Source organism: Natronococcus sp. A-GB7, from assembly GCF_029688865.1.
Classification (GTDB): domain Archaea; phylum Halobacteriota; class Halobacteria; order Halobacteriales; family Natrialbaceae; genus Natronococcus.
Genome location: NZ_JARUKV010000024.1, coordinates 1 through 55,683, shown reverse-complemented (window position 1 = coordinate 55,683; position 55,683 = coordinate 1). Strand labels below are relative to the sequence as shown.

The 55,683-nt window shown below is 66.5% G+C and carries 53 protein-coding genes, 1 tRNA gene and 2 pseudogenes; 20 read left to right on the top strand and 36 right to left on the bottom strand.

The features are described from left to right. The first annotated feature begins 26 nt into the window (after positions 1 to 26). From QA609_RS18915 to QA609_RS18895, 5 genes are all read left to right on the top strand, one after another. Positions 27 to 491 (top strand): copper resistance protein CopD, encoded by a 465-nt coding sequence (locus QA609_RS18915; RefSeq protein WP_278304179.1) that lies wholly within the window; start codon positions 27 to 29, stop codon positions 489 to 491. Between the two features lie 82 nt (positions 492 to 573). Then, positions 574 to 1,005 carry a hypothetical protein gene (locus QA609_RS18910; protein ID WP_278304178.1) on the top strand — a complete coding sequence of 144 codons (432 nt, stop codon included), beginning with the start codon at positions 574 to 576 and terminating at the stop codon, positions 1,003 to 1,005. A gap of 117 nt (positions 1,006 to 1,122) precedes the next feature. Beyond that, the gene (gene gnd / locus QA609_RS18905) at positions 1,123 to 2,022 is read left to right on the top strand and encodes a phosphogluconate dehydrogenase (NAD(+)-dependent, decarboxylating) (RefSeq protein WP_278304177.1); all 900 of its coding nucleotides are present in this window, start codon (positions 1,123 to 1,125) and stop codon (positions 2,020 to 2,022) included. 122 nt (positions 2,023 to 2,144) lie between these two features. Continuing rightward, positions 2,145 to 2,432: a HalOD1 output domain-containing protein gene (locus QA609_RS18900; protein ID WP_278304176.1), complete on the top strand. Its 288-nt coding sequence runs from the start codon at positions 2,145 to 2,147 to the stop codon at positions 2,430 to 2,432. 53 nt (positions 2,433 to 2,485) lie between these two features. After that, positions 2,486 to 2,558 (top strand) — tRNA-Arg (locus QA609_RS18895). Between the two features lie 101 nt (positions 2,559 to 2,659). Here the strand turns inward: QA609_RS18895 and QA609_RS18890 are convergent. Then, the gene (locus QA609_RS18890; protein WP_278304175.1) at positions 2,660 to 3,736 is read right to left on the bottom strand and encodes a type I restriction enzyme HsdR N-terminal domain-containing protein; all 1,077 of its coding nucleotides are present in this window, start codon (positions 3,734 to 3,736) and stop codon (positions 2,660 to 2,662) included. Positions 3,737 to 4,118: 382 nt separating this feature from the next. On the opposite strand from QA609_RS18890, the gene QA609_RS18885 reads away from it, so the two are divergent. Continuing rightward, positions 4,119 to 5,792: an alpha-glucosidase gene (locus tag QA609_RS18885; protein ID WP_278304174.1), complete on the top strand. Its 1,674-nt coding sequence runs from the start codon at positions 4,119 to 4,121 to the stop codon at positions 5,790 to 5,792. Here QA609_RS18885 and QA609_RS18880 read toward each other — a convergent pair. The 3 genes from QA609_RS18880 to QA609_RS18870 all read right to left on the bottom strand — a co-directional run bounded on the left by QA609_RS18880 (position 5,777) and on the right by QA609_RS18870 (position 8,744). Continuing rightward, positions 5,777 to 7,012, bottom strand: a complete 1,236-nt coding sequence (locus QA609_RS18880) for a DegT/DnrJ/EryC1/StrS family aminotransferase (protein ID WP_278304173.1) — start codon at positions 7,010 to 7,012, stop codon at positions 5,777 to 5,779. The genes QA609_RS18885 and QA609_RS18880 overlap by 16 nt on opposite strands. Before the next feature lie 163 nt (positions 7,013 to 7,175). Beyond that, entirely contained in the window at positions 7,176 to 8,411 is a 1,236-nt protein-coding gene (locus QA609_RS18875; protein WP_278304172.1) for a hypothetical protein, read from the bottom strand. Positions 8,412 to 8,549: 138 nt separating this feature from the next. Next, complete coding sequence (locus QA609_RS18870; protein WP_278304171.1) at positions 8,550 to 8,744, bottom strand: hypothetical protein; 195 nt, start codon at positions 8,742 to 8,744, stop codon at positions 8,550 to 8,552. Between the two features lie 85 nt (positions 8,745 to 8,829). Here QA609_RS18870 and QA609_RS18865 point away from each other — a divergent pair, with 85 nt between their 5' ends. After that, complete coding sequence (locus QA609_RS18865) at positions 8,830 to 9,207, top strand: DCC1-like thiol-disulfide oxidoreductase family protein (protein ID WP_278304170.1); 378 nt, start codon at positions 8,830 to 8,832, stop codon at positions 9,205 to 9,207. 48 nt (positions 9,208 to 9,255) lie between these two features. Here the strand turns inward: QA609_RS18865 and QA609_RS18860 are convergent, their stop codons facing one another. The 10 genes from QA609_RS18860 to QA609_RS18815 all read right to left on the bottom strand — a co-directional run bounded on the left by QA609_RS18860 (position 9,256) and on the right by QA609_RS18815 (position 21,151). After that, the gene (locus QA609_RS18860) at positions 9,256 to 9,414 is read right to left on the bottom strand and encodes a hypothetical protein (RefSeq protein WP_278304169.1); all 159 of its coding nucleotides are present in this window, start codon (positions 9,412 to 9,414) and stop codon (positions 9,256 to 9,258) included. Continuing rightward, positions 9,411 to 9,683 (bottom strand): hypothetical protein, encoded by a 273-nt coding sequence (locus QA609_RS18855; RefSeq protein ID WP_278304168.1) that lies wholly within the window; start codon positions 9,681 to 9,683, stop codon positions 9,411 to 9,413. The genes QA609_RS18860 and QA609_RS18855 overlap by 4 nt, the downstream gene beginning before the upstream one ends. 198 nt (positions 9,684 to 9,881) lie before the next feature. Continuing rightward, positions 9,882 to 11,345, bottom strand: a complete 1,464-nt coding sequence (locus QA609_RS18850) for a lipase maturation factor family protein (protein WP_278304167.1) — start codon at positions 11,343 to 11,345, stop codon at positions 9,882 to 9,884. Positions 11,346 to 11,398: 53 nt separating this feature from the next. Continuing rightward, positions 11,399 to 11,830, bottom strand: a complete 432-nt coding sequence (locus tag QA609_RS18845; protein ID WP_278304210.1) for a response regulator — start codon at positions 11,828 to 11,830, stop codon at positions 11,399 to 11,401. A gap of 213 nt (positions 11,831 to 12,043) precedes the next feature. Continuing rightward, on the bottom strand, positions 12,044 to 12,682 hold the full coding sequence (locus tag QA609_RS18840; protein ID WP_278304166.1) for a helix-turn-helix domain-containing protein: 639 nt from the start codon (positions 12,680 to 12,682) through the stop codon (positions 12,044 to 12,046). 127 nt (positions 12,683 to 12,809) lie between these two features. After that, a complete protein-coding gene (locus QA609_RS18835) occupies positions 12,810 to 14,393 on the bottom strand; it encodes an acetolactate synthase large subunit (RefSeq protein WP_278304165.1) in 1,584 nt (527 codons plus the stop codon). A 57-nt stretch (positions 14,394 to 14,450) separates the two neighbouring features. After that, a complete protein-coding gene (locus QA609_RS18830; RefSeq protein ID WP_278304209.1) occupies positions 14,451 to 15,848 on the bottom strand; it encodes an NAD-dependent succinate-semialdehyde dehydrogenase in 1,398 nt (465 codons plus the stop codon). Positions 15,849 to 15,960: 112 nt separating this feature from the next. Further along, positions 15,961 to 17,115, bottom strand: coding sequence for a site-2 protease family protein (locus QA609_RS18825; RefSeq protein ID WP_278304164.1), 1,155 nt, complete (start codon positions 17,113 to 17,115; stop codon positions 15,961 to 15,963). Between the two features lie 159 nt (positions 17,116 to 17,274). Further along, positions 17,275 to 18,522, bottom strand: coding sequence for an MFS transporter (locus QA609_RS18820; RefSeq protein WP_278304163.1), 1,248 nt, complete (start codon positions 18,520 to 18,522; stop codon positions 17,275 to 17,277). A gap of 106 nt (positions 18,523 to 18,628) precedes the next feature. Next, positions 18,629 to 21,151: a heavy metal translocating P-type ATPase gene (locus tag QA609_RS18815; protein WP_278304162.1), complete on the bottom strand. Its 2,523-nt coding sequence runs from the start codon at positions 21,149 to 21,151 to the stop codon at positions 18,629 to 18,631. 186 nt (positions 21,152 to 21,337) lie between these two features. Between QA609_RS18815 and QA609_RS18810 the strand changes: the two genes are divergently transcribed. Continuing rightward, positions 21,338 to 23,800, top strand: coding sequence for a PAS domain S-box protein (locus QA609_RS18810; protein WP_278304161.1), 2,463 nt, complete (start codon positions 21,338 to 21,340; stop codon positions 23,798 to 23,800). Positions 23,801 to 23,828: 28 nt separating this feature from the next. Here QA609_RS18810 and QA609_RS18805 read toward each other — a convergent pair whose 3' ends face one another. Then, positions 23,829 to 25,313, bottom strand: a complete 1,485-nt coding sequence (locus QA609_RS18805; protein ID WP_278304160.1) for a sulfatase-like hydrolase/transferase — start codon at positions 25,311 to 25,313, stop codon at positions 23,829 to 23,831. Between the two features lie 156 nt (positions 25,314 to 25,469). Between QA609_RS18805 and QA609_RS18800 the strand changes: the two genes are divergently transcribed. Both QA609_RS18800 and QA609_RS18795 read left to right on the top strand, forming a co-directional pair. Beyond that, positions 25,470 to 26,819 carry a sulfatase gene (locus QA609_RS18800; RefSeq protein WP_278304159.1) on the top strand — a complete coding sequence of 450 codons (1,350 nt, stop codon included), beginning with the start codon at positions 25,470 to 25,472 and terminating at the stop codon, positions 26,817 to 26,819. Between the two features lie 64 nt (positions 26,820 to 26,883). Further along, positions 26,884 to 27,696, top strand: coding sequence for a creatininase family protein (locus tag QA609_RS18795; protein WP_278304158.1), 813 nt, complete (start codon positions 26,884 to 26,886; stop codon positions 27,694 to 27,696). Between the two features lie 9 nt (positions 27,697 to 27,705). On the opposite strand, the pseudogene QA609_RS18790 reads toward QA609_RS18795, so the two are convergent. Then, positions 27,706 to 27,959: pseudogene (locus QA609_RS18790) on the bottom strand (glutathione S-transferase N-terminal domain-containing protein); the annotation flags it as partial. A gap of 134 nt (positions 27,960 to 28,093) precedes the next feature. Here QA609_RS18790 and truA point away from each other — a divergent pair. Together truA and QA609_RS18780 are read left to right on the top strand one after the other, a co-directional pair. After that, complete coding sequence (truA, locus tag QA609_RS18785; protein ID WP_278304157.1) at positions 28,094 to 28,942, top strand: tRNA pseudouridine(38-40) synthase TruA; 849 nt, start codon at positions 28,094 to 28,096, stop codon at positions 28,940 to 28,942. 58 nt (positions 28,943 to 29,000) lie between these two features. After that, positions 29,001 to 29,246, top strand: a complete 246-nt coding sequence (locus QA609_RS18780) for a hypothetical protein (protein ID WP_278304156.1) — start codon at positions 29,001 to 29,003, stop codon at positions 29,244 to 29,246. Between the two features lie 22 nt (positions 29,247 to 29,268). Here QA609_RS18780 and QA609_RS18775 read toward each other — a convergent pair whose 3' ends face one another. Next, positions 29,269 to 29,430, bottom strand: a complete 162-nt coding sequence (locus QA609_RS18775) for a hypothetical protein (protein WP_278304155.1) — start codon at positions 29,428 to 29,430, stop codon at positions 29,269 to 29,271. A 74-nt stretch (positions 29,431 to 29,504) separates the two neighbouring features. Beyond that, the gene (locus tag QA609_RS18770; protein ID WP_278304154.1) at positions 29,505 to 30,893 is read right to left on the bottom strand and encodes a M28 family metallopeptidase; all 1,389 of its coding nucleotides are present in this window, start codon (positions 30,891 to 30,893) and stop codon (positions 29,505 to 29,507) included. Positions 30,894 to 30,985: 92 nt separating this feature from the next. On the opposite strand from QA609_RS18770, the gene pepF reads away from it, so the two are divergent. Beyond that, a complete protein-coding gene (gene pepF, locus QA609_RS18765) occupies positions 30,986 to 32,776 on the top strand; it encodes an oligoendopeptidase F (RefSeq protein ID WP_278304153.1) in 1,791 nt (596 codons plus the stop codon). 13 nt (positions 32,777 to 32,789) lie between these two features. On the opposite strand, the gene QA609_RS18760 is transcribed toward pepF, so the two are convergent. Next, on the bottom strand, positions 32,790 to 32,960 hold the full coding sequence (locus QA609_RS18760; protein ID WP_278304152.1) for a hypothetical protein: 171 nt from the start codon (positions 32,958 to 32,960) through the stop codon (positions 32,790 to 32,792). A 78-nt stretch (positions 32,961 to 33,038) separates the two neighbouring features. Next, complete coding sequence (locus QA609_RS18755; RefSeq protein WP_278304151.1) at positions 33,039 to 33,491, bottom strand: hypothetical protein; 453 nt, start codon at positions 33,489 to 33,491, stop codon at positions 33,039 to 33,041. A gap of 141 nt (positions 33,492 to 33,632) precedes the next feature. On the opposite strand from QA609_RS18755, the gene QA609_RS18750 reads away from it, so the two are divergent. The 4 genes from QA609_RS18750 (at position 33,633) to QA609_RS18735 (ending at position 37,077) form a co-directional block, all read left to right on the top strand. Further along, positions 33,633 to 34,589, top strand: a complete 957-nt coding sequence (locus QA609_RS18750; RefSeq protein ID WP_278304150.1) for a hypothetical protein — start codon at positions 33,633 to 33,635, stop codon at positions 34,587 to 34,589. 120 nt (positions 34,590 to 34,709) lie between these two features. Beyond that, the gene (locus QA609_RS18745; protein WP_278304149.1) at positions 34,710 to 35,939 is read left to right on the top strand and encodes a proteasome-activating nucleotidase; all 1,230 of its coding nucleotides are present in this window, start codon (positions 34,710 to 34,712) and stop codon (positions 35,937 to 35,939) included. 207 nt (positions 35,940 to 36,146) lie between these two features. Further along, complete coding sequence (locus QA609_RS18740; RefSeq protein ID WP_278304148.1) at positions 36,147 to 36,626, top strand: pyruvoyl-dependent arginine decarboxylase; 480 nt, start codon at positions 36,147 to 36,149, stop codon at positions 36,624 to 36,626. 58 nt (positions 36,627 to 36,684) lie between these two features. Further along, positions 36,685 to 37,077: a DUF5811 family protein gene (locus QA609_RS18735; RefSeq protein ID WP_278304147.1), complete on the top strand. Its 393-nt coding sequence runs from the start codon at positions 36,685 to 36,687 to the stop codon at positions 37,075 to 37,077. 18 nt (positions 37,078 to 37,095) lie between these two features. Here the strand turns inward: QA609_RS18735 and QA609_RS18730 are convergent, their stop codons facing one another. The 11 genes from QA609_RS18730 to ahaH all read right to left on the bottom strand — a co-directional run bounded on the left by QA609_RS18730 (position 37,096) and on the right by ahaH (position 47,670). Continuing rightward, entirely contained in the window at positions 37,096 to 37,500 is a 405-nt protein-coding gene (locus QA609_RS18730; RefSeq protein WP_278304146.1) for a DUF6276 family protein, read from the bottom strand. Between the two features lie 6 nt (positions 37,501 to 37,506). Next, positions 37,507 to 38,262 carry a V-type ATP synthase subunit D gene (locus tag QA609_RS18725; RefSeq protein WP_278304145.1) on the bottom strand — a complete coding sequence of 252 codons (756 nt, stop codon included), beginning with the start codon at positions 38,260 to 38,262 and terminating at the stop codon, positions 37,507 to 37,509. A gap of 100 nt (positions 38,263 to 38,362) precedes the next feature. Continuing rightward, positions 38,363 to 39,133 carry an endonuclease/exonuclease/phosphatase family protein gene (locus QA609_RS18720; protein WP_278304144.1) on the bottom strand — a complete coding sequence of 257 codons (771 nt, stop codon included), beginning with the start codon at positions 39,131 to 39,133 and terminating at the stop codon, positions 38,363 to 38,365. A gap of 291 nt (positions 39,134 to 39,424) precedes the next feature. Beyond that, positions 39,425 to 40,843: an ATP synthase subunit B gene (locus QA609_RS18715; RefSeq protein WP_278304143.1), complete on the bottom strand. Its 1,419-nt coding sequence runs from the start codon at positions 40,841 to 40,843 to the stop codon at positions 39,425 to 39,427. Position 40,844: 1 nt separating this feature from the next. Beyond that, the gene (locus QA609_RS18710; protein WP_278304142.1) at positions 40,845 to 42,608 is read right to left on the bottom strand and encodes an ATP synthase subunit A; all 1,764 of its coding nucleotides are present in this window, start codon (positions 42,606 to 42,608) and stop codon (positions 40,845 to 40,847) included. Positions 42,609 to 42,611: 3 nt separating this feature from the next. Further along, complete coding sequence (locus tag QA609_RS18705) at positions 42,612 to 42,944, bottom strand: V-type ATP synthase subunit F (protein WP_278304141.1); 333 nt, start codon at positions 42,942 to 42,944, stop codon at positions 42,612 to 42,614. Beyond that, positions 42,941 to 44,008 carry a V-type ATP synthase subunit C gene (locus tag QA609_RS18700; RefSeq protein WP_278304140.1) on the bottom strand — a complete coding sequence of 356 codons (1,068 nt, stop codon included), beginning with the start codon at positions 44,006 to 44,008 and terminating at the stop codon, positions 42,941 to 42,943. Before QA609_RS18700 ends, QA609_RS18705 begins: the two co-directional genes overlap by 4 nt. Continuing rightward, entirely contained in the window at positions 44,005 to 44,586 is a 582-nt protein-coding gene (locus QA609_RS18695; RefSeq protein ID WP_278304139.1) for a V-type ATP synthase subunit E, read from the bottom strand. The genes QA609_RS18700 and QA609_RS18695 overlap by 4 nt, the downstream gene beginning before the upstream one ends. A gap of 22 nt (positions 44,587 to 44,608) precedes the next feature. Continuing rightward, positions 44,609 to 44,869: a hypothetical protein gene (locus QA609_RS18690; RefSeq protein ID WP_278304138.1), complete on the bottom strand. Its 261-nt coding sequence runs from the start codon at positions 44,867 to 44,869 to the stop codon at positions 44,609 to 44,611. Between the two features lie 205 nt (positions 44,870 to 45,074). Then, positions 45,075 to 47,351 carry a V-type ATP synthase subunit I gene (locus QA609_RS18685; RefSeq protein ID WP_278304137.1) on the bottom strand — a complete coding sequence of 759 codons (2,277 nt, stop codon included), beginning with the start codon at positions 47,349 to 47,351 and terminating at the stop codon, positions 45,075 to 45,077. Then, positions 47,338 to 47,670, bottom strand: coding sequence for an ATP synthase archaeal subunit H (gene ahaH, locus QA609_RS18680; protein ID WP_278304136.1), 333 nt, complete (start codon positions 47,668 to 47,670; stop codon positions 47,338 to 47,340). Before ahaH ends, QA609_RS18685 begins: the two co-directional genes overlap by 14 nt. A 156-nt stretch (positions 47,671 to 47,826) precedes the next feature. Here ahaH and QA609_RS18675 point away from each other — a divergent pair, with 156 nt between their 5' ends. Continuing rightward, positions 47,827 to 48,450, top strand: coding sequence for a methyltransferase domain-containing protein (locus tag QA609_RS18675; protein WP_278304135.1), 624 nt, complete (start codon positions 47,827 to 47,829; stop codon positions 48,448 to 48,450). Here the strand turns inward: QA609_RS18675 and QA609_RS18670 are convergent, their stop codons facing one another. Together QA609_RS18670 and QA609_RS18665 are read right to left on the bottom strand one after the other, a co-directional pair. After that, the gene (locus QA609_RS18670) at positions 48,451 to 48,924 is read right to left on the bottom strand and encodes a type IV pilin N-terminal domain-containing protein (RefSeq protein WP_278304134.1); all 474 of its coding nucleotides are present in this window, start codon (positions 48,922 to 48,924) and stop codon (positions 48,451 to 48,453) included. It lies immediately after the preceding gene. Between the two features lie 71 nt (positions 48,925 to 48,995). Continuing rightward, entirely contained in the window at positions 48,996 to 50,243 is a 1,248-nt protein-coding gene (locus tag QA609_RS18665; RefSeq protein WP_278304133.1) for a hypothetical protein, read from the bottom strand. Between the two features lie 151 nt (positions 50,244 to 50,394). Here QA609_RS18665 and QA609_RS18660 point away from each other — a divergent pair, with 151 nt between their 5' ends. Next, positions 50,395 to 51,711, top strand: coding sequence for an ABC transporter permease (locus tag QA609_RS18660; RefSeq protein ID WP_278304132.1), 1,317 nt, complete (start codon positions 50,395 to 50,397; stop codon positions 51,709 to 51,711). Between the two features lie 515 nt (positions 51,712 to 52,226). Here the strand turns inward: QA609_RS18660 and QA609_RS18655 are convergent. Then, a complete protein-coding gene (locus QA609_RS18655; protein WP_278304131.1) occupies positions 52,227 to 53,222 on the bottom strand; it encodes a radical SAM protein in 996 nt (331 codons plus the stop codon). 152 nt (positions 53,223 to 53,374) lie between these two features. Between QA609_RS18655 and QA609_RS18650 the strand changes: the two genes are divergently transcribed. Next, on the top strand, positions 53,375 to 54,487 hold the full coding sequence (locus tag QA609_RS18650; RefSeq protein ID WP_278304130.1) for a DUF373 family protein: 1,113 nt from the start codon (positions 53,375 to 53,377) through the stop codon (positions 54,485 to 54,487). An 87-nt stretch (positions 54,488 to 54,574) separates the two neighbouring features. On the opposite strand, the gene QA609_RS18645 is transcribed toward QA609_RS18650, so the two are convergent. Both QA609_RS18645 and QA609_RS18640 read right to left on the bottom strand, forming a co-directional pair. Then, on the bottom strand, positions 54,575 to 55,417 hold the full coding sequence (locus QA609_RS18645; RefSeq protein WP_278304129.1) for a polyprenyl synthetase family protein: 843 nt from the start codon (positions 55,415 to 55,417) through the stop codon (positions 54,575 to 54,577). Positions 55,418 to 55,526: 109 nt separating this feature from the next. Continuing rightward, positions 55,527 to 55,683, bottom strand: a pseudogene (locus tag QA609_RS18640) (electron transfer flavoprotein subunit alpha/FixB family protein); the annotation flags it as partial.

Here is a 55,683-nt window from a genome sequence, read left to right as displayed (position 1 = left end):
TACTGCCGCTCGCGAAGCCTTCCGGTATGGTCGACACGTTTCTCGCCCAGACGACCCATCTCGTCTTCGCCGCGCTCTGGGCCGGCAGCGTCTTCTACGTCGCGTTCGTCGTCCTCCCGCTGGCTCGAGACGGGGCGTTCAACACGACGAAACCCCTCGAGACGATCTCGAGCAAGCTGACGACGATATCGCGTGTGAGCGCGCTCGTCCTGCTGCTCAGTGGCGGTCACCTCGCTGGAACTCGCTACACGGCCGAGGGGCTGTTCAACACGATCAACGGGCAGCTGGTGCTCGCGATGGTCGCGCTCTGGCTCGTCCTCACGGGGCTCGTCGAGGTGGGCGCGAAACGGTTCGAGTCCGGACTCAACGGGAAGAAGCTCCGCGAACCCGCGGCGAACGCCCTGCCGCTGTACCGGGCGGGGGCGGTCGTCGCCGTTCTCCTCCTGGTCGTCGCCGGAGCGATCACGACCAACGTCGCCGCGATCGTGTAACGAACCTGTAGTTCTTTGCTGAATGTATTTGAAAAGAAGATTGTTACGAAAGATACTTAGTTAGCTACTGAGAGGTATGTGTATGATGCTCAGGGGCAAAGGGATGGCCCTGTCGCTGCTCGCGGTGGGGACCGCCGCGGCCGCCGGGTACGTCCTTCAGACCGATCGCTCGCCGACCGAAACGGGACGCTCGAAGGCAAACCTCGGCGCCAAGGTCGTCGACGAGGTTCCCGAGGGTGCAACCGTCGTCGACGCGTCGACGCGTCGACTCGCGGAGATTCCCGGCGCGCGGCGGGCACTCGAGCGCGCGGTGCGCAACGACGCCCGCGAGGAGTGGGAACACGTCACCCTCGAGCGCGACGGTGCCTGGTCGGTCGTCGACACGATCCGCGACTCGCTGCCGTACTACGAGGCCGATCGGGGCGAGTACAACGGCGTCTACGTCGAACACGACGGTCGGATCGTCGTGCTCGACGCGATCGGCTGGGCTCGCCTCGAGCAACCGATCCACTGACGCCGACGGTCGGCTTTTCTGCAACGGCGACGAACTTTCGTTTCGCGGTTCGGTCTCGAGTGTCTCTGCCCGTGACGAACCACAACCACTACTTCGGGCCCCCGCCCATCCGGAGGCATGCAACTGGGCGTTATCGGACTCGGACGCATGGGACAGATCGTCGTCGAGCGGGTGCTCGAGGCGGGCCACGACGTCGTCGCCTTCGACCTCGATCCGGAAGCCGTCGCCACCGCGGCCGACGCTGGCGCGGAGCCGGCCGACTCCGTCTCGGACCTGGCGGATCGACTCGGCGAGGCGAAGCGGATCTGGCTGATGGTCCCCGCGGGTGAGGCCGTCGACGCGACCCTCGAGGATCTCGATCCCCACCTCGACGGCGACGACGTCGTCGTCGACGGCGGCAACTCCTACTTCGAGGACTCCGTTCGCCGGGCCGAGGCTTGCTCGGCGGCGTACCTCGACTGCGGCACCTCCGGTGGTCCCGCGGGTGCGGAACTCGGCTTCTCGCTGATGGTCGGCGGGCCGCAGTGGGCCTACGACGAACTCACGCCCGTCTTCGACGCCGTCGCGACCGGTCCCGACGGTCACGGACGGATGGGGGCCGCGGGATCGGGCCACTACGTCAAGATGGTTCACAACGGCGTCGAGTACGCGCTGATGCAGACCTACGGTGAGGGGTTCGAGCTGCTCCACGAGGGTCGGTACGATCTGGACCTCGAGTCGGTCGCCTCGGTCTGGAACAACGGCGCGGTGATCCGTTCCTGGCTGCTCGAGCTCTGCGAGGAGGCGTTCCGCGAGGAGGGAACCGACCTGGGCACCGTCGCCGACCGCATCGAGGGCGGCTCGACGGGCACCTGGACGGTCCAGGAGGCCCTCGAACAGGAGGTGCCGTTGCCGCTGATCTACACCGCCCTCTCCGAGCGGTTCGGGTCGCGAGCCGACGAGGGACGGTTCTCCCGACGGCTGGCGAGCCGCCTCCGGTACGGGTTCGGCCGCCACGAGGTCCCCCGACGGGAGTAACGCGACCGGATCGCCGCATTAATCCATCTTCTCTGTCAGTTCCACGCCGGAATATTGGGTCATTTTCTTTACTCCTGCTCCTCTCACCGTTAGTAGTGACCTCTCACCGACCGACGACGAGTGTGGCTGCAACCGAGGATCGACGAACGAGTACGGCGGTTGTCGAGCTAGTCGCTCGCGTCGACGAGGTCGACCCGATCGCGCTCGAGCCCCTCTACGACGCGATCGACCCCGACACGCTGGATTCGATCTGCGATCCGACCTCCGGGTTCCGATCGCTGTCGTTCCGGTACGCCGGCTGGCTGGTTACCGTCGACTCCCGCGAGGGCGGGCTCGAGATCGCGCTGTCGGAGCCGGCGTCGCCGGACGGGGCGGTCACCGACGCTCCCGACGCCGAGTCCTCGCTGTAAGCAGTAAAAAAGAGCAACCGTTATACGATCGGTATCGGTATGTGTAGACACGAGGGCGCGTAGCTCAGTGGACAGAGTTCTTGGTTCCGGACCAAGATGTCGCGGGTTCAAATCCCGTCGCGCCCGCTCGGCTCGTTTCTCTCGCCTCTCGAGCGGGACGTAGCTCGCGAACGCGGTGCGTTCGCTCACTCTCGTCGCGCCCCTGCTCTACAGGTGGAGAGAGGTGTTCACCACTCTCCAGCGAAAGATGCGTCAAGCCCACACATCTCAGTGAAACGTTGTAGGTACCTCTTCTTATTCTTCCCACTCATGTGAGTATCCAGGTAGTGTCCACCACTCAATTCGCGATGATTTCTCATCGCTTGCTCGTCATGTGGTGAAGAAGGTTCGTCATTGATAATTGCCTTTTTTCTGCCTGGAATGTACGGCAACGGTTCTATCTCCGAACTCAGATCGTAGTTCTCGAGCAGATAATTCACAACCGCTGCCATCACGTCGCTCTGCACAGTATCACTAAACCTAGTGAGAGTCTCTCCGCCGTTGTGGATTTTGACAATATAGCCTTGTTCATCTGAACCGTCTGTTTCAACTGATGACGTATCGACTTCTTCACTTTGTGACCGAGTTCGGTCTGTGTTGATCTCGGCGTCAATCTCCTGAACAAGGTCGTCGATCATCTCCTTCGCTCTCGGCTCTGCCAACGTAGAGATCGTGTCCGAAACATCCTCGGTCAGTATTTCAGTAATAGCAGTTGAGAGATCATCCTTGTTCTTCTCAAGGCTTGTTCGAGCAGCTTTCAGTTCCTCAATACGGTTAGCTATTTTTTCCGAATCGCCTGCTTGAATCGCGTCTTTGGTGAACGCTCGCAGGATAGTAATCTGCTCGGACAATCGCTTGAGATCGGCCTCTGCGAGGACCTGCACCTTTACGTTCGTATCGACGACCTCGCGACGGAGGAACTGATATTGCTTGCCATTCGAAAGAATTCCCCAATTCACGTTCTCGTTCTTCATGTAGGTGCCGAGTTGCTCACGATGATTACTGCTCAGAGCCGTATCAACTCCTTTCGCTTCGAAAAATGCGACCGGAGCCCCCTCGAGGAGGAGCGCATAATCAACCTTGTAGGACCGTGTGCCAACTTTAACAGAGTATTCCAGCTTAGTATTAGCAGGTATCTCCCACCCAAGGAGATCCAAAAAATCACGCAGAACAGCAGCCTTCGTATTAGCTTCGTCCATCTGGGGTGCATCGTCGATAATCGTCTGACTGTGTCGGGCGTATTCCGCCACCTCCGTTTCGTCCATTACTGTGTGACAGATGGTCAGGGAACCTTTATTAAAATGACTTGTTCGGAAGCCACTCCATCTGGCTGATTTCCCATGAGGCTTCTCGAGGTCGCGATCCCGACATCGACTGCTTTCGACTAAAACTCCGAGCCCCGACCCGTCGAACTCCGGGCGAAGCTTCAGAACCGTCGGTCCAGTGGTTCCGACGTATGACTGACGACGAGAAAACCGAGGAGATTCCCGAGGACGGATCGCGACAGGATGAGACCGACCCCGATGCCGACTCCGACGCGGACGACGCCGACGAAGCGTAGCCCGACGACCGAGACGCCGTCCGTTTTCGCCACTCTCTCGAGCCGAGAGCCACAGCTACTATACCCGCCGGCGGGTAGCCGTCCCCATGTCCGAACGCGAGTGGTGGAAGGAAGCGATCGTCTACCAGATCTATCCGCGCAGTTTCAACGACAGCGACGGCGACGGCGTCGGCGACATCCCCGGGATCGTCGAGAAGGTCGACTACCTCGAGGCGCTGGGCGTCGACGTCGTCTGGCTCAACCCCGTCTACGAGTCACCCATGGCGGACAACGGGTACGACATCGCGGATTACCGGGCGATTCACCCCCGCTTCGGGACGATGGCCGACTGGGAGCGCCTGCTCGAGGAGCTTCACGACCGGGACATGCGCCTAATCATGGACCTCGTCGTCAACCACACCTCCGAGGAACACGAGTGGTTCGTCCGCTCGCGGGACGGCGATCCGGAGTACCGGGATCACTACGTCTGGCGCGAGGGCGAGCCCGACGGCCCGGCGCCGAACAACTGGGAGTCGTTTTTCCGGGGGTCGGCCTGGCGCTACGACGACGAGCGCGAGGCGTACTTTTTGCACCTCTACGACGAGAGCCAGCCCGATCTGAACTGGGAGAACCCAGACGTTCGTTCGGACGTCTTCGAGATGATGCGCTGGTGGCTCGAGAAGGGGATCGACGGCTTCCGGATGGACGTTATCAACCTCATCTCCAAGCCGGAGGAGCTGCCAGACGGCGACCCCGAAACCGACGGTCTCCCCGTCGGCGCCGAACACTACGTCAACGGGCCGAACCTCGAGACCTACCTGGGGGAGATGCACGAGGAAGCTCTGGCCGACTACGACGCGATGACCGTCGGCGAGACGGTCGGGATGGAGGCCGAGGACGCTGCGGCATACATCGGCGACGATCGGGCGCTCAACATGGCGATCCACTTCGAGCACATGAACGTCGACCGCGGCGAGGGCGGGAAGTACGATCCCGTCGACCTCGACCTGCTCGAGCTCAAGGAGATCGTCAGCCGCTGGCAGGAGGCGCTGGCCGGCGAGGGGTGGAACTGCCTGTACTTCAGCAACCACGATCAGCCCCGAACGGTCTCCCGGTTCGGCGACGACGGCGAGTACCGCGAGGAGTCCGCCAAGATGCTCGCGACGGTGCTGTGTACCCTTCGGGGAACGCCGTTTCTCTACCAGGGCCAGGAGATCGGGATGACGAACACGAGCTTCGAGGACCCGTCCGACGTCGAGGACGTCTGGGCACAAAACTTCCTCGAGGAGGCCCTCGAGAGCGATCGGTACGACTCCTTCGAAGACGTCCGTCCGGTACTCGAGGAGTGCTCGCGGGACAACGCCCGGACCCCGATGCAGTGGTCCGACGACGCTCGTGCCGGCTTCACCGACGGCGAGCCCTGGCTCGGCGTCACCGACAACTACGACGAGATCAACGTCGAAGCCGCCCGCGCGGATCCCGACTCGATCTGGCACTACTACCGCGAGCTGTTCGCCCTCCGCGAGGAGCACGAGACGCTCGTCTACGGCGAGTACGAACTCCTGTGTGCCGACCATCCCGAGGTGTTCGCCTACGAGCGCAGCCTCGAGGACGAACGGCTGCTCGTCGTCTGTAACTTCTTCGACGGCCGGCCCGAGGTCGACCTCGACCTCGAGGGCGAGGTCGCGAACCGATTGATCGGCAACTACGAGGAGGAAACGTCGTTCGGCGAGACGCTCGAGCTGCGACCGTACGAGGCCGGCGTCTACCGACTCTCGTAGCCCCGTTTTGCGGTCGTCGGCTCCGATCGCGCCCGACGGATCGCCCTCACGGCCCGTTCGCCGACGTGTTTCGCGTCCTCGAGCGAGAGGTCCCGGTGGATCGGGAGACAGACGTGCCGTCCCATCGCCGCGGTCCCCTCGGGTGCGACGCCGTCGGTGTCGTACCGGTCGGTGACGAACGGCTGGCGGTGTAGCGGCGGATCGTACGCCCAGTCGATCGTGATCCCCTCGGCTTCGAGGCGGTCCCGAACGCGAGTCCGGTCGCAGCCGGGCTCGAGCGCGACGGGGTAGCGCCAGTAGCTCGAGCGGACGGTCGACGGCGGCGAGATCGGCTCGGCGATCCCCCGCTCGGCGAGTTCCGACAGCCGATCGTCGTAGATCCGGGCGATCTCGTTGCGGTAGGCGACGAACTCCTCGACGTGCTCGAGCTGGCTCCGACCGAGGACGGCCGCGAACTCGGAGAGGCGGTAGTTGCTTCCGAGGTGGGTAAACCGAGGATCGTCGGCGTCGGGGTCGAGCCCCCGGTTTCGAATCGCCGCCACCCGTCGCGCGAGGGACGCGTCATCGGTTAGAACCATTCCGCCCTCCCCGGTGGTCAGCACCTTCGTCGCGTAGAACGAGAAGCAGGCGGCGTGCCCGATACTCCCCGCGGGTCGGCCGTCGATCGTCGCGCCGTGGGCGTGCGAGCAGTCCTCGATCAGGACGGCGTCGTGGGCCTCACAGAGTTCCCGGAGCTCGGCCGTCCGTTCGCAGACGTTGCCCGCGAAGTGGACGGCGACCACGGCCGCGGTGTCGTCGCCGATCAGCTCGGCGACCGACTCGAGCGAGATGTTGTGATCGTCGGGCTCGATGTCGGCGAACCGGGGCTCGTAGCCGGCGGTCAACACCGACGAGGCGTTCGCGGCGAACGTCTGGATCGGGACGATCACCTCCTCGCCGCGCCCCTCGAGCGCGCGGAAAACTGACTCGAGGGCCGACGTACACGAGTTGGTAACGATCCCGCGTTCGCGGCCGACGTAGTCGGCGAACTCGCGTTCGAACGCGTCGCAGTGCTCGCCCATCGTCAGCCGCGCGTCGCCGTCGAGCATCCGTTCGAACTCGGCCAGCACCCGCTCCTTGCCCGGAAACGAGCCGCCCGTCGCGATCGGATACTCGTCCGTCACGGTCGACCACCCGATCGGTTCGTCCTCGCGTTCGATCCCCACCGTCCGTCCGTCCACCCGGCTGAGCGCATAATCGCCGGTGACACTCTCGACGGCATAAGTATGGGCCGGCGAACCGTCCCTAGACGGCGCTTTCTCGAGGGTGGTTCCAGCGGACGGGAACGGTGTGGCGCCGATCGACGGGCCGGCCGTCGCGGTACGAGCACCCTACCGGTCCGTCTCAGACCGACTCGCGAAGCGCCCAGACGTCGCTGGTCGGCTCGAGTCGGTGTGGTTCGCGACCGCGCTCGGTGAGGATCCCGACGTGGTACAGCATCGTCTTCAGCTGGAACACCGTCGGCGCGTGGTAGGTCGCGCCGTCCTCGAGGGGCTCCCGGCGGAGGTCGCCGTCGGTCGTCAGCGCACGGCGCCGAACCGAACGGTCGCCCCGGACGAATAGCTCGACGGCGAACGTCGGATGCAGCTCGTGGAGGTAGGTGACGAACCCGACGAGCGACGGCTCGCGGCTCCCGTCCCGGTGGAGCCCCTGGAGTTCGGTCACGAGCAGCTCGGTCGCGGGGTAGTCGAAGAGGACCCGACGGGCGAGCTGTCCCCAGGCCGGCGCCAGGTCGACGAACCGCTTCCGGGAGCGGTACCACGCCTCGAACTCCGAGAGTGCTTCCTCGACCGACCCGTAGTTTCGCTTCGCGAACCGGACGACCTCCTCGCCGAGCGAGGTGAGTTCCGCTCCGCTCGGCGCCTCCTCGAGCAGTCCGAGGAACGCGGCGCCCCGTCGGGCGTCGTCGACTGCACCGACCACGTCGTACGTCGCCAGCAGCGTCTCGGTGTCGCCGTCGGCGTAGTGGGCCAGCGGATACCCTAGATAGTTCTTCGGATGGTTCAGGCCGAACGACTGGTTCGCGACGCCCTGCGCGCTCGCCTGGAACCGGATCGCCGTCGCCTCGGTCGTCGTCTTGTTCCCGACCACGCGTGGCACCTCGAGCGGCGCCACCCCGCCGTCGGACTCGACGCCGAGCACGCCGACGTTCAGCTCCCGCGCCAGCGTTCGGTCGGTCTCGGAGACGGCCGATGCGGGCGCCGCGAGGTAGGCCGCGTTGGCCTCCCCGAGGCGGTCGTACGCCTGGACGATCCCGCGCTGGGTGTCGACACCGTCGCTCGCGTACCCCTTCGCCTCCACGGCGACCAGCGGCGGCTCGTCGCCGAGTCGGTCGACGGCCACGAGCTCCGGCTCGAGACGCCCGACGCCGACGAGATCCGGGTAGCCGCCGCCGATCCGGACGTGGTTGAACGGCGCCAGCCGGTCTCTGATCTCCGGGTCGACGGCTCGTCCGGGGAGCCACTCCTCGCGGGCGAACTGCGTGTCCGCGACCGCGTAGGCGGGCCCGTCACCGTCCGGAAAGAGCCGGCCCTTGGCGCCGGCTAGCACCTCCGGCTCCGTCAGTGACCGCACGCTCATGGTTCGGGATCGGCCGTCGGCGCCAAGAACGTTCCGGCACGGTGACTGTCGGCTCGAGCGACACGGTGAGCGTCGGATCGCGCTCTCACGGAGCCGTCCGGGTTCGGTGCCCTTCCTCGAGTGACGGTGACTACCGGTCTACGGCTCCCGTCCGAGCTCGATCTCGGGTTCGAGTTCGCTCGCGATCCCGACGCCTAACGCGGCCGTTCCGAGGGCCGTCAGCGCGAGTCCGAGCAGCCAGCCCATAGCTCCCGACTCGAGGAGCGCGAGCAGCCAGAGCCCGGCGACGAGGGCGAGCCCGCCGGCGACGATCAGACCGACGAATCGCTCCATACCGACCGGTTGGTCGCCCGAGCCAAGTATCTCGGGCTCGTCGGCCGAGAAGCTAAGTGATCCGACGTCGAAGATTTTCGATAGGATGACCGAACCGACGCTCGTCTTCGACGACGACTGCGGCTTCTGTACGTGGTGGGCGGAGTTCTTCGACGACCGAACCGACGTCCGCATCGTCGGCTTCACCGACCTCACCCCGGAGCTACGCGAGCGACTGCCCGAGGACTACGAGAACTGCTCGCACTTCGTGACCGACGACGCGGTCCACTCCTGTGGCGCCTCGCTCGAGGAGGGGCTGGCTCGAGTCGACGACGCCGGGGTCGTGCGAGAAGCTGTCGGATTCCTCCGGAACTTCGAGGACTACGAGCGCCTCCGCGAGCAGGGGTACCGACGGGTGGCGGACAACCGCGACTTCTGGGGACAGTACCTCTCGAAGACCCCACCGGTCCGGCGGGAGGAGTAGGCGGCGGCGCGCTCGACCGGTCTTCGAGGTTCCAGGCCCGACGGCGAGCTACGGCGAGACCTCGTTCTCCACTGGACCCTCGCTCGAGCGCTCGGTCCGCCAGCGGGGCGTCCGTGTTCGACCCAGCGACCGGAGGACGGCGGCGACCGCCACGAGGTACGCGCCGCTACCGATCAGCAGGACGCTCAGGCTCGGAAGCTCGATCATCGGCGAGCGGCGTCGGTCGGCGCTGCGGCGAGGTTCGGTTGGCGGTCGACGACGGCGTCTACCTCCCGGTCGTCCGTGCCGTCCGCGACGACGTAGTCGACGTCGTGCTCGAGGTGGTAGTACGTCGTCGTCTCGTCGAACTCCATCCGCCGACTCGGCTCGGATCGCACACACCGGATCCACGAACCGTTGTCCCGATCCAGTACCGTCAGTTCGTCGACCGTGATCTCCCGTCCGTCCGTCAGTCCGACGGTGATCTCCTCGCTCATATTACTAACGATGGAAGTCACGAGTATTGTTATGTGGTTGTTTCCTGACGTTAGTCGGCGGTTACCCGTTTCATCGGTGTCGGTTGTGACGCCCTCACATGCGGCGTTTCGCGTAAATATCTCACTAAACGGGGTGGTCGGCACCCCGGGCGCTTTCGAGCACGTTCGTCCGTCCGTTTCTTCGGCGCGGACTTCGCCCTACGGGCCGAACCGCCGAACGCGCAGTTCCTCGAGCGAAACCGGATCGACGTAGGTGCCGACCCGTTCCCGGTGCCACCATGCGCCCGTTTCAGCGCGCTCTTCGGGCGTCGTAAACCGGTAGCGATACCGGAGCACCCGGATCCGCTCGGGTGACCGATCAGTGCCCGCGAACGGATCCTCGGCCAGCAGCGAGCGCGTAGGGTCGTCTTCCTCGAGCAGCCGTCGGAGGAGCCGCAACACCCACGGGCTGCGACGCGGCGTCGGCGACATCGCCGCGAACCAGAGCTGCCAGTCCAGCCGCAGGTGGTAGGGGGCGATCTGGGGCGGCCGTCGCTCGGGATCCGTCGGCTTTCCCCGGAACCGGTACGTTTCCCACTCGGTATCGTCCGTAACTCGTTCGTCGCCGGTCCCCTGAATCACGAGCTCGTAGCGATCGCGCGTGACCGATCCGAACGCGCCGTAGGTGTTGACCAGGTGCAGCGGGTCGAAGGCGGTGTTCATCGCCTGTCGTTCGGAGAGTATGTTCCGGACGGGGTAGACACTCAGTGCGAGGACGACCACCGCCACGACGACGGCCGCGGCCTCGAGATACAGCGGCGTCGCGGTCGTCGCCGGCGCCGTCACCGGAAGCAGCGCCTCGAGGATCCCGTCGCTGAAGGTCGCGATCGCCAGCACGATCGTCAGCGCGTTCAGCCAGGCGAAGTTGCCGGTGACCATCAGCCAGCCCTGGAAGCCGATCGTCGCCGCGCCGGCCAGCGCCGCGGCGGGCTGGGGTGCGAAGTAGAGAAACGGGATCGCCAGCTCGAGGACGTGGTTGCCGACAGTCTCGAGTCGGTGAAAGAGCTTCGAGCGGTGGTGGGCGTACCAGCTCACCGGGTTGGGGATGGGCTGGGTCTCGTAGTGGTAGTCCAGACAGGAGAGGTCGCGCCAGCAGTCGTCGCCGCGGATCTTGATGAGTCCCGCGCCGAACATGTTGCGAAAGAGTACCCACTGGAGCAGGAGGAAGACGACCGCGGGCGGGGAGGCCGAGCCGGCGCCCAGGAAGATCGCCAGAAAGCCGGTCTCGAGCAGCATCGACTCCCAGCCGTAGCCGTAGAAGAGCTGGCCGGCGTTGACGAAAGAGAGGTACAATAGCCACAGCGTCGCCCACAGCGCCATCGAGGCGGGCGTCGCGTACCCGTCGGGAAGCTGGTACGGAACGGCGAACAACGCCAGCGCGGAGAGGCCGACCCCGGTCCAGGCCGCGACCCCGATCGCGCGGTCGCTGGGGACGAAATAAAAGAGGCTGGGTCGTTCCCGGAACTCGACGCCGTCGACGTACCACTCGAGGGGGAACAGGCCGTTTTCGCCGGCCAGCGGCCGGAACTGGACGGCGGCGACGAGGAAGGCGAGCAGGTAGAGTAGCGCCAGCCCGCGCTGGAAGAGGAAGCGAACGAGCCAGAACTCCTCGCCGTGGAACACGTTCCGCCCTGAACGCGCCGACGGGCAAAGAGATACCGCCGAAACGGGTCGGTCTACTGCGGCGGAAGCCGAACGCGATCGAACCAGAACGCCTCGACGCTCCTGATCATCGAGACGAGATCGTCGGGTGCGATCGGTTTCGTCAGGTAGGCGTTGGCGGCCCGTCGATAACACGCCTCGACGTCCTCGCTGGCCTCCGAACTCGTTAGCACGATAACGGGGAGCCGTCGGAGCTCCGGCGACTCTCTAATTCGCTCGAGGATCATCCCGCCGTTGGTTCCGGGTAGGTTCAGATCCAGCAGGACGAGGTCGGGCAGCGCTTCGTCGCCGTCCTCGGCTCGTCGCTCGAGAAACCGCAAGGCGTCCTCGCCGGTCGGCACCGCGTGAAGCTCGTGATCGCCGTCGGTCGCCGCGAACGCCTCCCGCACAAGCCGGACGTCGCCGGGATTGTCCTCCACCAGGAGCACCTCCCGGGAGGGGATCATCGTTCTCCTCGAACGATCGACCGCTCGTCCCCGTTCGTCGACGTCTCGCATGTGACCGCTGCCCTCGTTCGCCGCGGCTGCCAGCTCAGTTTTCCCCACGAGTGTTCGGATAAAATGAACTCAAACCCGTCTGCCATTACCGTATGGCAGCGTTTCGAACGGTTGAACGTACTGCTGCGTGTGCAGCATCCTTTCTATGTGCGCCGCGTCGGTTCAGTCGAACATCGTGTTTCCGACGAGCCGCCGGAGTCCACGCTGTAACCGCGAGGAAACCGACTGGCGCGTAATGTCGAGTTCCGCGGCGAGCTCCGCCTGGGTGGCCTGTCGCGGCGAGTCGAAGTAGCCGCACTCGTAGGTCAGGAGCACCGCCTCGCGCTGGGCGGGCGTGAGGGCGTCGCTCTCGTCCGTGCGCGACGAGAGCGGCTGGAGCCGCGTGAGATCGATCGGGATCGCCGCCTCGCGGCAGGCCGACTGGAACGCGGCGAGGGCCTCGCGGTCGTCGCCCCGGATTTCGAAGGACCAGCGCCGCCTCGTTCCGACCGCGGAGACGAGAACGACCGGCGACTCGAGCAACACCGTCAGGAGGTTCTTTCGGTCGGGATCCCACTCGACCCGTACCAGCGCCTCCTCGCCGACGGTTTCGACGACGCTGATCGCCCGGAGATCCGGGTGTGACACCGCGTTCGGATCGAACGACTCGACGTTCGGATCGCCCAGCCAGAAGTAGGGGATGGTCTCCCCGTTCGTCGGGACGATCCGATCGAGTTCGACCGTCGCGTCAGCGAGCTCCTCGAACACGCACGCCAGCGGAAACCGCTCCCCCGACACGTCGAAGGCCGCCTCGATCGCCATAATTTCTCATAAGTTCCGATGTAGTAATGGCTAGGGTTTGCAGGAGAAACGCCGCGTCCGAAGCGGTAGCTCCCGCGAGGAACCGTCGCCCGCGGCCGACTCGCTCGTTTTGCGACCTTGGAGCGGACTACGCCTCGAGTCGAATCTCGATCAGCGAGAGCTCGTCCGACGGGACGGTCTCCCGGAAGGTCCGGTCGATCTCGTCCCAGCCCTCGGGGCGGTAGGCGTCGATCCCGAAGCTCTCGGCGAACGCGACCAGATCCGGGTTCGAGAGCGCGGTGCCGGTGTACTCGCCACGGTGTTCGATCTGCTGTTCCGAGATCAGCCCGTAGTCGTCGTCGACGAAGACGACGATCGTAAAGCCGCAGTCGAGCCTGCTCGCGGTCTCGATCTCGGCGGCGTTCATCAGGAAGCCGCCGTCGCCGGTGGCCGCGACGACGTTCGAATCGGTCGCGAGGTCGGCCGCGAGCGCGCCCGGAACGGCGATCCCCATGCTCGCCAGCCCGTTCGAGATCACGCAGGTGTTCGGTTCGTAGGTCGGGTACGACTGCGCGATGGCCATCTTGTGGCTGCCGACGTCGGAGACGAGGACGTCCTCGTCGGCCATCGTCTCCCGGAGCGAGGGGAGGGCGTTACGGACCGTCACCGGATCGTCGTCCTCGGGCGCTCGAGTAGTCGCCTCGAGAATCCGATCGTGGGCGTCGCGACACCACAGCGAGCACGACTCCGGTGGGAGCCGGTTGCCGATCGCTTCCAGGGCCGCGCCGACGTCGGCGACGATCTCGACATCGGGGTTGTAGTGGCGGTACACCTCCGCAGGCTCGTAGTCGACGTGGACGACCTGCTTCTCGCAGTCGGGGTTCCACCCCTCGGGGTCGTGTTCGGCGATATCGTAGCCGACCGCGATCACGCAGTCGGCCCGCTCGATCGCCCGCGCGGCCTCGTCGTTCGGTCCGGAGTCGAGGGTCAGCAGCGAGGCGGGCTCGCGGTCCGAGATCGCACCCTTCCCCATGTAGGTCGCGACGACCGGCAGCTCGGGGCGGTCGACGAGCGCGCGGATGCCGTCCGCCGCCGGAGTGCGGACCGCGCCGTTGCCCGCCAGCAGGAGCGGCCGCTCGGCGTCCTCGAGCAGCGTCGCGGCCCGCTCGACCGACGCGTCGTCGGGATCCGGGCGGCGAACCGAATCTCGAACGGGGATCGGCTCCGCGTCGATCTCCTCGCCCGCGACGTCCTCGGGGAACTCGAGGTGGGTGGCGCCGGGTTTCTCGAGTTCGGCGAGCTTGAACGCCTTGCGAACCGACTCGGGGACGATCTCGGGTTCGGCGATCTGGGCGTTCCACTCGACGATCGGTTCGAAGACGTTGACGATGTCCAGCGCCTGGTGGCTCTCCTTGTGGAGCCGTTCACGTCCGCCCTGGCCGGTGATCGCGACGACCGGGCTCTTGTCGAGCTGGGCGTCGGCGACGCCCGTGATGAGGTTCGTCGCGCCGGGGCCGAGCGTCGAGAGACAGACCCCGGCGTCGCCCGTGAGCCGCCCGTGGACGTCGGCCATGAACGCCGCGCCCTGCTCGTGGCGGGTCGGGACGAACTCGATCGAGGAGTCGCGAAGCGAGAAGAGCAGATCCTCGACCTCCTCGCCCGGGAGCCCGAAGACGTACTCGACGTCCTCGGCCTCGAGGCAGTCGACGAGTAGATCGGATGCTGTTGGCACGGCTCACTCGACTCGCCCGGGACGCATGAGTGTGATACCTTCGTGGGACGGCCGTCGTCACTCGGTGTCGGGAACGCCGTCGTCCGCGCCGGCTGACTGGACCCAGACGGTCTTGCGGTTGACGAACTCGTGGATTCCCGCCTCGGCGAGCTCGCGGCCGTGCCCCGACGCCTTCACGCCGCCGAAGGGCAGGCGCGGGTCGGACTTGACGAGCTCGTTGACGAACACGCAGCCGGCCTCGACCTCGCGAGCGAGTCGCTCCCCGCGATCGAGGTCCTCGGTCCAGACCGAGCCGCCGAGCCCGTAGCGGGTGTCGTTGGCGAGCTCGATCGCCTCGTCCTCGTCCTCGACCCGGAAGACGGCCGCAGCCGGGCCGAACACCTCCTCGTCGGCCGCAGGGCTGTCACGCGGGGGCTCCGAGAGAACCGTCGGCGGGTAGTAGTATCCCTCCCGGTCGAGGCGCTCGCCGCCGCACTCGAGGGACGCGCCGGCCTCGACGCTCGCCTCGACCTGCTCGTGAAGGTCGTCCATGAGGTCCTCGCGGGCCTGGGGACCGATGTCGGTGTCCGACTCGAGCGGGTCGCCGATCTCGAGGGACTCCATCTCCGAGACGAACCGGTCGAGGAACTCGTCGTAGACCTCGTCGACGACGATGAAGCGCTTGGCGGCGATACAGGACTGGCCGGAGTTGATCGTCCGGGCGGTCGCCGCGGTCTCGGCTGCGGCCTCGATATCGGCGTCCGCACAGACGACGAACGGGTCGCTCCCGCCGAGTTCGAGGACGTGTTTCTTCAGCTCGCCGCCCGCCTGTTCGGCGACGGCGCGGCCGGCGCCCTCGCTGCCGGTGAGGGTGACGGCGTCGAGACGGTCGTCGGCGATCACGTCCTCGATCGCGTCCGAGCCGGCAAGCAGCGTCGAGAACACGCCCTCGGGGTAGCCCGCGTCCTCGAAGATCTCCTCGATCGCCAGCGCACACCCCGGAACGTTCGAGGCGTGTTTGAGCAGCCCGACGTTGCCAGCGGTCAGGTGGGGTGCGGCGAACCGAAACACCTGCCAGAACGGGAAGTTCCAGGGCATCACCGCGAGGACGGCTCCCAGCGGCTCGTAGGAGACGAACGTCCGCGAGTGGGGTTCGCTGCCCAGGGCCTCGTCGGCGAGGAACTCGTCGGCGCGCTCGGCGTAGAAGTCACAGACCCAGGCGCACTTCTCGAGCTCAGCGCGGGACTCGGCGATCGGTTTCCCCATCTCCTCGCTGATCAGTTCGGCGTACTCGTCCTCGCGCTCCCGGACGAGCTCGCCGGCCCGCTCGAGCAGCTGCTGGCGCTCGGTGATCGGGGTGTCGGCCCACGGCTCGAAAGCGTCGTCCGCGCTCGCGAGGATCCCCTCGATGTCGCTCTCGTCGTGGTCGTCGTACGTTTCGAGTCGCTCGCCGGTCGCTGGATTGTGACTGTCCATGGTGCTCATCGTACGCCGCGTTCGCTCGTACCACGAGCACGCGCCCCAAAGAGCTACGCCCGGCAGTCGAACCGTCGCCGGCGAGGACCGCGGTCGTAGCCGCGACGGACGCTCACTGCTCGAGCGAACGCGGCTCGGCCGGGATCGACCGGCTCCGCTGGGCGATCTCCAGGGCCTTCATCAGGTCCGTCCGCGAGATCAGCCCCGCCAGCGAGCCGTCGGCGTCGACGACGAGGACCCGTCCGATGTCCTCCCGCTGGATCGTCCGCAGCGCGGTCGTCGCCTCGTCGGCGGGCGCGGCGGTGACGAGGTCGGTCGACATCACGTCCGCGACGACGGTATCGTCGTCGTCGGCTCGTTCCTGGAGGTCCTCGAGGGTGACGATGCCGACGAGTTCACCGTCGTCGAGGACGGGGTAGCCGGTGTGGCGCTCGCGCATCATCCGCTCGAGGAGCCGATCGAGCGAGAGATCCGGCGAGACCGTGTCGAGTTTCGGCGCCGGGGTCATCAGATCCGCGACGGTCAGCCCCTCGAAGGCCGTCTCGATGAAGATCTGCTGGGTCTCGCTCGAGGCGGCGATGTAGATGAAGAAGGCGATCGCGATCCAGAAGATGCTGAACGTGATGATCCCCGCAAACCCGAGCAGGAGCGCGAACCCCTTCCCGACGCCGGCGGCGATCTGCGTCGCCTCGAGCCGGGAGCGGTTCCGCGAGAGCAGCGCCCGAAGCACCCGGCCGCCGTCCATCGGGAACCCCGGCAGCATGTTGAAGATCGCCAGCACGACGTTGAGTATCGCCAGGTAGCCGAGGACGAACAGCGCGGCCGGCAGTTCGGCGGGCAACAGGACGAAGCCGACGTAACAGACGACTCCGACCGCGACGCTGACGATCGGGCCCGCGATCGCGATGACGAACTCCTTGTGCCAGTCCTCGGGCATCTCGGCGAACTGCGCGAGTCCGCCCAGGAACCACAGCGTGATCGACTGGGTCTCGAGGCCGTAGCGGCGCGCGGCCATCGAGTGCCCCAGTTCGTGGAAGAAGACGCTGACGAACAGCCCCAGCGCGGCCGCCAGCCCGAGCAGCCACGGGGTCACGCCGTCGGTCAGCGGAGCCGGATCGATCCCCGCGCCGAAGGTGTCGTTGAGCAACTCGACAGTAAGCTCCATCTGGACGCCGATGAGGTAGGCTAACAGCGGAACGACGAGGAGAAACGAGACGCCGAGCTTGATCGGAATGCCGAACGCCGAGCCGATACGGATACTGGCCATACTGACGTTACGAACCGGAGCCCCTTTAGCACCTTTCGAGACGGAATCCCGTCCACGAGTGGCGGCGGTCCCGACGCGGAGTCGAAAACGAGTCAGGTGGAGACAGAGCGGAACTGCGCTCAACAGCCGATAAAAGCGGGCGCAGTCCCACGCACGCTCTCAGTCGGCGAGCCGACGCAGCGTCGCGCCCGCGAACGCCACCACGATTCCCGCCGTCGCGATCACGCCGAGTCCGAGGGCGTACGAGCCCGTCAGGTCGTGAATCGTCCCGATCAGTACCGGGCCGAGGAAGCCGCCGATCTCGCCGACCGCGAAGATGAAGCCGACGGCGGTCCCGGTCAGCCGCGCCCCGATCCCCTCGAGCGCCGGCGGGATCGCCCGAACGAGCGGGGAGAGCCCGCCGACGCCGATCCCGGCGACGACGATCCCCGACAGGAGCGTGATCCCCATCCCGTCCGCGAGGACGACGCCGATCATCCCGGTACAGAACACCGCGCCGCAGCCGATCAGGGCCGTCGGTCGCGCCTCGTAGCGGTCGGCCAGCACCGGTACCGCGAAGATGCCGACGGCGTAGGCCGCGACGAAGAGGCTCGTCGTCTGGCCCGCGAGTCCGGGCGAAATGCCCCGGGACTCGAGCACCGTCGGGAGCCAGCCCTGGATCCCGTGGCTCGCCAGCAGGTACATCGTGCCGACGACGACCACGAGCTGGAGCTCCCGGTGGGTGAGGATCAGCCGGAGATCCCGCCGAATCGACTCGAGCGGCGACCCGTTCTCGTCGCCGGGCGTCCGCTCGCTCGCGTCGTTGGCCGCGGAACGCTCGTCGATCCGCAGTCGTCGAGCGAGGAGGTACCAGCCGAGTCCGTAGCCGACCGCGACGAGCCCGCTCCAGAGAAAGAGGGGACGCCAGCCGCCGAGCCACGGGCCGAGGATCGGTCGTCCGACCCCGAAGGCGAGCGCGGTCCCCGCCGACGCGCCGACGAGGTAGATCGAGGACGGAAACCCCGTCCGACTCGGCGGAAACAGCGTCGAGACGAGCTTCGGCAGGCCGAACGTGATCGCGGTCGCGCCGACCCCGAGCAGCAGGGTGAGCGCCAGCAACGAGGGAAACCCCTCGGCGACGCTCCGGCCCGCCTGCGCGACGCCGAAGATCGCCGCGCCGGCCGCGAGGCTCCGTCCGGGACCGATCCGATCGACCGCCAGCCCCGAGAACAGCGCCAGCGGGATGTAGGTCAGCGGCACTGCGCCCGCGACGACGCCGGCCTGGGTCCCCGATAGCTCGAGCTCCGCGATGATCGTCGAGAGGTACGCCGGCAGCGAGAACCAGACGAACATCAGGCAGGTGTAGGCGAGCGTCGCGGCAACGACGATCCCGTAGCTCCGTCGTCGCCCGAGGGTATCGTCGGCCATTCGTCCGCGAGATGCGGGCGTTCCGTCCTGTAGGTTGGCCTTGCCCCGCCCGGTTGCCGCTTTGCGATCTCGAGGCGAACCCGATAGCGGCGACGACGCTCGAGCGCTACCGGTCGAGCAGCGGCCGCGAGGCGTTCGCGGCGACGAGCGAGACAGTTACCGCGAGCGCGGCCGCCGTCATCAGCGGGCTCAACAGTCCGGCCAGTGCGATCGGAATCACGATCGCGTTGTACGAAAGCGCCAGCCGGAGGTTCTGAGTGGCGCGATCTCCCGCGGCTCGAGCGAGCGCGATCGCCCGCTCGACGCCGGCCAGATCATCCCCGAGGATCGCGAGGTCGGCGGCGTCGGCGGCGAGCGCGGTGCCCCCGCCCAGCGAGATCCCCAGATCCGCCGCGGCCAGCGCAGGCGCGTCGTTGGTCCCGTCGCCGACCATCGCCACCCGTCGGTCCGCCGCCAGCCGCTCGATCGCCGCGGTCTTGCCGGCCGGCGGGACGTCCGCGAAGACGTGTGCCAGGTCGGCCCGCCGCTCGAGGAACGCGCTCGCAGCCGTGTCGTCGCCGGTGAGAACGACGACCTCGACGCCCGCGTCCTGGAGCCGGGTCAGGCTCTCGACCCACTCGCTGCGGGGCTCGTCCCCGACGACGATGATCCCGCTTGCCCGGCCGTCGGTACCGACGAGGACCGGGAGCCGACCGCGCTCGCGAGCCGTCGCAGCCCGTGAGGCGAGATCACCCTCGAGCGTCCAGCCCCGCTCGCGGAACAGGTCCGGGTGACCGACCAGCACCCGTCGTCCGTCGACGACGCCCTCGACGCCGGTCTCGTGGGAGTCGAACTCCCGGACGGTCGGCGGAGTGTCGGCACCGTCCCCGACGGCCGTTTCCCCCGCGTCGGCTCCGTCCTCGCCGTCTCCGGACTCGTTCCAGCCGGAGAAGGCGTCTCGGATCGCGGTCGCGGCCGGGTGGGCCGCCCGATCCTCGAGTGCGCCCGCGGCCCGGAGCAGCTCCGGTGGCGCGTCGGCCTCGAGCACCCGCATCTCGCCGGTCGTCAACGTTCCCGTCTTGTCGAAGACGACGACGTCGACCTCCCGGAGCCGTTCGAACACCGTCTCGTCGAAGACGACGATCCCCCGATCCAGCGCCTCCTGAATGCTCGTCGCGACCGAAACCGGGGCCGCGAGGCCGAGCGCCCACGGGGTCGCGACGATCGCGGTTGCCAGAACGGCCGTGACGGCCATCGGCGCGTCCCAGCCCAGCGCGAGCGCGGCCGCGCCGACGCCTGCCACGGCGAGGGCGACCGGCGGGGTCGCACGCGCGGCGAGGCGGTCGGCCCGCCGACTGACCCCGTGGGTCGCGCTCTGGAGGTTCCAGACCGTCTCGGTGAGGCGCTCGAGGCTACTCTCGGTTCTGTCGGCAGCGTCGACGACCGCTGCACCGGAGACGACGAGCGAGCCGCCGACGGCGTCGTCGCCCGCCCCTTTCGAGACCGGGAGCGACTCCCCGGTGACGACCGCCTCGTCGACCGTGCAGCTCCCCTCCGCGAGCCGGCCGTCGACCGGGATCCGCTCGCCCTCGCGGACGAGCAGCCGATCGCCCGCGGCCAGCCGCTCGGTCGGCACCGTCCGGGTCGTCCCGTCGGCCTCGAGGAGACGGGCCTCGCCGACGTCCGAAACGGTGAGGTCGGTGAGCCGGGCCAGCGCCCGCCGTTTGACCGTCGCCTCGTAGAACAGCGCCGCCATCACCGTCGCTGCGACCAGGATCGTCAGGTCGTAGTAGACGTCGTTGCGCCCGAGCGCGAGCGCGACGGTGCCGTAGGCGAAGGCGGCGACGACGGTGACGGCGGCCAGCAGCTGGGTGTTCGGCCGGCGGAGCCGCAGGCTGACGTAGGCGCCCCGGAGCAGGGGCATCCCGCTCAGGTAGAGAACGGCGCCGGTGACGGACAGGAACAGCGGCAGCAGTATCAGCCCGTCGAGGGTCGCGAACGCCCCCTCGTACGGTGCGAGAAACCGCCAGTCGACGATGTCCGCGAGGTAGACCGGGTAGAGGATGGTGACGTACGGCACCAGCAGAAAGGAGCCGAAGACGATCCCGACGACGTAGCGCATCTCGAGGACGTCCTCGCTGCGCCGCTTGCGCAGCCCCGTCATCTCCCGGGAGCGGTGGGTGGTCTCGCTCGAGTCGTTCCCGCGGTCCCCGCCGTCCCCGTCGCCCTCCGCCGACGAGTCCCTGCCGGCGACCCCGTCCCGGCGGTAGGCCGTGTACCCGGTCGTGGTCAGGGCCGAGCGGAGCTCGTCGGCCGAGGTCAGCGCGGGATCGTAGTCGACCCGCACCGTCTCGGTGACGTAGCTTGCGGTCGCCTCACGGACACCCTCCCGTTTCTCGGCGACGGACTCGAGGTAGGCCTCACAGAGCGCGGAGTACATCCCGTCGATCCGGAAGAACGCGCGGGCCGCGTCGTCGGCTGTGGCGCTCGAGCCCGTCGCGTCGGCGGGCTGCTCGTCGCTTCCGTCCTCGGGCGGCTCGCCGAGGGTCTCGTGGATCTCCCGGCAGCCCCTCGAGCAGAACCGCTCACCGTCGCCGACGTCGGCGCCACAGAGCCGACAACTGCTCGTCTCCGCGCGGGTATCGGACACGTCTTCTGATAAGAGGACGAAGGAGTATAACGGTAGCCGTGAGCGCTGTCGCCACCCCGGCGGAGCACGCGATCGTGTCATAGAAAATATCTTTCGGTGCAGTACCGTTCGATCTCGGATTGCCGAACAGTGCGGGGAACGGTCCGAACACGGGCCTTATCCGAGTCGAGGGTCTCTAGGAAATATATGAACGACCGGGCCGGGTCTTCCGAACTGACGTTCTGGGGAGAGATGGATGACACCGAGGCCCTCCAGCACTATCGTACCCTCGTCGAGACGGTCGACGACGGGATCTATCGACTCGACGCCGACGGCCACCTCGCCTCGGTCGACGACGTCATCGTCGAGATGACCGGGTACACACGAGAGGAACTGCTCGGCGAGCACGTGTCCGCGCTCTTCGGCGACGGCAGCGAGACGATCGAACGCGAGATCGACCGTCTCCGAGCGAACGACTCCGAGCGAGGCGAGCCGCTCGAGCTCACCCTGGAAACGGCCGAAGGGGAACGGGTTCGTTGTGAACTGCGGGTAAACGTGCTCGACGCGAGTGATCCCGCACAGGGAGCGGTCGGAACCGTTCGCGAAACTGATGAACGTAATCGGGGGGAAACCGAAACCACCGAAGCGACCTTTCGTCGACTGTTCGAGAACGTCCCCGGCAACTATCTCATCGTACAGCCCGGCGACTACGAAGCCGTGGCCGTGAGCGATGCCTATCTGGACGCGACGATGACCGATCGAGCGGAGATCCTGGGGAAGTCGCTGTTCGAGATCTTTCCGAACAATCCCGACGATCCAGCCGAGGGCGTCGAAAACCTGCGCGAATCCCTCGAGAGAGTAGCGGAAACCGGAGAGGCCGACGTTATGCCGGTGACGCACTATCCGATCCCCGACCGCACGTCCGACGGCGACGAGTTCGAAGAGCGCTGGTGGAGCCCGACTAATTCGCCCGTGTTCACCACGACGGGCGAGATCGATTACATTATCCACAGTGTCGAGGACGTCACTCCGATCGTCCAGGAACTCCAGGCGGACGGCGAGCAGGAGCTGCTACAGGAACCCGACACGGCGGAGTCACAGCTCGCCACGGATATCGTGTTGCGCGGACAGGAGCTACTCCAACAGGCAAAACGCGAGGCGTACGAACAGCTGCGCGAGAGCGAAGAACGCTTCCGGGCGCTGGTCACCACCACGTCGGACGCGGTGTTCAGTACGAACGCAGACTGGAGCGAGGTGCACAGTTTAGAGGGAGCGGATTTCATCGCGGACGTCAACGAGCAAGGGCCGTCGTGGGTCGATAAGTACGTTCCGCCCGAAGACCGGCCGCGCGTTCGGCGGACCATCGACGGAGCCATTCGCACGAAAAGCAGCTTCGAGTTGGAACACCGAGTCGTTCGCAATGACGACACAGTTGCCTGGATCGTCTCGCGTGCGACGCCGCTCCTGGACGAGGACGGCGAAATCATCCGATGGTTGGGGACGGCGAACGACGTGACCGAGCGGGTCGAACGCGAGCGGTATCTCGAGGATGCAAAAGAGCGGCTGGAAGCGGCGGCAGAAGCCGGCGCCGTCGGAACCTGGGAGTGGAACATTCCCGACGACCGGATGGTCACGGGTGCGTCGTTCGCCAAGACGTTCGGGATCGATCCCGAGGTGGCCACCGAGGGCATCTCGTTCGACCAGTTCACCTCGGCCATCCACGAGGACGATCGCGAACGTGTCGAACGGAAGGTCGAGGACGCTATCGAATCGGGCGAAGAGTACAGACAGGAGTACCGCGTCTGGGACGACGACGACGACCTCCGGTGGGTGGTTGCGCGCGGCCACGTCGAGTACGACGACGACGGTACTCCGGTATCGTTCCCTGGCGCCCTCGCCGATATCACCGAGCGCAAGCAGTTCGAGCGACGACTCGAGGTGTCCAACGAGCGCCTCGAACAGTTCGCCTACGCCGCCAGCCACGACCTGCAAGAACCCTTGCGTATGGTGTCGAGCTATCTCCAACTCATCGAGCGCCGATACCGAGACGACCTCGACGACGACGGCGAAGCGTTTCTCGAGTTCGCCATCGACGGCGCCGACCGAATGCGCGAGATGATCGAGGGGCTACTCGAGTACTCCCGGGTGGATACGCTGAGCGATCCAGCCGAATCGGTCGAGCTGAACGCCGTCGTCGAGGACGTGCTCGAGGATCTCCACGTTCGGATCGTCGAAACCGACGCCGAAGTTACGGTCGAGGAGCTGCCGCGTCTCGAGGGCGATGCCAGCCAGCTCCGACAGCTGTTCCAGAACTTGCTCGACAACGCCATCACCTACAGCGGCGACGAGCCGCCGCGGATACGCGTGAGCGCCGACCGGAGACACAACGACTGGGTGATTTCAGTCGACGACGAGGGGATCGGGATCGATCCCGAGGATCAGGACCGTATCTTCACGGTATTCGACCGCCTCCACAGTCACGGGGCGTACGAGGGGACCGGTATCGGGCTGGCGCTCTGTCAGCGGATCGTCGAGCGCCACGGAGGCGAGATCTGGGTCGACTCCGAACCCGGTGAGGGAGCGACGTTCTCGTTTACGCTCCGAGCCGGAAGCGAACGCGATCCGCGTACCGTCGTGGACGGTCACCGTTCATCTCGACTGGACGACTAGTGCGCCGAACGCTTCCGCTCACCCGCCGTTAGAGATACCCCAGATCCGCCAGCCGTTCCCTGGTTCCGGCCTGCATCTCGACCTCCCCGCCCGCCTCGGACGTCTCGAGCGAGTCGAAGCGCTCCTCGAGTCGCGTCCGTAGCTCCCGCGCGCGCTCGGGGCGGTCGGCCGCGAGGTCGGTCCGCTCGTCGGGATCACCCTCGAGGTCGTGGTAGCGCTCGAAGCCGTCGTCGCCGCAGACGTACTTCTCGTCGCGGGTACGGATCGCCCGGAGTCGGCGATCGAACGCCCGCACGCGGTCGGGAATCTCGTCGAAGCGCGCCTCGAGGCGATCGATAGAGGGCTGGGGGGCGGCGTACTCCGCGAAGATGGCGTCCCGTCGCCCGCTATCGCTGTCGGGGTGGAACGACCGCCCGTGACCCTGCTCGAGCAGCTCCGGGTCGTCGATTCCGACCGTCTCGAGCAGCGTCGCGGGGAGATCGAGCAACTGGACCAGCTCCCGCCGTTTGCCGCCGCCGGTGAAGGGGCCGCCGTGACAGACCAGCGGAACGTTGATCAGCGTGTCGTAGAGGTTGTACTGGTGGCCGAAGAAGCCGTGCTCGCCGATGTGCTCGCCGTGGTCGCCACAGACGACCAGCAGGGTGTCCTCCCACTCGCCGGCCGACTCGAGCGACTCGCGAAGCCGCGCGAGCTGGTCGTCGACGTAGGCGACTTCGGCCCGGTAGAGTCCGCGAAGGAGCCGGAACTCCCGCTCGGTGAGGTCGTAGTCCTCGCAGTCGTAGGCCCGGGGGTCCTGTCGGATCGCAGTCGCCTCCTCGTAGCTCGCGTCGTCGGGAAGGAAGCGTTCGGCGTACTCCCGCGGCGGGTCGTACTCGACGTGAGGTTCGATGAAGTTACAGAACAGGAAGAAGGGGTCGTCGCCCCGCCCCTCGAGCCAGTCGCCGATCCAGTCGACCGACCGCGAGGCGCCGTCGTCGCCGGCGGGCTGGAGCACCTCGCTGTAGAGGACGTTCGCCGCGTTGACGAGGGGGCTCCCCTCGAACAGTCGGTCGCGGGTCGCCTGGAGCTTCTCGCGGACGTCCTCGCCCCTGACGACGGCACCCATGTCGGTGTCGGACTGGATGTACTGCCAGCCCTTCCGGAGGTCGTCGAACCCGCGGTCGAAGCCGAACTCCTCGGTGATCCAGGTGTTGTTCGAGACGCCGACGGTCTCGTACCCGCCCTCCGAGACGGCCTCCGCCAGCGTCCGGAAGTCGTCGTCGAGGAACGTGTGCCCGCCGTGGGCGCCGTGTTCGGACGGGTAGCAGCCGGTGAACATCGAGGCGTGTGAGGGCAGCGTCCACGGCGCGGTCGCGAACGCGTTCTCGAAGCTCGTCCCCTCTTCGGCGAGCGTCGTCAGCGTCGGTGCCGTCTCCGGGCTGACGCTTTTCGCTCTAGCGGTGTCGAGAACGACGAGAACGACGTTCCGAACGTTCGTGTGTGACTCTCCGTCACGCTCGTTGGGTTCGCTCATGATAGATCACCTCCGCCTCTCGTCGGGAAGGCGCCAGACCCGGCTAATGCAGGGGATTCAGGGGTTCGGATCGGGTCGAGTGACCGTCTCCGCCGCCGACCGATCAGGCTGTCGCCGGCCCAACGCTTACTCCCTCCGGTTGCGTACGCCGGAGCGATGGCCCCGCCGAACATCCTCTTGATGCACTGCCACGATCTGGGGCGCTACCTCGGCTGCTACGGCGCGGCCGTCGACACGCCGCGGATCGACGGGCTCGCCGACGAGGGGGCCCGCTTCGACCGACACTTCGTGACGGCCCCGCAGTGTTCGCCGAGTCGCTCGAGCCTGATGACCGGACGCCACCCCCACCAGAACGGGATGCTCGGGCTCGCCCACGGCGACTGGGAGATCGGCCCCGACGAACGCCTGCTCCCGCAGCTACTCGGCGAGGCCGGCTACGAGACCCACCGGTTCGGTCTCCAGCATATTACCGAGTACCCAGACCGACTCGGTTACGATCACGAACACGTCGAGGAGCCGCTGCGGGCGAATACGCCGCCGTCAGTTCACGAGACCGCCCGCGCCCGCGAGGTCGGCGAGGAGGTCGCGTCGGTGCTCTCGGCGGGCGAGCACGAAACCCCCTTCTTCGCCTCCGTCGGCTTCTTCGAACTCCACCGGGTCGAGGAAGAGGACGGGTTCAGGTTCGAAGCCGACCGCTACGAGACGCCCGATCCGGAGCGCGTCGAGCCGCTCCCGTTCCTCCCCGACCGACCGGGGATTCGCAGCGACATCGCCGAAGTACAGGGAATGCTCGAGGCGCTCGACGACGGCGTCGGGACAGTGCTCGACACCCTCGAGCAGGCGGACCTCGCCGAGGAGACGCTCGTCGTCTTCACGACAGAACACGGGCTGGCGTTCCCGCGGGCGAAGGGCTGCTGTTACGACGCCGGCATCGGCGCCGCGCTGGCGATGCGGTACCCGGGCGAACTCGAGCCCGACGCCGTCGACGACCTCGTCAGTAACGTCGACGTCTTCTCGACGCTACTGGAGTTCGCCGGCGCCGAGAGTCCCGCGAACGTCGCCGGACGGAGTTTTCGCGGCCGTCTCGTCGACGAGGGTGAGGAACAGTACGAGCCCCGAGAGCGGCTGTTCGCAGGGATGACCTGGCACGATCGGTACAACCCGATCCGGGCGGTTCGGACGGAGCGGTACAAGTACGTCCGGAACTTCTGGCACCTCCCCGGGGTCTATCTGACGAAGGATATCTACGAGAGCGCCGCCGGCAGCGAGGTCCGCGAGGAGTACTACTGCGAGCAACGTCCCTACGTCGAGCTGTACGATCTCGAGGCCGACCCCCACGAGCGGGAGAACCTCGCCGACGATCCCGACCACGAGGACGTCAGAAACCGACTCCGGGACGAGCTCATCGGGTGGATGCTCGAGACGGACGACCCGCTGCTCGAGGGCCCCGTTCGGCCGAGCGACTGGGAGGAGATCCACCCGACGATGGGCGACGAGCAGGACTGAACGTCGCGGAGTCGTCCCGGTCCGCGCTCCGAACCGATTTTGGCCTCGGATGCGAAGGCAGCGTATGACCGACGACTCGACCCGCACGACCGACTCGGCCCGCACGACCGAGGATCCGTACCGCGTTGCCGAGATGACCTGGCGAGAGATCGAGGACGCACTCGAGTCCACGTCAACGCTGTTGCTCCCGGTCGGCACGACCGAGCAACACGGCCACCACCTCCCGTTGGGCGTCGACGTCTACATGCCCGAGGCGATCGGGGAACGAGTCGCCGAGCGCAGCCCCGCCCTGCTGGCCCCGCCGATCTGGTACGGCGTCAGCCCCCACCACACGTTCAAGCCGGGCACGTTCACGCTCTCCTCGGAGACGTTTCAGCGGTACGTCACCGACGTCTGTGCCTCCGCGGGCCGCTGGGGGATCGAGAGCGTCGTCCTGCTCAACGGCCACTACCTCGCTCAGGATCCCGAACTCGAGATCGTCGTCCGGGAGCTGCGGTCCGAGCACGGAATCGAGGCGTTTCACGCGCCGCTGGTCGAACTATTCGCGGAGGTCGCCGAAGAAATCCGTACCGGCGAGGTCTCCTTTCACGCCTCCGAGTTCGAGACCAGCATCATGCTCGAGCTCTTCCCCGAACTCGTCCGGATGGATCGGGCCGAACGCGTCGACCCGCCTCGGGAGTCGCTGCCGCTTACGGACTACGACGCCCTCGGCGACAACAAGGTCGGCTGGTCGCTCACGGCCGAGGATATGGACGAGCTGACACCTACCGGGAACATCGGTGATCCGACCGTCGCGACCGCAGAGACCGGCGCGGCGCTCGTCGACGCCGCCGTCTCCGAGCTGTGTCGGCTCGTCGACGCGCTCGAGGACGACTGATGCCGCCCGTCAGCCGTACTGTTCCTCGAGGAAGGCGACGATCGCCTCGTTCTCGGAGAACGCCTCGTTGCGGTCCGCGTCGACGAGGGAGGGGATTTCGTCGTCTCCCAGCACGGTCAGTTCGTGGTAGGTCCGCTCGTTGAGCGCGTCGCCGCCCTCGTCGCCGGGGAGGCGCGGATTGTGGACGACGTACGCGCAGCCGAGGTCGGTGAGGTCTCGCGAACCTCGGTGCTGTGCGGACAGCCCTCGGCCTGGTATGGTTGAGGATCTCGCGAACGAGTTGCCGAACCGGGGGGACAGGGTTCAGCCGGCGAGTGGAGGGCGGTCGATCGACCGGCTCGAGCCACCCGTGTCGGGTTCGACGAGGCTAACATCCCGGGACCGCTGGGTCCAGTCGATGGACCTGCGCGCGTTTCGGATCGCCTACGACGGCAGCGACTACTACGGCTTCCAGCGCCAGCCCGACGTGCCGACCGTCGAGGACGCGCTTTTCGACGCGCTGCGAGATCTGGGGGTTCTCGATCCCGACGCGAGGAAACCAGTCGGCTACGCCGCTGCCGGGCGGACCGACGCGGGAGTCTCTGCGCTCGCCCAGACGGTCGCCCTCGAGGCGCCCGACTGGCTGACGCCGCGAGCGTTCAACGGCGAGCTCCCCGCCGACGTTCGGGCGTGGGCGGCCGCCGACGCGTCCGACGGGTTCCACGCGACCCACCACGCTACCCGACGCGAGTACACGTATCACCTGTACGCACCGCCCGCGAATCGCCGTGAGGGGAACGAGCCCGCTCGAGCCGCCGTCGACGGCGACCGGTTTCGGGCCGCCTGCGACGCGCTGTCCGGCACCCACGACTTCCACAACCTCACGCCCGACGACCGCAACACCGAGCGCTCGCCGACCCTCGAGGCGAGCCGGGACGGCGACTACCTCGTCGTCGACGTCTCCGCTGGCGGCTTCGCCCGCGAGCTCGTTCGACGGCTCGTCTCGCTCGCGCGGTCGGTCGGGACGGGCGAGCGGTCGTTCGGCGACCTCGAGCGCGCACTCGAGCCCGAGCCGTTGCCCGGCCACGAGGGGATCGCCCCCGCTCCGCCCGAACCGCTCGTGCTTTCCGCCGTGGACTATCCCGATCTCGCCTTCGAGGTCGACGAGGACGCTGCGGCGAGCGCTCGAGCGGTGTTCGACCGTCGCCGCATCGAGCGCCGGACCGGTTCGCGGGTGGTGGGGCAGCTCCGTGACGGCCTGCGGTAGCTCCCGCTCGACCGCACGCGGGAGAGCGTTTTTGGCCCCCGCGTTCGATCGACGGAGCATGGAACTCTCCCCCGAGGAGTACGGCGCCTACTGGCGCGCGTCGATCTACGTCGCCGCGGGCGTCGTGCTCGTCGCTCTCACTTACCGATTCGTCATCTCGACGCTGTTCGCCCAGTCGGAGGGCGGTCCGATCGCCGTCGGGCTGTTCCTGTTCGCGACGCTGACGTTCGCCGGTTGTTTTCTCGTCATGCTGGGCGTTGCGCGAGTCGTCCGAACCGCCGTCGACGCGGAGATGCGAGGGTGAGAACGGATCCGCTCGAGGGCCGTCACCTGACGAGCGCTTCGGGCTCGGTTCGATCCTCCCGGGAGACGACGTACCCAGCGACCTCCCGCTGCGTGTGTTTTTCGACGAGATGATCCTCGAGATCGCGATCTAGCTCCAGAACCTCCTCGCAGATCGGACACGTAACTGGTGGATCGAATGTCATGTTCTCCTTCGATCTTTGCCAACTGCGGACAAACCGCTACAGCCTGCATATGCTCGCCCGCCGAAGCGGGTCGGCTACTCCCACGCCGAGGGCCAGACCTCGGCCGCCCGCATTCCGGGGACGTAGTTCTGGTCCTCGAAGCGCTCGCGAAGCTCGTCGGCCGACACCCGCGGGACCTCGGTCCCGGTCAGCTCACGAATCAGCAACGCGGTCAGCATCGCGTGTTCGCGGAGGTTGCGGGGTTCGACCTTGTCGCGGGTGTCGGCCGCGGTGTGACCCCACCCTCGCCCTCGCTCGCCGCCGTCGGCCGGCTCGCTGTGGAGCTGTAGCGACGGGACGCCCGCCCGCAGGAACGGCCAGTGATCGCTGAACGGGTGGGGATCCCGGTCGTGAACGATCGGCTGGCCGACCGACTCGGTCGCGTCCTCGGCGAGTTCCGCTAGCGGCTCCGAGGCGTGGGAGAGCGCCTTCAGGTTCCGAAATCGTCCGGCGCCGTCGACGTTGACGACCGCCCGGACCGACTCGAGGTCGAGGTCCTCGGCCAGCGCCTCGGCGCCCAGCAGCCCGATCTCCTCGCAGCCGACGCCGGCGATCCGGACCCGACACTCGAGGTCGTCCTCGAGGTCGGCGAGGATCGATGCCGCACCCGCGACGGTCGCGATCCCGCAGCCGTTGTCCAGTGCGCCCTCGGCGATATCGTGGGCGTCGTAGTGAGCCAGGACGAGGACCTCCTCGTCGGTTTCCGGACCCAGAGTCCCGTGGACGTTCCGGCTCGTGCCGTCCGCCGTCGAGGCGTCGACGCGCAGTCGGGCTCGAGCGTCCCGCTTTGCGTACTCGACGAGCCAGTCGTGGGTTTCGGCGCTGACGCCGACGCCGGGGATCGCGGCCTCGGCGTCGAACTTCAGCGCGCCCGTCGGCGGCAGCTGCCCGGGGACGTGGTTGGCGAAGACGAACGCCTCGGCGCCGGCGGCGGCCGCGTGGCCGAACTTCTCCATTCGATGGACGAACCGCCGATCCGAGGGGGTCGTCGTGCTCGCGACCGCGATCGCGCCCCGCAGATCGACCTCGTCGATCTCCTCGGGGGTGCCGTAGCCGACGTCGACCAGCGGCCCCTCGAGGTCGCCCGGCGGACAGTACGGCAGGGCGATCGCCTCGAAGGAGCGGTCGCCCGCGGGGGCGTCGGTCTCGTCACCGACGTCGGTGACCGCGAACTCGGTCGTTCCCCGCTGCCAGCGTTGCATCGGGAACTCGTCGATCCGAACGTCCGCGAGCCCCGCCTCCTCGAGGCTGTCGCCGACGATCTCCGCGGCCCGCCGTTCACCCGAGGAGCCGCCCATTCGGTCGGGCAGGGCGGTCAGTCGACTCAGCAGCCTCCAGGTACGGTCGTCGGTCCACGCGCGGCCGAGCGCTCGTTCGAGGGTCGGGTCGTGCTCGCGAGTCGTCGATCCGTCGGCGTCGTCCATACCCCGCCGTTTCGCGGCGACGATCAAAAGCCGTCGGGTGGTCGACGTGGGGCTTCGATACCCTTTACCAGCTTCATTCCGAACGTTCGTTCATGAGTTCCGTTCCAGAGCGCTCCGAGATCGACGAGGAGTACACGTGGGATCTCGAGAGCATCTACGCGACCGACGACGACTGGGAGGACGCCTACGAGGCGGTCACCGAGCGCGTCGACGAACTCGCGGGCTACGAGGGGGAGGCGACCGACGACGCCGAAACGCTGTACGCCGTGCTCGAGCTTCGCAACGAGATCATGCGGGAGGTCGCGACGGTCTTCTCGTACGCCCGGATGCGACGCGACGAGGACACCACCGACCAGGAGTATCAGGCGATGACCGCCCGGGCGCAGTCGCTCGCGGCCGACGCCCAGTCCGCGGCGTCGTTCATCGAGCCCGAGCTCCAGGCGCTGACTCGCGAGGAGTTCGACGCGATGGTCGACGAACAGCCGGAACTCGAGACCTACGACCACTACGTCGACGACGTGTTGCGGATGAAACCCCACACGCGATCGGCGGAGGTCGAGGCGCTGCTGGCCGACTTGAGCGAGGTGACGGGGGCGACGGGGGAGGTGTACAACATGCTCTCGAACGCGGACATGTCGTTCCCGACGGTCGAGGACCCCTCGGGTGAGCCCGTCGAGATCACACAGAGCAACTTCACGAACCTGCTCAAGCGGCCCGACCGTGCGTTCCGACGGGAGGTCTACGAGGCCTACTTCGAGGAGTGGAGCGACGTCCGCAACGCCGTCGCCGCCTCCTACAAGAACAGCGTCAAGGCCGACGTCAAGATGGCCCGGGCCCGCGACTACGACACCGCCCGCGAGGCCGCCCTCGACGGCCCGAACGTCCCCGTCGAGGTCTACGACACGCTCGTCGACAGCGTCAACGACAACCTCGAGAAGCTCCACCGCCACGCCGACCTCAAACGGGAGGCCCTCGAGGTCGACGAGCTGCGAATGTGGGACCTGTACATGCCGCTGACGGCCGACGAGGGCCCAGACGTCGGGTACGATCAGGCGGCCGAGTACGTCGTCGACGCCCTCGAGCCGCTCGGCGAGGCGTACCAGTCCCGCGTCGCCGACGGGCTCGAGTCCCGATGGGTCGACGTCTACGAGAACGAGGGCAAGCAGTCCGGCGCCTACTCCGGGGGCACGTACGACACCCAGCCCTTTATCCTGATGAACTACCAGGACGACATCGCCTCGATGTACACCCTGGCCCACGAGCTGGGCCACTCGATGCACTCCGAACTCGCGAAGGAGGAACAGCCCTACGTCTACTCGGACTACGAGATCTTCGTGGCCGAAGTCGCGAGTACGGTCAACGAGGCCCTGCTGACGAACCACCTGCTCGAGACCGTCGAGGATCCCCACTTCCGCAAGCACGTCCTCAACGAGTTCTTGGAGCGGGTTCGCTCGACGCTGTACCGTCAGACGCTGTTCGCCGAGTTCGAACACGAGGCCCACCGACTCGAGGAGGCGGGCGAACCGCTCACCGCCGACCGCCTCGACGAGATCTACGGCGGGCTCAAGGAACGGTACTACGAGCCCGCCGAGACCGACGACCGTATCGCCCGCGAGTGGATGCGCATCCCTCACTTCTACCGGGCGTTCTACGTCTACCAGTACTCGACGGGGATCTCCGCCGCGCTGGCGATCGTCGACGGCATCGACGACGATCCGGACGCCGCCGAGGACTACCTCGACTTCCTCCGGCGGGGCTCCCGGGAGTACCCCCTGGAGTTGCTGCGGATCGCCGGCGTCGACATGAGTTCCTCCGAACCCGTCGACCGCGCGCTCGAGACCTACGGCCGACGGCTCGACGAGCTCGAGGACCTGCTGGCGTAGGCCGTTTTCGACGCTACCGTTCAGTTCGAAGATCGAGCCGGAGGTACGCGACCCCGATAGCGACCAGTACCGCTCCGAAGCCGACGGCGAGTATTTCGCCCGCGAGAAGTCCGTAGCCGACCAGCGCGATCCCGGCGACTCCGTGCGAGGCGACGATCAGCGGCCGTCGGCGTTCCCGGTTCACGTTCGGACGAACGCAGGTGGGGCCGATTAACCGTTTCGTCCTCGAGACGTCACGGGCGGGACGACCGATCCCGACGGCTCAGATCGCAACCGCGACCCCGAGCCCGACGGAGACGACCACCAGCGCCAGCACGCCGACGAGTCGCCCGCGGGAGGGCTCGCGCTCGAGGTCGACGTGCGGACCGTCGGTTAGCGTCTGGACGCCGAAGAAGGCGAGCGACAGCGCACCGACTCCCACTACGACTCCGAACAGCGGCGACGAGCCGACAGTCGGTACCGCGGTGAGCAGCCAGCCGATCGCCAGCAGTATCGTCCCGACGCCGTTTGCCTGCTGCCATCCGACCGCTCGCCCGGCGATCCGGAGTCGGTCGGTCGCGCTCGAGAGGACGAACGCGAGGCCGGCGAGACAGAGCAGGACCGCGCCGACGATCGACGGCCAGCCTGACGGGTCGGCGAGCGCGAGAAACCCGGCCGAGGAGAGGAGGATTCCGACCCCGAGAGGGAGTGCGAGACGGCGCTGGAAACGAGCCATAGTGAAAATACTTCGACAGGTCATATAACCGTTACCCCGCCGCCGTCGGCCGAACGGAGTCGACCGACGGCCGTCGATCGCGGCCTCGCGGATCGAACCCACCGAAAGAGCGATACGATCGCCGGGAGATGCTACTGAAGAATGCGAGAGACCATCGTCGATCGCCTCCGGCAACCGGAGTACACCGGCGAGAACCGGTGTACGCCGTGTACGGTGCTCAACCTCGCCATCGCCGGCGCGATCGGGACGGCCGTCGCACGCAGGTCGAGAATCGCGGGTGCCGCCGTCGTCGGAGCGTCGGCCGCCGCGATCTACCTTCGCGGGTATCTCGTCCCCGGGACGCCCGAACTGACCAAGCGGTACCTTCCGGAACGGGTGCTCCGGCTGTTCGGCAAGGAAACGGAGCCCGAAATTCACGGCGGACTCGTCGCGGGCGAGTCGCGAGTCGACGAGACGAGTCCGAAGGACGTCGGTCCCGAGGCCGAGGCCGACGCCGACGGGCCGAGCGCGGATTCGGCCGGCGATCCTCCGATCAGCGACACCGGGGACGAGCCCGACCGACCGCAGCCACCTGAACCCGAGCGCTACTTCCTCGAGGAGAGCGTCGTCGAACCCTGCGAGGAGATCGACGACCTCTGTCTGACCGAGCCGTTCGAGACCGCCTGGAGCGACGAGATCGGTCGCCTCGATACCGACGCGCTCGAGGGGACCGACGCCGCGGTAGCCCTCGGATTCGACGCCGAGCAGGGCGCGTTCGAGATCACCGGCCACGGCGACGACGCGCGAACGCTCCGGCGGGACGGACGGCTGCTCGGCAAGTGGCCGTCACGGGCCGCCCTCGTCGCCGACGTCACCGCCGCCCGCGTCCTCGAGTCGTGGGACGACGACTGGGCGGCCTACGACCCGCGAGCGAGGGGCGAGCTGCTCAACAGCCTGCGACTGTTCCTCGAGACCTGTCCGACGGGCGGGGGCGAGGTCGTCATGGGCGAGGAGACCGTCGAGTCCTGCTGTCGCTCCCACGACGTTATCGCGATCACCTGCGCCGAAACCGACGAGCGACTGTTCGAGTACCCCGTCTCCGAACTCGACCTCGAGTAACGGGGTGTTGATTCGAGTGTGGACAACGTCGTGTCCGCCCTCGGACGACGGAATCCGCCGCGCAATCCCACCGCGACCCAAAGGCACATTTATCGTCGAAAACTAATCGACCCATAACAGATGTCTCGAAGCCCGTCTATCCCCGACCGACCCCACCGCGAGATCGACCCCGATCTCCCCGACGACGAGCGGCTCGATGCGCTTCGCGACCACTTCGAGGACCTCGTCGACGTCAACGACCAGCTCACGGAGCAACTCGACGAGGCCGAGGGCCGCAGACAGCGCCTCCAGGAGAAGGCCAACCGGGTCGAACGCGAGAACGAGACGCTGAAGAGTTCCTCACTGTACATCGCGACCGTCGAGGACGTGATCGACGAGGAGGTCATCGTCAAACAGCACGGCAACAACCAGGAGGTCCTGACCGACGTCTCCCCGCGGCTGCTCGAGCGCGTCGAGGCGGGCGACCGCGTTGCGGTCAACGACTCCTTCGGGATCCAGTCGATCCTCGACGCCGAGACCGACGCCCGCGCGCAGGCGATGGAGATCACCGAGCGTCCCGAGGTCGACTACACCGACATCGGCGGGATCGACGAGCAGGTCCAGGAGGTCCGCGAGGCCGTCGAGCAGCCCCTGACGAACCCCGAACTGTTCGAGGAGGTCGGCATTGACCCGCCGAGTGGCGTGCTCCTGCACGGTCCGCCCGGGACCGGGAAGACGATGCTCGCCAAGGCGGTCGCCAACGAGACCGACGCCACGTTCATCAAGATGGCCGGCTCCGAGCTCGTCCGCAAGTTCATCGGCGAGGGCTCCCGGCTCGTTCGTGACCTCTTCGAGATGGCCCGCGAACGGGAGCCAGCTATCATCTTCATCGACGAGATCGACGCCGTCGCCACCACCCGCACCGAATCGAAGACGTCGGGCGACGCCGAGGTTCAGCGGACGATGATGCAACTGCTCAGCGAGATGGACGGCTTCGAGGCCCGCGGCGATATCCGCATCATCGCCGCCACCAACCGCTTCGACATGCTCGACCGCGCGATCCTCCGTCCCGGTCGGTTCGATCGGCTCATCGAGGTCCCCGAACCCAGCCAGGAGGGCCGCGAGCAGATCCTCGCGATCCACACCCGTGGCATGAACGTCGACGACGAGGTCGACTTCGCCGCGCTGGCCGAGGAGACCGACGGCTACTCCGGCGCCGAGATCGAGAGCCTCGCGACCGAGGCCGGCATGTTCGCTATCCGAAACGACCGCGAGGAGGTCCGCCAACAGGACTTCCTCGACGCCCTCGAGAAGATCGAGGAGGACGACTCGAGCGACGTGATCTCGTCGGCGGGCTACTTCTACCAGTAGCACCGATCTGTTATTCTGCGCGGGTTCGTGAAGCGAACCGTCTCGAGAGAGTTCTCTCTCGAACAGCGAGGAAGGGTTTACGCCTCCGTCGAGTCGGGTGCGCCCCGCCTCAGCTCGAGCCCTCCTTCCGGCCACCGGACGAGACGGTACACACTCGGTTCGGCTCCGGATCGCAACGCCTTACGCCGCGGGAGCCCTACCCCGGCCATGAGCATGATCCGAGTCGTCTGGGGAACCGGTTCGGGACCCACGAAGATGGCCTCCTACGACGCCGCGCTGGCCGACGCAGGAGTCGAGAACTACAACCTCGTCGCGGTGTCGTCCGTTATTCCGGCCGCTACCGCCGTCGAGGCCGTCGGCACCGCGCCCGATCTGGGCCCCGCCGGCGAGCGCCTGACCGTCGTCGAGGCCCGTGCGACTACCGCCGGACCGGGTCGGGCGAGTGCCGCACTCGCCTGGAACCAGTCCGTCGACGACGGGCCGGGACTGTTCTACGAGACCGCCGGCGAGATGGACCGCGACGACGTCGAACGACGCGTTCGGGAGGGGCTTGAGGCGGGCCAGGAGCTGCGCGACTGGACGTTCGACGAGCCGAGCGTCGTCGTCGAGAGCAGCCGAGCCGACGCCGGGACGTACACGACCGCGCTGGCGCTTGCGGTCTACGGCGAGAGCGAGCCGATCTGCTGAGCTGCCCGAAGGCGAACGCTTTTTACCTGTGGCCCCTATGCACAGGATACAACTTCTCATGAACGGAAATACGCCGTATGCAGGGCTGCCGGGCGAGACCGGTGCTGGTCAGCGCGCCGCGGCGGACGTTCCGGAGCTCTCGAGTACGCAACGGCGGACGCTCAGTCGCGACGTGTCGCGGATCGCCGCCCGAACCCGCGAGTTCCTGCCCAACGAGTACGTCGTCGACGCCGACGTCGCCGGCGGCCAGGCCGGCTTTCAGGTAACCGTCGCCGTCCAGCCGCCGATCGGCCACCCCGTCAGCGCCGGCTTCCAGCCCGATCTCGAGGAGCCGACCGAGGAACTCATCTCGGCCGACGAGCGCGACGAGGTCGCCCGCGGACTGGCCGCGAGCGCGGCACTCCAGGTCAAGCAGGCCGTCAGCAACAACGTGACGCCAACGGCGAAGTAACCCCGCGAGATCGCTCTTCTAGTACAGCAGCTGTTCGAGCTGGTGGCGTCGCCGTTCGAGGTCGACCGCTGGCTCGAGGGTCGGATCCGCGAGCAGTCGATCGATCGCCAGCAGCGGGTCCGTGCCGGCGCGTTCGACGTCCTCGAGTAGCGACTCGATTGCGGACCGGTTGGTCGCCAGCGATGACGACAGGTCGATCGCGAGGAGCAACGGAACCGCTCGCTCCGAACGGGTCGGGAAGGCGTCGCTGATCCGGGAGAAGTCGGGTTCGATAGTCGGGTCAGCGTCGCTTCCGATCGGATCGACCGTGAGACAGCGCGTACAGACGCCTATCGCCGTGGCGTTCGACGGTGCGTAGTCGCGATACTCGGCAGAAAGGGAGAGTGCGATCGTCGCGTCGGACCCACACGCCGAACAGGCCATCGCGGCTCAGTCGCCGCCGGGGACGCCGCCGGCGGTCGACTGCCCCATCTCCTCGGACTCGGTGCCCGCGGTGTCGCCGGTCGCGGCCTCCTCGGTCTCCTCGACGTCGTCTTCGGCCTGCTGTGCCTCCTTTTCCTCCTGTTCTTTCTTGTCCTTGATCTTCTTCAGGCGGAAGGTCTCCTCGCGTTCCTTCTCCTCGAGTTTCTGCTCGATGTACTCCTGGCCCTCGTAGAGGTCGGGAAGGATCGTGAACTCGAGTGCGTTGACGCGGCGTTTGGTGGTCTCGATCTCCCGGAGCATCTTCTTCATCGCCGTCTCGACCTCGGCGGCGAGGATGATGCTCTCGAGCAGGTCCTCGTAGGCCTCGGCGGCCTCGTCGATGCGCGCGGAGGTGCCCATGATCCCGTAGCCGCGCTGATCGAGGCTCTTCGAGACTCGCGAGGACTCGATCTGGGGGACGACGACGCCCATGATGTTTTTCGACTCGGTGGTGATCTCGGGGTGTTCCTGCAGGGCCGCCGCGGCGCCCCGAACCGCGACGTCGCCCTCCATCGCCCGGGCCATGTTGATCTTCTTCTGGGCGTCCTCGTAGTCGTCGGCGAGGTCGCCGCGGACGTCCTGGGCCTTGTCCAGGATGTCCATGAACTCCATGATCAGCCCGTCCCGTTTCTTCTCCAGGGTCCCGTGCCCGCGTTCGGAGAGTTCGATCCGGTCTTCGATCTCCATCAGGTTCTTGCGGGTCGGTTTGACGTCCTTGGCCATCTTGTGGAGGATTTGCGCTCCCAGTCGGATAACTGTTTACAGTTTTGCCGGCTCGGGCGATCGGGTTCTCGCGCTCGCACTCCCGACGCGACCGGACACGTCACTCCTCGAGTTCGAGGTCGGCGACCACCGGCAGGTGGTCCGATCGGGGCGTCGCCTCGTTCGGAGGGATCGTTCGATACCGCCGCACGTCGACGGCCGACGGAACGAACACGTAGTCGATCCGATCGCCGACACCGTCGTCGAAGCCACGGAACGTTCCGGCAGGACCCGACCGCTCGTTCGCGACACGGCGGGCATCCGCGAGCGGGCCCGTCGTCAGCGTCCGGTGGGGCACTGATCCGACCGTACAGTTCGCGTCCCCGGTCACGACCGGCACGTCTCCCCGCTCGAGGCGGTCCGTCGCCCGCCGACGCAGCAGTCGTGCGGACTCGAGGCGTGCCCGCTCGCCGCTGTGGTCGAAGTGGACGCTACAGAACCAGACCGTCTCGTCGCTCTCCCGGTCCCGCAGGCGAACCCACGTGGCGACCCGGGGCAGGGACGCATCCCACCCGACGCTCGGTTCGGCCGGCGTTTCCGAGAGCCAGAACGCACCCGTCTCGAGGCGCTCGAACCGTGACCGTCGCCACGCGACCGGGACGAACTCCCCCGCGCGCTCGCCGTCCCTGCGACCGACGCCGTGCCAGTCGTACGCCTCGAGGCCGTCCCGCAGGTCGTCGTACTGGTGGGCGAGTGCCTCCTGACAGCCCAGCAGATCCGGGCCGATCCGGTCGATCGTCTCGAGAACTCGCGAGCGCCGCTCGTCCCACGGGTACTCGTCCGCGGGGTCGTCGTATCGGACGTTGAACGTAGACGCCCGAACGGGTGCCATACGTTCGATGCCGACGACCAGTCGGGTAACGGTTGCGGAGTCGACGGTCCGCTCTCTCGAAACGACCAGTTGTGGCAGGAGAGTTCGGATGGGACCCGGGGTCCAGCCGAGAACGCAGTCGACCGCGTTCTCGGCCGCCCGCTCGCACAGTTCCGCGTAGCCGCAGTCGGTTCGTTCGAGTCCGACGGCCGAACGGCTCCGTCGGCAATCGATCCACGCTTGCTGCACGTGTGGGCAGCGTCGAAAAATCGGAACCGCGAACCGCGACCGCGCTCGCGACGTCTCGGCCGTTCAGGCCTCGACTTCGGCGGTCTCGGCTTCCTCTTCGCGGTAGTACTTCTCGATGAGGTCCTCGTCGATCCGGTTGAGAGCCTCTTTGGGCAGCATCGAGAGCAGGTCCCAGCCGAGATCGAGGGTCTCCTCGATCGAGCGGTTGGTGTCGTACCCCTGCTGGACGAACTCCGTCTCGAAGCGGTCGGCGAAGTCGAGGAACTTGTTGTCTCGCTCGGACAGGGCCTCGCGACCGACGATGTTCACGAGGTCGCGCAGGTCCTCACCCTCCGCGTAGGCGGCGTACATCTGGTCGGAGACGTCGCCGTGGTCCTCGCGGGTCAGCCCCTCGCCGATCCCGTCGTCCATCAGCCGCGAGAGGCTCGGCAGGACGTTCACCGGTGGCTCGATACCCTGACTGTTCAGGTCCCGATCCATCACGATCTGTCCCTCCGTGATGTAGCCGGTCAGGTCCGGAATCGGGTGGGTGTCGTCGTCGCCGGGCATCGTGAGGATCGGAATCTGCGTGACCGACCCCTCCTTGCCCTCGATCCGGCCCGCACGCTCGTAGAGCTGGGCCAGGTCGGTGTACATGTACCCGGGGTAGCCACGCCGACCCGGAACCTCCTCGCGGGCCGCACCGATCTCGCGCAGCGCCTCGCAGTAGTTGGTGATGTCCGTCAGGATGACCAGCACGTGGTACCCCTTCTCGAAGGCGAGGTACTCGGCCGTGGTGAGCACGAGTCGCGGCGTAACCTGGCGCTCGACGGCCGGGTCGTCCGCGAGGTTCATGAAGACGACCGAGCGCTCGAGTGCGCCCGTGCGCTCGAAGTCCTGCATGAACTCGTTTGCCTCCTCCTGGGTGATCCCCATCGCGCCGAAGATGACCGCGAACTCGGAGCCCTCCTCGTCGTCGTCGCCCTCTTCCTCTTCGGGCACCGACGCCTGACGGGCGATCTGCAGTGCGAGTTCGTTGTGGGGTAGCCCCGAACCGGAGAAGATCGGCAGCTTCTGACCCCGGACCAGCGTGTTCATGCCGTCGATGGCGGAGACGCCGGTCTGGATGAACTCCTCGGGGTACTCTCGGGAGTAGGGGTTGATCGCTTCGCCGACGATGTCGACGCGGTCCTCGGGGACGATCTCCGGACCGCCGTCGATCGGGTTCCCGGAGCCGTCGAGTACCCGCCCGAGCAGGTCCTCGGTGACGGGCATCTTCATCGTCTCGCCCAGGAATCGGACTGAGGCGTTGCGGTCGATCCCGCCCGTTCCCTCGAACACCTGGATCGAAACGAGCCCGTCGCTCGACTCCAGGACCTGTCCGCGCAGGGTCTCGCCCTGCGGCGTCTCGATCTCGACCATCTCGTCGTATCCGACGGGTTCGTCGACCTCGGCGAACACCAGCGGACCGCTGATTTCCGTGATTGTCTGGTACTCTTTCATGTTAGTACAGTGCTCTGATCTGCTCCTTGAGGTCCGATTCGAGCTCGTCGATGAACTCGTTCCAGTCGTCGGCGACGCCCATCCGGTTGAGCCGGGGTGCGGCGTCGACGTCCTGGATCTCCTCGACGGGGACGCCGGCCTCGAGGGCCTCGAACGCCTCGTCGTTGAACGTCTTGATCGCGCCGAGCATCCGGTAGGTCTTCTCCGGATCGCAGTAGGTGTCGACGTCGTGGAACGCGTTCTGCTGGAGCCAGGCCTCGCGCAGGTAGCGAGCGACCTCGAGGGTCAGCTGCTGGTCCTCCGGCAGGGCGTCCTTGCCGACGAGCTGAACGATCTCCTGGAGCTCGCCCTCCTCGTCGAGCACGTCGACGCCCCACTGGCGCCGCTCGGGCCAGTCGTCGGCGACGTTCTCTCGGAACCACGGGTCGAGCTGCTGGCGGTACAGCGAGTACGACTCGTTCCAGTTGATCGACGGGAAGTGGCGTCGTTCCGCGAGGTCGGCGTCGAGCGCCCAGAACGTCTTGACGATACGCAGCGTGTTCTGGGTGACCGGCTCCGAGAAGTCCCCGCCGGGCGGGGAGACGGCGCCGATGACCGAGATCGATCCCTCGTCGCCGTTGATCAGCTGGAACTTGCCGGCGCGCTCGTAGAACTCCGAGAGCCGCGCGGCGAGATAGGCGGGGTACCCCTCCTCGCCGGGCATCTCCTCGAGCCGGCTCGAGATCTCGCGCATGGCCTCGGCCCACCGGGAGGTGGAGTCGGCCATCAGCGCGACGTCGTACCCCATGTCGCGGAAGTACTCCGCGATGGTGATCCCCGTGTAGATACAGGACTCGCGGGCCGCCACCGGCATGTTGGAGGTGTTCGCGATGAGACACGTCCGGGACATCAGCGGCTTGCCCGTCTTCGGGTCCTCGAGTTCGGGGAAGTCCTCGATGACTTCCGTCATCTCGTTGCCACGCTCGCCACAGCCGACGTAGACGACGATGTCGGCGTCGGCCCACTTCGCGAGCTGGTGTTGGGTGACCGTCTTCCCGGAGCCGAAGGGACCGGGAATCGCCGCGGTCCCGCCTTTCGCGATCGGGAACAGGCCGTCGAGGATCCGCTGGCCGGAGACCAGCGGTTCCGTCGGCGTCTCCTTCTCGTCGGACGGACGGGCCCGGCGGACGGGCCACTCCTGGTGCATCGTGATCTCTTCGCCGGAGTCGAGTTCGGCGATCACTTCCTCGACCGTGAACTCGCCGGTCTCGATCGAAGTAATCTCGCCGCCCTCGTAGGTCGGCGGCACCATCACCTTGTGGGTGATACTCGCCGTCTCGGGAACCTTCCCGATGACGTCGCCGGGTTCGACGATCTCGCCCTCGGCGACGGATGGGGTGAACTCCCACTCGCGCTCGAAGTCGATGCCGGGCGCGTCGACCCCGCGGTCGAGGAACGCCGAGCCCATCTTCTCCTCGAGCTCGTCGAGGGGGCGCTGGACGCCGTCGTAGATGGCGTTGAGCATTCCCGGTCCGAGGTCGACGCTGAGCGGTTCGCCCGTGTTCTGGACGGGTTCGCCCGGAGCGACCCCCGAAGTTTCCTCGTAGACCTGAATCGTGGTCAGGTTCCCTTCGATCTCGATGACCTCGCCCATCAGTCCTTCGTCGCCGACGTAGACGACGTCGTTCATCCGGGCGTCGAGGTCCGCGGCGGTCACGACCGGACCGCTCACGCTTTCGATAACTCCGCCTTCGTCGACGGATTCGATGTCTTCTGCCTGGCTCATAGTTTACTCTTGTTCGTCCTCTTCCATCAGGTCGATACCGATCGCGCGCTTGATCTGGTCGCGCAGTCCGCCGCCGCCGGTTCCGCTCCCGATGGTGACGACGACCGGTTCGACGCTCGTTTCGACGTCCTGGCGAACGCCCCGCGAGAGGTATTCGAGGTCGTCGTCGTGCATGACGACGATCCCGACTCCCTCGTCCTCGAGGGCGGCCGTCGCGGCGTCGTCGAGCGATTCTTCCTTTTCGTCGTCGGGAACGTTCTCGAAACGTCGAACGCCCGCGAGTCGGAACCCGGTGGTGAACTCCGGACTGCCGACGACTGCGATCTCCTGGCTCATAGGATCACCAGCTCGTCTTCGATCTCGCTTTCGGTGAGCCCGACCTCGCGGCCGCGTGCGATCGCGCGGATGTTCTCGACCTCGCGTTCCTTCGCGAGGATGTACGAGAACACGGCCGAGACGGAGGTCGGGTAGATACTCGAGAGCCGGTCCGAGTACTCGAGCAGCGCAGCATCTATTGCGTGCTCGAACTGGATAAGGCTGTCAGCCTCGCGGAGTCGATCCAGGGCGACCGAGAGCCGATCGCCGTAGCGTTTGTTCTCGGCGATGTGGTCGACCAGCTCGTCGTAGTCGGCGACGAGCCGGCTCAGCTCGCCCGGATCGAACAGCACGCCGCCCTCGATGTAGAACTCGGCAGGATCGAGGTCGGCGCCGCTTCGCGCCAGTCGGAGCGCGTTTCGGGCGTTCCGGAAGTCGATCTCCGCCTGAAGGAACTCGAGGTACATCGCCTCGGGGCCCTCCTGGGGCTCGTAGCTGTTCGGTCGACGGAAGCCGTCGAGCAGGTGCTCGAAGAACTCCCGGTCGAGCGCGTTCTCGAGGGGAACGAGCGCGCCCGTCTCCTCGTACTCCTTGTAGGCCGCGCTGAGGGGCTCGTAGTAGATCGTCCCGTACAGGACGTCGATCGCGTCCTCGATCGAGTCGACCTCGACCAGTCGGTCGAGCGTCCGGTCGTCTATATCCCCGGCGCGGATGAGGTCGGTCTGGATCGCCTCGGGATCGGCGTCGGTGTAGACCCCGCGGATGATCGTCTTCAGGTTCCAGACGTCGAACTTCCGGAGGTACTGTGCGATGAGGTCGTACAGTCGTCCCTCCGACCAGTCCAGCAGGTCCTTGAAGTGTTTTGCGAGATTGCGGTTCAGGGCGTACTCGATCAGGTCGACTCCCGAAAAGCGCGCTCCCAGGGCGTTGATCTCGCGTTCGTACTCCGATTCCTCCATGAACCGTGCGATCCCGCTCGGCCCCATCCGGATCAGCTTGCGGTAGTCTTCGTCCGCGAACAGCGAGGCTCGGCGCGACCGAACGCGAGCGTTCACGTATTCCGGATTCGAGGCGCCTACACTCATTGCTCGAAGAGGCGGTTGCTGATCTCCCGGAGGTTGTCCTCCCAGACGTCCTCGAGCACCGAGTCGAACGTGTTGTTCACTCGGACCCGGGACCGGTCGCTCTCGACGACGACGCCGCCGAGACAGTCGTACTCGCCGGCGTACTCGTAGCCGTCGTAGTCGTCGAGGATCGACTCGAGCAGCTCTTGGTCGTCGGCGCGGCCGTAGACGTTGACGTCGTGCCCGTCGTCGAACTCCTCGCTTGCGGCCTCGAGCAGCTCGCGGGTCAGCGCTTCCCGCGGACCGTCCTCGAGGGTGGCGAGCTCCTCCTCGACGTTCTCGCGAACGTCGCCGAGCACGTCCCGTCGGGCCTCCAGGCGCTTCTGTTTCGCCTCCAGCTTCGCACTGGAGAGTCGCTGTTCACGTAGTTGCTCGGTCTCGCGCTCGGCATCTCGTCGCGCGTTCTCGCGGATCTCGTCGGCGTCCTCCTCGGCGGCCGCCTCGATCTCGTCGGCGCGAGTCTCGCCCTCGTCGCGGATACGCTCCGCACGCGCGCGGGCTTCTTCCCGAATGTCTTCTACGACTGTTTCCAAACTCATTGTAAAGGGGAAGGGGAGGTCCTTACTGGACCAGGAAAATGGCGACGATCGCGAAAATGACGAGCGTTTCCGGCAGAACGGTCATGACGATACCCGGAACGAACATGTCGTCGTCTTCGGCGATAGCGCCGACGGCAGCAGCGCCGATACCTCGCTCGGCGTAACCTGCGGCGAGCGATGCGAGACCGACTGCGAGTGCGGCGGCACCCACGTCGGTGAGGAAGGGCGCTTCGTCTCCGTTCTGCAGTACGATGGTGGCGAGTTCTGGTAGGGTTTCGATCATAGGTGTCTGAATTGCTGTGGGTTCGATTGCTCCGAACAGCCGTATCTGTTTCTGCGCACCCCATAAAACTCTCGAAACAGTTCCAAGCTTCTATCCCGTCGTATCGGACCTCTAGACGGGTGCCAACGTGTCTCACCGTTTTCGGGCCGGACACCAAAATAGGTCGAGTTCGAAGGAAGAACGAACCGCGAACGCGGTCGTCGATTCAGTCGGCCTGTGGCTGTGCCGAGGCCGAGGCCGCTTCCTCGCTGCTCTCGTGACCGAACGGTTCGTACTCCTCACCGCCGCCCTGGTAGAACTTCTGGAAGAACTCCACGTACTCGAGGCGCAGCATCTGGATTCCCGCCGCGGTAATCCCCAGCAGGAGCACCAGGATGTGTCCGAGTACGAAGACGACGATGCCGGCGAGGATCCCGATCGCCGAGATCAACGCGGTGTCGCCGACGTGGACCAGTCCAACGAAGTCCTGTTCGTACCCCGTGACGTCGTACGTCGGGAGGTTGAACACGGTGTAGCCGTCCTGGGTGTAGCCACCAAAGACGAGCAGGTTCACTGCGAACGCCATCCCACCCTTCGCGAGCAGGACGGCGACCATCCGCAGGTACGAGAGGACGTGGCCGAAGGCCCACGCGGGGACCTCGAAGACGCCTGCGATCCCCTCGCCGACGGCGACGAGGACACCACCCACGAGGAACATCGCGAGTCCGACGAGTCCGACGACCTCGGGAAGCCCTGCAAAGCCGAAGAAGTCGTAGAGCACGGCTTCTTCAGTGGCGCCGACGAGGAAGTCCGGTTTCTCCTCGACCAGGTGAAGGCTGAAGATCCAGATGAACAGCCCGTTCATCGCGAGGATCCACGACAGACGCTCGTAGACGGCGGCTTTGAGACCGTGGCTGAGCTCGTTGATGAAGCCCAGGATCAGCCCCATGTTCAGGTGGATCAGGCCGAAGCCGATGCTGAAGATGATCCAGAAGATCGCCCACTCGGTCGCCTGCAGCCCCTTATCGAGGCTCGCGACGAACAGGTAGTCCTGCATCACGCCGTGGATACCTTCGGGAACGAAGTACTCCATGTGGACGCCGAAGATATCGTCGTACAGCCAGCCGAACAGGATCGTGAAGACGCCGGCCCAGATACCGATCGTACCCAGCGCCTTGCCGGCGTCGGAGTCGAAGAGCTTCCAACAGCCCCAACCCATCAGCATGTAGAGGATCCCGTAGCCGATGTCCCCGATCATAAACCCGAACGCGAACGGGTAGGTCAGGAACACGAGCAGCGTGGGATCGAGCTCGCTGTACTTGGGCTGGCTCACCATCTTGACGAGCAGCTCGAACGGCTTCGCCGGGGTGAGGTTGTTGAGGATGACCGGGGGCTCCTCGTCCATCGTCACGGCGCCCTTGCCCTGACCGGACTGTGGCTGGCCGCCGTCGGTGGCGGCCTTGCGCTGTGCCGGCTGCTCCGTCTCGGAGTCGGCGCTCGGCTCGCCGCCGTTGCCGTCACCGTCGTCGCCGCCGCTGCCCGTGTGGGCCTCGGCGCCGTGTTCGTGCTCCTCGTAGTCGGCGACCTCGAGCTGTTCGATCTCGACGCTGTCGCCGACGGCGTCGCGAAGCCCCTCGACGAGGCGCTCGTACTCGTCGGCCGGGATCCAGCCCTCGGCGATGAAGGCTCGATCGCTGGTCGCGAACTGCAGGGGCGCCTCCGCGCGCTGGACCTCGATCGTGAGCTCCTCCTCGACGCGAAGCAGGAACGAGCCCTCCTTGGCCTTGATCTCCGCGAGCTCCGCGTCGATCTCGTCGAGTTCACCCTCGATCTCGTCGCGCTCGGCCTCGAGCTCGGCGACGTAGTCTTCGGGGCTCTGTTCGGTTTCGGGAACGGGGTGACGAGCGAACTCGATGCCGACGAGCGCGTCGTCGACGAGCGCGTCGGTGTCGGCGCCCTCGGCCGGCTCGGCGACGACAGCGACGACGTCACCGCCGGTAAACGTCTCGTACGCCCGGATCTCCTCGGCCGAATCGAGCGCCGCCTCGACGTCCGAGACGGAGCCCTCGCCGACGAGGACGTCGACCGACTCGTAGCCGCCGAGCAGATCGAGGTCGATCCCCAGCTCGGCGAAGGGGGCGACCCGATCGATCCGCTCTTCGACGTCTCGGTGCTGCTCGCGAAGCTCGCCACGGCGGTCGTCGAGCTCGTTGATCCGCGTTCGGATCCGCTCGAGTCGCGCCTCCCAGTCGTCGTCGATCGTTCCCGGCGCGGTGTCGTCTTCCGAGAGCTCGAGCGAGCTCTCGAGCGCGCGGACGGTAACCAGCTTCTCGGAGGCGTCGTCGGCCCCCTCGATCGGGTTGCCGTTGTCGAACCCCTCCCAGGAGCCGTCGTAGTCCGAGAGATGAACCAGGTTGAGTTCGTGGATACGCTCGATGACCGTGGGCATGACGCCCTTGGAACCGGTCACCGAGACTTTGCTCATCCGCTCAGGTCTGAGCATGAACGTCCTCCTGGAACAGTTCGACGACGTAGTCGGTCACCTCGTCGACCCGGCTTTGGGCACGCTCGGCGAGCGCCTCGCGCTCCTGTTCTCCCTCGCGAAGGACGCGCTCGCACTCCTCGTCGATCTCGTCGCGCGCCTCCTCGAGGCGCTGCTCCTTGAGATCCCGCGCCTCCTCTTCCGCTTCCGTGCGAATCTCCTCGGCACGTTTCCGGGCCTCGGCTATCCGCTCGTCGCGGTCGTCTTCTGCCTGTGCGACGATCTCGTCGGCCTCCTCTTCCGCCGACTTAATTCGTTCGAGAACCTGTGGCCTCGGCATACTCTAAGCAAACGAACGTTTGCAGCAACGCGTATATGGTAGTTGCGAAAGTATCCCGCTCGGTCGCGGCGTCGGTCGGCGGTAGTCCGCGATTGTCCGACGACGAATCGACCGGGAACAGCAGACATATTGCCGTCGGATCAAAACCTCTTTTCAATGGGAGTTCTCGAGAACAAGGCTCGGGCTCGGCTGTTCTACAAGTACCTCTCGAAGGTGTACGACCGCATCAACCCGTTTATCTGGAACGAACGAATGCGGAGCGAGGCCCTCGAGTTGCTCGAGTTCGAGCCCGGCGCTACGGTGCTCGACGTCGGCTGTGGCACCGGTTTCGCCACGGAGGGGCTGCTCGAGCAGGTCGACGAGGTGTACGCGATCGACCAGAGCGAACACCAGCTCGAGCAGGCCTACGCGAAGTTCGGCAAGCGAGCGCCACCGGTTCACTTCCACCGGGGCGACGCCGAACGGCTCCCGTTTGCGACCGACAGCTTCGACGTCGTCTGGTCGTCGGGGTCGATCGAGTACTGGCCGAACCCGATACTGGCACTTCGGGAGTTTCGCCGCGTGCTCAAACCCGGTGGCCAGGTGCTGGTCGTCGGGCCGAACTATCCCGAGAACCCGATCGCACAGCGTCTCGCCGACGCGATGATGCTGTTTTACGACGAGTACGAGGCCGACCGAATGTTCAAAGCCGCCGGTTTCGAGGACGTTAAACACGCCTTTATGGGGCCGGAGTACGAGCCGGAGGTCGCGATCACGACCGTCGCTCGCGCCCCCGAGTAGTCAGTCGGCCGTCGTCTCGAGCGCGGCGATCTGCTGGCCGTCGACGGCGAGGGTTACGGAAACCGTGTCACCGGAGCTGATCGTCGGCTCGTTGGTTCCCGCGACGGAGAGCGTCGAGCGTTCGCCGGCGCTCCAGGTCGACTCGCTTGCCGAGTTAAACGGGCCGCTCGGTGCCTGGTCGAAGCCCGCGGCGCCGGCAAAGGGAATCGGCGGCTGCTCGGAGAGTTGCTCACCGTTCACTGCGACCGTCAGCGTGAGCTCCTCGACGTCGATCGGATCGCCGGCGACGTGTTCGACCGTGATCGTCTCCTCGCTGCCGTCGGCCGCGAGGTCGAACGCTACCGGGTTCTTGGGGGATTCCGGACTCAACCCTCCGGCCCCGACCGCGACGACCGTCGCCAGCGCCACGGTAACGCCGATCAGCAGCACTACGCCGATCACGGGGCTGATCCCACGGTCGTTGGACTCGTACACTCGGCGTGGTGTTCCCCGTAACACGACGCTCTCTGGTCTCGCCTTCGTATATAAGGAGTCGGTCCCGGCCACTACTCGTCGTCGCTCGGAGCGTCGCTACTCGAGACGGTTCCCTCGATGCTACCGTCGTCGGTCTCCGCCCGCAGGTCGTACTCGCCGTCGGGCGGGAGGAGCCACAGCGAACCGTCCGAATCCGTCTCGCCGACGTCTTCGCCGTCGGCCGAGACCGAGGCGGGCTCCGGCTCGCCGGTTTCGGCGTCCGTCACGACGACTTCGGCCGGACCGTTCGCCGCGGTCTCGTTGATCGAGAGCACGAGTCCGTCGTCGTGCCACTGACTGCTGTTGATAGTCGGCAACTGGCGATAATCGAGCGTCTGGACCTCTCGGTAAGCCGTGCCCGTCCCGCCGTCGAGGTACGTGGTTAGGTGTCCCTGATCGTGGATCGCCTGAATCCGGTACAGCTGTCCCGTCCTGCTCTCGACGGCGTCCGAGGAGTGACTCTCGTGGTCGGCTCCGAACACCCACGGGTACAGCTCCTGGGCCGTCCCGTGTGCGTCGGTAATATCGTCGAACTGGTTCGACTGCGTAGTGTTTCGGCTGTCGAACCGAGTCGTCTCCCGAACGTAGTTCCGGTCCAACAACGAGAGGGTGTAGCCGGTCTCGGTGGTCCGAACGGCCAACGGTTTTCGGTCGTCGCCGGACTGACTCGTCGTCGTCTCGAGTTGCGATCGGGTATCGCTCCGGTGCATTTCCAGCTTTCTCGCGTCGTCTCGAGTCGAGAGCGAGTAGCCGGGGATCTCGTTCGCGTACGTGACGAGATCGTCGAGTGCGCGTTCGATCGTCGCCGACTCGTGGTAGTTCCGCGAGAACGTCTGGAGCAGTTGGGCCGTCGACTGTTCGTCCGCCGCGTGGGCCCGCACCGCCGTCCGCTCGCGCTCCTCGAGTCCGTCGATCCGCTCCTGTAACCGATCGTACCCCGCCTGGACCCTCTCCTCGCGCTCCTCGTCGGAGGCGTTGTCGAATCCGCTTCGGACGAGCGTTTCCTGTTCGTAGTCGACTCTGAGCTCGTCGTCCGCGGCCATGAGCGACGTTCCGAGACCGCTGCCGTACTCGACCCGTTCGCTTCGCTGCTCCTCACCGGGATCGAGTCGGTTCGTCGTTCCGTTCGCCTCGACGAACGTCGCTCCCTGGTCGGGCTCGTCGGTCTCGAAAACTATCCCGTCCGTCTCGTTCGGCTCCCCGTCGGCCGCGGAAACGGCCATTGCGGGCACCGAGAGGACGAGTAGTCCTGCAAGGACGACGGCCATCGCACTCTTCATCAATACAGCATAAGAACCCATGATATAAAATACGATCGGCCAACTGCCGTTTCGGGACCGTTCGAGAGGGGCGGAAACGATTCAAACGCCGCTGTGATTTTTTATTTTCCCATAGAAAGTGTTTTTTACTCTGAGAATGTCGGTGGTATGTATGCGGGTCTCGATCGTCGCGTCGGTCGTACTGGTGGTGTTACTTGCCGGATCGGTCCCCGCAGCGGCCGCCGCCGGATCGACAGCGACTGCACCGGGACCAGCGAACACGCCCTCGGTACAGACGACACAGTCCGCGGTCGACGACAGGTCGATGCTCGAGGCCGCGGATCCGGCCCAGGAGATCCGGATCAACGTCTCCCAGAACGGGGACGCCGTCTGGACGATCGAGAGCCGGTTTCTCCTGACCGACGAGAGCGAGGCTGAGGCGTTCCTCGAGTACGCCGAGACGGTTTCGACGGACGAACGCGAGGGCATCTACGATCGAAGCCTGTTCGAACCCCACGTCGAGACCGCCGCGGACGCGACCGACCGGGAGATGTCGATCGAAGACGCCGGCTGGGACGATCCACAGCTACGTTCCGTCGAGGACGGATCGAACGAGTCGGGGTCGACGGTCGGCGTCCTCTCGTATTCGTTTACTTGGACTGAGTTCGCAGCGGTCGACGGAACGCAGATCCACGTCGGGGACGCGTTCCAGGGCGACGACGGTCCGTGGCTCTCGGCGCTCGCCGAGGAGCAGCGTCTCGTGATTCAGGCGCCCTCGAACCACGGCTTCCACGACTACAACCTCTCGGTGAGCCCACAGGATAGCGCGCTCGTCGTCGACGGGCCCCACCAGTTCGACGAGGACGAACTCGAGGCGACCTTCCTCCGCGGAGCCGACGACGGCTCGTCGGGAGGCGCCGGACTCTTCTCCGCCAGCGCCGAACTGCTCTTCGGTGGGGCGTTCGTTCTCGCGGTCCTGATCGGATCGGGAAGCTACGCACTGGCGCGGTGGTCCTCGGACTCGGAGTGGTCGCCGGCGCTGTGGGTTTCCGGGCTCCTCCCGTCGAACGCCGAGAACCGATCCGACGAACAGTCGGCACCGACCGAGAGAGATCGCCCGATCGACGCCCCGGATCGGAGGGCCGAATCGGGCGCTTCCAACACCGGGACGGCTCGAGAGCCGACTGGCGGTCCCGAACCCTCTACTCGAGAGTCGTCGGGCCAGACCTTCGCGTACGTCGAGGAAACCGAGGCGGAGGAGACGGTCGACCCGGTGCTCCTGAGCGACGAGGAGCGGGTTCTCCGGCTGCTCAGGCGAAACGGCGGTCGGATGAAACAGGGGTCGATCGTCTCCGAGACCGGCTGGTCGAACGCCAAGGTCTCCCAGCTGCTCTCGCAGATGGCCGCCGACGAGGAGATCGAGAAGCTCCGGATCGGCCGCGAGAACCTCATCACGCTCCCGGAAGTCGATCCGACGGAACTCGACTGACGGCCCGTTTTCGGCTCGAGTGCGCGGTCGGTATGATTCAACTTCGTCCGCGATACCCTGCCGTTCGCACGCCTCGTGGCACCGGTGGTCCCACGTTGGTGAAAACCGGCCTCGAGGACCAGAGAGCACTCGCAGACGCCGAGAGGGGACTCCGGGATCGAAAACGCTCCCGAGTTCTCGTCCATCCGTTCGGACCGACTCGAGTTCGAACTCGAGCCCGAGCCCGAACAGCTCCTGTGAGACAGCTCGAGCCCCGAGGCACTCGGTAGAAGCGTTCGTTCTCTGTGGTCGCTCGCCACACGCCGGTCGACTGCCTGCCCTCCCCCGGGTCGCGCGACTCTCACTGTCGCTCGAGTCACGCTCCCGGCCACAAATGCGGCTTACGCCAGTGGTGTCCGTTCGACGACCTGCCGCGTGGACCTTTTTCTCGTCGGATTCGCTCCCTTCGGTCGCGAACCACTCCTCCAAAAATCTCCACCAAAAATCCCCTCGCTCACGCTGTTCGCTCGCGGTACTCACGCCAGCGGCGTCCGCTCGACGACCTGCCCGTCGTACGTCGGATACTGCTCGACGATCTCCCCGTCCTCGAGGTCGCCCTCCTCGATCATCTCCTCTAAGAGCCACCAGGCGATCTCGACGTGGTTCGACTTGACCGTGTAGAACTCCTCGGGAACGCCCAGCTCGGCGAATCGCCGGGGATCGGCGTACGTCTTCCCGTAGACGAGCGTGCCGTCGTCGGTGACGTCGTCGAACTCCCGGCGGACGTTGCGGGCGGCCCGCTTCAGCCGACGGCGGTGCTGGGCCGCATCCTTGAACACGGAGGTACAGAAGTAGACGCGTTCGTGGTCGCCCATCACCTCGAGGATCTGCTCGCGGGAGCCGTCGACGGCGCTCATGTGGCCCTCCTTGAGCTCGTACCCCTCCTCTTGCATCCGGCGGTAGTTCCCGTCGGACATCTCGAACTCGTTGACGTTACAGAAGTCGGCGGCGCCCTCGTCGAGAAACTCGAGGAACTCCTCCTCGGCCCGGATCCCGGGGATCTCGAATGCGGGGGTGAGCCCCTCCTCGCGAGCGATGTAGAGGATCTCCTCCCACTCGGTGCCGTGCATCTCGCCCCACAGCTCGTACGGTGGGTGGAAGCGGATCTCGTCGAGGCCGGCCTCCGAAAGCTTGCGCATGTTCTCGCGGCCGCCCGTGATCCCCGTGTAGAGGTGGGTGTGGTGATCCTCGCCGAACTCCTCCTTGAGGAGTTCGAGGTAGTGACAGGTCCGTTCTAAGGCCTCCTGGGGCTCGCCGCCGGTGATCGAGGTCCCGAGGGCGTCCATCCGGTGGGCCTCCTCGAGGACGTCCTCGTCGCGTTCGACCTGCCGTTCGTTCGCGTAGACGTCGGTGACGTTCTTGCGGTTCTCGCCGAGCGGGCAGTAAAAGCAGTCGCGCTGGTCGCAGTAACCGTAGACGAACAGCACCATCTTGCCGCCTTTCGCGCACTGCTCACAGCCCTTCGATATCATTCGAGGGTACCTAACCGGCGGAGCCTCAAAAGCGGTGCGAAACGACGCTCGCAAGCCTGCATATCGTTCCCACGGGGCCGTGCCGGCGGCCCGGAACCGTTCCCGTCTGTCGGTCAGAAGATGCAAATACCGCGGTATCCAACCACGAGTCGATGCTGCTGGTCCTGTGTGTCGACCTCGACGACGACCTCGGCCGCAAGACCGACTTTACGACGCCGGTGATCGGCCGCGACGCCGTCGAGGAGGCGGCCGTCGCGCTGGCGACCGCGGACCCAGAGGACTCCGACGTCAACGTCGCCTTCCAGGGCGTTCACATCTACGACGATCTCTCGTCTCGAGGCGAGAGCGTCGAGGTCGCCATCGTCACGGGCAACGAGGACGGCGACGTCGACGCCAACCGCGAGGTCGGCGACGAGGTCGACACCGTCCTCGCGAGCCTCTCGACCGCCGAGGACGTCACCGCGCTGGTCGTCACCGACGGCGCACAGGACGAGTCCGTCATCCCCGTCATCCGCTCGCGGGTCCCCATCGACGGCGTGCGCCGCGTCGTCGTCAGACAGGCCCAGAACCTCGAGTCGATGTACTACACGTTCAAGCAGGTGCTGAACGATCCCGAGACCCGCGGGACGGTCCTCATTCCGATCGGGATCCTCCTGCTGATCTACCCGCTGGCGCTGATCGGGACCGTCCTCGAGATGCCCGGGGTCGTCCTGGGAGTGACCTCGACGCTACTCGGTCTCTACCTCATCTCGCGAGGGCTCGGCCTCGGCGAGCGGCTCGACGACGCCGTCGAGGGGGCCAGACGATCGCTGTACGCCGGTCGGACGACGATCCTCGCCTACGTCGTCGCGACCGCGTTGCTCGTTCTGGGCGGCGTCAGCGGGGCGAACGAACTCGAACGGGTCCAGGCCGAGGCTGCCGGCGAGGTCGGCGTCCCCGTCATGCTCTCGGCACTGCTGTACGGTTCGGTCCAGTGGTTCGCTGCCGCTGGGGTCACCACGAGCCTCGGTCAGATCACCGACGAGTACATCGCGGGCCGCCTCGAGTGGCGGTACCTCAACGCGCCGTTTTACGTCGTTTCGATCGCGATCGTGCTCTACGCGGTGAGCGCCTACTTCCTCGGTGCCGTCGGGCTCACCTTCCTCGCGACGGCGCTGACGGCGGGCACGCTACTGGGGATCGTGAGCACGCTCGCGTTCGCGGTCGCTGAGTCACATTTCTCGGAGGACGACGGCGAGGAGCCACATCGTCCCGACAGCGCCTGAGACGGTCTGCGGTGACTATTTTGAGCGACTACGATCCCTCCTTGCGGACGCTCCAAAACCGACGGATAGTACTTCGTACGAAAGCGGTTACTGCTCGCGCTCGACGACGAACTCCGCCAGCTCGCGCAGGTACTCCCGCGCCTCGCGGTCGACGGCGTCGACCCGCTCGAGGGCGTCGATCGCCCGATCGGCCTCTTCACGGGCACGGGCGTTGGCCTCCGCGGGACTGAGATCGGTTACCTGGACGACCGAGGGACGCTCGAGGGCGGCGTCGTGGCCGGTCGGCTTCCCGAGCTCATCGGGATCGGCGACGGCGTCGAGGACGTCGTCGCGGATCTGGAAGGCGACGCCGACGCGTTCGGCGTACTCGCCGAGGGCCTCCACGGTGAAGGGGTCGGAGTCGGCGGCGATCGCGCCGAGTTCGGCCGCGGCCCGGAACAGCGCGCCGGTCTTTCGTCTCGCGAGCGTCATGTACTCCTCCTCGTTCGTCGGCTGCGAGGAGAGTTCGGTCGCCTCGCCGACGCCGAGTTCGACCATCGACTCGGCGACGACCTGGGTGGCCTTGGGGTCGGCCGAAAAGAGAGCGAACGCCTCCCCGAGCAGGCCGTCGCTGGTGATGATCGCCGGCCCGTGGCCGAACTCGGCCCAGGCGCTCGCGGTACCTCGACGAAGATCCGAGCGGTCGATGATGTCGTCGATCACCAGCGAGGCGTTGTGGACGAGTTCGATGCCGACGCCGAAGTCGACGGCATCCTCGGGCTCGCCGCCGACGGTTTCGCAGGCCAGAAGGGTCACCATCGGTCGCACGCGTTTGCCGCCCGAGAGCGCGACGTGGCGAACTTCCTCGTTGAGCGTCTCGGGTTCGACCCCGTCGATAACCGTGACGAGACGCTCCTCGATCAGCGCCCGTCGGCGCTCCAGAAGTTCCATTACCCGCGCTTAGGAGAGGGCGAAAAAGTAGGTGACGGTTGTCGACGATCGCTCGAGTCCCGCGCAGTAAGGGACGTCCCTGTCGAAACCGCTCTCGAGGATCGGTCGGCTACTGGAACTCTTCGGTGAGCGCGGGGACGACGTCGAAGAGGTCGTCGTGGATCGCGTAGTCGGCGATGTCCATGATCGGAGCGTTGGGGTCGGTGTTGATCGCGACGATCGTGTCCGAGCCTTTCATGCCGGCAACGTGTTGGACAGCACCCGAA

Bases quoted from the DNA above. Each gene is read 5' to 3' on its own strand.
- QA609_RS18915 (WP_278304179.1), top strand. From the start codon at position 27: ATGGTCGACACGTTTCTCGCCCAGACGACCCATCTCGTCTTCGCCGCG.
- QA609_RS18910 (WP_278304178.1), top strand. From the start codon at position 574: ATGATGCTCAGGGGCAAAGGGATGGCCCTGTCGCTGCTCGCGGTGGGG.
- gnd (WP_278304177.1), top strand. From the start codon at position 1,123: ATGCAACTGGGCGTTATCGGACTCGGACGCATGGGACAGATCGTCGTC.
- QA609_RS18890 (WP_278304175.1), bottom strand. From the start codon at position 3,736: ATGGACGAAACGGAGGTGGCGGAATACGCCCGACACAGTCAGACGATT.
- QA609_RS18885 (WP_278304174.1), top strand. From the start codon at position 4,119: ATGTCCGAACGCGAGTGGTGGAAGGAAGCGATCGTCTACCAGATCTAT.
- QA609_RS18875 (WP_278304172.1), bottom strand. From the start codon at position 8,411: ATGAGCGTGCGGTCACTGACGGAGCCGGAGGTGCTAGCCGGCGCCAAG.
- QA609_RS18870 (WP_278304171.1), bottom strand. From the start codon at position 8,744: ATGGAGCGATTCGTCGGTCTGATCGTCGCCGGCGGGCTCGCCCTCGTC.
- QA609_RS18865 (WP_278304170.1), top strand. From the start codon at position 8,830: ATGACCGAACCGACGCTCGTCTTCGACGACGACTGCGGCTTCTGTACG.
- QA609_RS18860 (WP_278304169.1), bottom strand. From the start codon at position 9,414: ATGATCGAGCTTCCGAGCCTGAGCGTCCTGCTGATCGGTAGCGGCGCG.
- QA609_RS18855 (WP_278304168.1), bottom strand. From the start codon at position 9,683: ATGAGCGAGGAGATCACCGTCGGACTGACGGACGGACGGGAGATCACG.
- QA609_RS18845 (WP_278304210.1), bottom strand. From the start codon at position 11,830: ATGATCCCCTCCCGGGAGGTGCTCCTGGTGGAGGACAATCCCGGCGAC.
- QA609_RS18840 (WP_278304166.1), bottom strand. From the start codon at position 12,682: ATGGCGATCGAGGCGGCCTTCGACGTGTCGGGGGAGCGGTTTCCGCTG.
- QA609_RS18830 (WP_278304209.1), bottom strand. From the start codon at position 15,848: ATGGACAGTCACAATCCAGCGACCGGCGAGCGACTCGAAACGTACGAC.
- QA609_RS18825 (WP_278304164.1), bottom strand. From the start codon at position 17,115: ATGGCCAGTATCCGTATCGGCTCGGCGTTCGGCATTCCGATCAAGCTC.
- QA609_RS18820 (WP_278304163.1), bottom strand. From the start codon at position 18,522: ATGGCCGACGATACCCTCGGGCGACGACGGAGCTACGGGATCGTCGTT.
- QA609_RS18810 (WP_278304161.1), top strand. From the start codon at position 21,338: ATGAACGACCGGGCCGGGTCTTCCGAACTGACGTTCTGGGGAGAGATG.
- QA609_RS18805 (WP_278304160.1), bottom strand. From the start codon at position 25,313: ATGAGCGAACCCAACGAGCGTGACGGAGAGTCACACACGAACGTTCGG.
- QA609_RS18800 (WP_278304159.1), top strand. From the start codon at position 25,470: ATGGCCCCGCCGAACATCCTCTTGATGCACTGCCACGATCTGGGGCGC.
- QA609_RS18795 (WP_278304158.1), top strand. From the start codon at position 26,884: ATGACCGACGACTCGACCCGCACGACCGACTCGGCCCGCACGACCGAG.
- truA (WP_278304157.1), top strand. From the start codon at position 28,094: ATGGACCTGCGCGCGTTTCGGATCGCCTACGACGGCAGCGACTACTAC.
- QA609_RS18780 (WP_278304156.1), top strand. From the start codon at position 29,001: ATGGAACTCTCCCCCGAGGAGTACGGCGCCTACTGGCGCGCGTCGATC.
- QA609_RS18775 (WP_278304155.1), bottom strand. From the start codon at position 29,430: ATGACATTCGATCCACCAGTTACGTGTCCGATCTGCGAGGAGGTTCTG.
- QA609_RS18770 (WP_278304154.1), bottom strand. From the start codon at position 30,893: ATGGACGACGCCGACGGATCGACGACTCGCGAGCACGACCCGACCCTC.
- pepF (WP_278304153.1), top strand. From the start codon at position 30,986: ATGAGTTCCGTTCCAGAGCGCTCCGAGATCGACGAGGAGTACACGTGG.
- QA609_RS18755 (WP_278304151.1), bottom strand. From the start codon at position 33,491: ATGGCTCGTTTCCAGCGCCGTCTCGCACTCCCTCTCGGGGTCGGAATC.
- QA609_RS18750 (WP_278304150.1), top strand. From the start codon at position 33,633: ATGCGAGAGACCATCGTCGATCGCCTCCGGCAACCGGAGTACACCGGC.
- QA609_RS18745 (WP_278304149.1), top strand. From the start codon at position 34,710: ATGTCTCGAAGCCCGTCTATCCCCGACCGACCCCACCGCGAGATCGAC.
- QA609_RS18740 (WP_278304148.1), top strand. From the start codon at position 36,147: ATGAGCATGATCCGAGTCGTCTGGGGAACCGGTTCGGGACCCACGAAG.
- QA609_RS18735 (WP_278304147.1), top strand. From the start codon at position 36,685: ATGAACGGAAATACGCCGTATGCAGGGCTGCCGGGCGAGACCGGTGCT.
- QA609_RS18730 (WP_278304146.1), bottom strand. From the start codon at position 37,500: ATGGCCTGTTCGGCGTGTGGGTCCGACGCGACGATCGCACTCTCCCTT.
- QA609_RS18725 (WP_278304145.1), bottom strand. From the start codon at position 38,262: ATGGCCAAGGACGTCAAACCGACCCGCAAGAACCTGATGGAGATCGAA.
- QA609_RS18720 (WP_278304144.1), bottom strand. From the start codon at position 39,133: ATGGCACCCGTTCGGGCGTCTACGTTCAACGTCCGATACGACGACCCC.
- QA609_RS18715 (WP_278304143.1), bottom strand. From the start codon at position 40,843: ATGAAAGAGTACCAGACAATCACGGAAATCAGCGGTCCGCTGGTGTTC.
- QA609_RS18710 (WP_278304142.1), bottom strand. From the start codon at position 42,608: ATGAGCCAGGCAGAAGACATCGAATCCGTCGACGAAGGCGGAGTTATC.
- QA609_RS18705 (WP_278304141.1), bottom strand. From the start codon at position 42,944: ATGAGCCAGGAGATCGCAGTCGTCGGCAGTCCGGAGTTCACCACCGGG.
- QA609_RS18700 (WP_278304140.1), bottom strand. From the start codon at position 44,008: ATGAGTGTAGGCGCCTCGAATCCGGAATACGTGAACGCTCGCGTTCGG.
- QA609_RS18695 (WP_278304139.1), bottom strand. From the start codon at position 44,586: ATGAGTTTGGAAACAGTCGTAGAAGACATTCGGGAAGAAGCCCGCGCG.
- QA609_RS18690 (WP_278304138.1), bottom strand. From the start codon at position 44,869: ATGATCGAAACCCTACCAGAACTCGCCACCATCGTACTGCAGAACGGA.
- QA609_RS18685 (WP_278304137.1), bottom strand. From the start codon at position 47,351: ATGCTCAGACCTGAGCGGATGAGCAAAGTCTCGGTGACCGGTTCCAAG.
- ahaH (WP_278304136.1), bottom strand. From the start codon at position 47,670: ATGCCGAGGCCACAGGTTCTCGAACGAATTAAGTCGGCGGAAGAGGAG.
- QA609_RS18675 (WP_278304135.1), top strand. From the start codon at position 47,827: ATGGGAGTTCTCGAGAACAAGGCTCGGGCTCGGCTGTTCTACAAGTAC.
- QA609_RS18665 (WP_278304133.1), bottom strand. From the start codon at position 50,243: ATGAAGAGTGCGATGGCCGTCGTCCTTGCAGGACTACTCGTCCTCTCG.
- QA609_RS18660 (WP_278304132.1), top strand. From the start codon at position 50,395: ATGCGGGTCTCGATCGTCGCGTCGGTCGTACTGGTGGTGTTACTTGCC.
- QA609_RS18655 (WP_278304131.1), bottom strand. From the start codon at position 53,222: ATGATATCGAAGGGCTGTGAGCAGTGCGCGAAAGGCGGCAAGATGGTG.
- QA609_RS18650 (WP_278304130.1), top strand. From the start codon at position 53,375: ATGCTGCTGGTCCTGTGTGTCGACCTCGACGACGACCTCGGCCGCAAG.
- QA609_RS18645 (WP_278304129.1), bottom strand. From the start codon at position 55,417: ATGGAACTTCTGGAGCGCCGACGGGCGCTGATCGAGGAGCGTCTCGTC.